At 47.3% G+C, this 56,169-nt stretch carries 59 protein-coding genes, 1 tRNA gene and 1 riboswitch (1 of these 61 only partly in view); of the genes, 32 read left to right on the top strand and 28 right to left on the bottom strand.

Annotated elements, in window-relative coordinates:
• Window positions 1-123: 123 nt before the first annotated feature.
• Window positions 124-825 (bottom strand): DUF3581 family protein, encoded by a 702-nt coding sequence (locus tag ACYVIC_RS13045; protein ID WP_460860591.1) that lies wholly within the window; start codon window positions 823-825, stop codon window positions 124-126.
• 168 nt (window positions 826-993) lie between these two features.
• Here ACYVIC_RS13045 and ACYVIC_RS13050 point away from each other — a divergent pair, with 168 nt between their 5' ends.
• Window positions 994-1,440, top strand: coding sequence for a SulA-like leucine-rich domain-containing protein (locus ACYVIC_RS13050; RefSeq protein ID WP_460860593.1), 447 nt, complete (start codon window positions 994-996; stop codon window positions 1,438-1,440).
• A 171-nt stretch (window positions 1,441-1,611) separates the two neighbouring features.
• Window positions 1,612-1,992 carry a YchJ family metal-binding protein gene (locus ACYVIC_RS13055; protein ID WP_460860595.1) on the top strand — a complete coding sequence of 127 codons (381 nt, stop codon included), beginning with the start codon at window positions 1,612-1,614 and terminating at the stop codon, window positions 1,990-1,992.
• Between the two features lie 9 nt (window positions 1,993-2,001).
• Here the strand turns inward: ACYVIC_RS13055 and ACYVIC_RS13060 are convergent, their stop codons facing one another.
• Complete coding sequence (locus ACYVIC_RS13060) at window positions 2,002-2,478, bottom strand: VC2046/SO_2500 family protein (protein WP_460860597.1); 477 nt, start codon at window positions 2,476-2,478, stop codon at window positions 2,002-2,004.
• Window positions 2,479-2,594: 116 nt separating this feature from the next.
• On the opposite strand from ACYVIC_RS13060, the gene ACYVIC_RS13065 reads away from it, so the two are divergent.
• Together ACYVIC_RS13065 and ACYVIC_RS13070 are read left to right on the top strand one after the other, a co-directional pair.
• Window positions 2,595-2,679, top strand: a tRNA-Tyr gene (locus ACYVIC_RS13065).
• 127 nt (window positions 2,680-2,806) lie between these two features.
• Complete coding sequence (locus ACYVIC_RS13070; protein ID WP_460860599.1) at window positions 2,807-4,438, top strand: response regulator; 1,632 nt, start codon at window positions 2,807-2,809, stop codon at window positions 4,436-4,438.
• Here the strand turns inward: ACYVIC_RS13070 and deoC are convergent.
• Window positions 4,435-5,163, bottom strand: a complete 729-nt coding sequence (gene deoC / locus ACYVIC_RS13075; protein ID WP_460860601.1) for a deoxyribose-phosphate aldolase — start codon at window positions 5,161-5,163, stop codon at window positions 4,435-4,437. The two genes, ACYVIC_RS13070 and deoC, sit on opposite strands and share 4 nt — an antisense overlap.
• Before the next feature lie 242 nt (window positions 5,164-5,405).
• Window positions 5,406-6,110: a M48 family metallopeptidase gene (locus ACYVIC_RS13080; protein WP_460860602.1), complete on the bottom strand. Its 705-nt coding sequence runs from the start codon at window positions 6,108-6,110 to the stop codon at window positions 5,406-5,408.
• A gap of 120 nt (window positions 6,111-6,230) precedes the next feature.
• Between ACYVIC_RS13080 and xthA the strand changes: the two genes are divergently transcribed.
• A complete protein-coding gene (xthA, locus tag ACYVIC_RS13085) occupies window positions 6,231-7,037 on the top strand; it encodes an exodeoxyribonuclease III (protein ID WP_460860603.1) in 807 nt (268 codons plus the stop codon).
• A gap of 26 nt (window positions 7,038-7,063) precedes the next feature.
• On the opposite strand, the gene yfbV is transcribed toward xthA, so the two are convergent.
• Window positions 7,064-7,510 (bottom strand): terminus macrodomain insulation protein YfbV, encoded by a 447-nt coding sequence (gene yfbV / locus ACYVIC_RS13090; protein WP_460860605.1) that lies wholly within the window; start codon window positions 7,508-7,510, stop codon window positions 7,064-7,066.
• A gap of 530 nt (window positions 7,511-8,040) precedes the next feature.
• Here yfbV and ACYVIC_RS13095 point away from each other — a divergent pair.
• From ACYVIC_RS13095 to ACYVIC_RS13115, 5 genes are read left to right on the top strand one after another with little or no spacing between them, the layout of a single operon-like run.
• Window positions 8,041-8,541: a PTS glucose transporter subunit IIA gene (locus tag ACYVIC_RS13095; RefSeq protein WP_460860606.1), complete on the top strand. Its 501-nt coding sequence runs from the start codon at window positions 8,041-8,043 to the stop codon at window positions 8,539-8,541.
• A gap of 6 nt (window positions 8,542-8,547) precedes the next feature.
• Complete coding sequence (locus ACYVIC_RS13100) at window positions 8,548-8,901, top strand: ArsC family reductase (RefSeq protein ID WP_460860608.1); 354 nt, start codon at window positions 8,548-8,550, stop codon at window positions 8,899-8,901.
• Window positions 8,898-10,037 carry a succinyl-diaminopimelate desuccinylase gene (gene dapE, locus ACYVIC_RS13105; RefSeq protein WP_460860610.1) on the top strand — a complete coding sequence of 380 codons (1,140 nt, stop codon included), beginning with the start codon at window positions 8,898-8,900 and terminating at the stop codon, window positions 10,035-10,037. Before ACYVIC_RS13100 ends, dapE begins: the two co-directional genes overlap by 4 nt.
• Entirely contained in the window at window positions 10,034-10,720 is a 687-nt protein-coding gene (locus ACYVIC_RS13110; protein ID WP_460860612.1) for a M15 family metallopeptidase, read from the top strand. Before dapE ends, ACYVIC_RS13110 begins: the two co-directional genes overlap by 4 nt.
• Complete coding sequence (locus tag ACYVIC_RS13115) at window positions 10,717-10,911, top strand: DUF2897 family protein (protein WP_460860613.1); 195 nt, start codon at window positions 10,717-10,719, stop codon at window positions 10,909-10,911. Before ACYVIC_RS13110 ends, ACYVIC_RS13115 begins: the two co-directional genes overlap by 4 nt.
• Here ACYVIC_RS13115 and yejK read toward each other — a convergent pair.
• Window positions 10,859-11,908: a nucleoid-associated protein YejK gene (yejK, locus tag ACYVIC_RS13120; RefSeq protein ID WP_460860615.1), complete on the bottom strand. Its 1,050-nt coding sequence runs from the start codon at window positions 11,906-11,908 to the stop codon at window positions 10,859-10,861. The genes ACYVIC_RS13115 and yejK overlap by 53 nt on opposite strands.
• Window positions 11,909-11,978: 70 nt before the next feature.
• On the opposite strand from yejK, the gene ACYVIC_RS13125 reads away from it, so the two are divergent.
• Together ACYVIC_RS13125 and ACYVIC_RS13130 are read left to right on the top strand one after the other, a co-directional pair.
• Window positions 11,979-12,203 carry a YejL family protein gene (locus ACYVIC_RS13125; RefSeq protein ID WP_460860616.1) on the top strand — a complete coding sequence of 75 codons (225 nt, stop codon included), beginning with the start codon at window positions 11,979-11,981 and terminating at the stop codon, window positions 12,201-12,203.
• A gap of 6 nt (window positions 12,204-12,209) precedes the next feature.
• Complete coding sequence (locus ACYVIC_RS13130) at window positions 12,210-13,727, top strand: DUF3413 domain-containing protein (protein WP_460860617.1); 1,518 nt, start codon at window positions 12,210-12,212, stop codon at window positions 13,725-13,727.
• Window positions 13,728-13,741: 14 nt separating this feature from the next.
• Here the strand turns inward: ACYVIC_RS13130 and ACYVIC_RS13135 are convergent, their stop codons facing one another.
• Window positions 13,742-14,029, bottom strand: coding sequence for a hypothetical protein (locus tag ACYVIC_RS13135; RefSeq protein WP_460860618.1), 288 nt, complete (start codon window positions 14,027-14,029; stop codon window positions 13,742-13,744).
• A 134-nt stretch (window positions 14,030-14,163) separates the two neighbouring features.
• Here ACYVIC_RS13135 and ACYVIC_RS13140 point away from each other — a divergent pair, with 134 nt between their 5' ends.
• On the top strand, window positions 14,164-14,370 hold the full coding sequence (locus ACYVIC_RS13140) for a DUF2061 domain-containing protein (protein WP_460860620.1): 207 nt from the start codon (window positions 14,164-14,166) through the stop codon (window positions 14,368-14,370).
• Here the strand turns inward: ACYVIC_RS13140 and rlmF are convergent.
• Window positions 14,363-15,298, bottom strand: a complete 936-nt coding sequence (gene rlmF, locus ACYVIC_RS13145; RefSeq protein WP_460860621.1) for a 23S rRNA (adenine(1618)-N(6))-methyltransferase RlmF — start codon at window positions 15,296-15,298, stop codon at window positions 14,363-14,365. The genes ACYVIC_RS13140 and rlmF overlap by 8 nt on opposite strands.
• 134 nt (window positions 15,299-15,432) lie before the next feature.
• Here rlmF and ACYVIC_RS13150 point away from each other — a divergent pair, with 134 nt between their 5' ends.
• Window positions 15,433-16,269: a CvfB family protein gene (locus tag ACYVIC_RS13150; protein WP_460860622.1), complete on the top strand. Its 837-nt coding sequence runs from the start codon at window positions 15,433-15,435 to the stop codon at window positions 16,267-16,269.
• A 47-nt stretch (window positions 16,270-16,316) separates the two neighbouring features.
• Here the strand turns inward: ACYVIC_RS13150 and ACYVIC_RS13155 are convergent, their stop codons facing one another.
• The 13 genes from ACYVIC_RS13155 to dapA form a co-directional block, all read right to left on the bottom strand.
• The gene (locus ACYVIC_RS13155) at window positions 16,317-17,558 is read right to left on the bottom strand and encodes a class I SAM-dependent methyltransferase (protein ID WP_460860624.1); all 1,242 of its coding nucleotides are present in this window, start codon (window positions 17,556-17,558) and stop codon (window positions 16,317-16,319) included.
• Complete coding sequence (locus ACYVIC_RS13160; RefSeq protein ID WP_460860625.1) at window positions 17,555-18,304, bottom strand: DUF1365 domain-containing protein; 750 nt, start codon at window positions 18,302-18,304, stop codon at window positions 17,555-17,557. The genes ACYVIC_RS13155 and ACYVIC_RS13160 overlap by 4 nt, the downstream gene beginning before the upstream one ends.
• Window positions 18,304-19,560: an NAD(P)/FAD-dependent oxidoreductase gene (locus tag ACYVIC_RS13165; RefSeq protein WP_460860626.1), complete on the bottom strand. Its 1,257-nt coding sequence runs from the start codon at window positions 19,558-19,560 to the stop codon at window positions 18,304-18,306. The genes ACYVIC_RS13160 and ACYVIC_RS13165 overlap by 1 nt, the downstream gene beginning before the upstream one ends.
• A gap of 36 nt (window positions 19,561-19,596) precedes the next feature.
• The gene (locus ACYVIC_RS13170; RefSeq protein WP_460860628.1) at window positions 19,597-20,043 is read right to left on the bottom strand and encodes a nuclear transport factor 2 family protein; all 447 of its coding nucleotides are present in this window, start codon (window positions 20,041-20,043) and stop codon (window positions 19,597-19,599) included.
• The gene (gene phrB, locus ACYVIC_RS13175; protein ID WP_460860630.1) at window positions 20,033-21,475 is read right to left on the bottom strand and encodes a deoxyribodipyrimidine photo-lyase; all 1,443 of its coding nucleotides are present in this window, start codon (window positions 21,473-21,475) and stop codon (window positions 20,033-20,035) included. The genes ACYVIC_RS13170 and phrB overlap by 11 nt, the downstream gene beginning before the upstream one ends.
• Before the next feature lies 1 nt (window position 21,476).
• Window positions 21,477-22,418 (bottom strand): YbgA family protein, encoded by a 942-nt coding sequence (locus ACYVIC_RS13180; protein ID WP_460860631.1) that lies wholly within the window; start codon window positions 22,416-22,418, stop codon window positions 21,477-21,479.
• A 145-nt stretch (window positions 22,419-22,563) separates the two neighbouring features.
• A complete protein-coding gene (locus ACYVIC_RS13185; RefSeq protein WP_335736715.1) occupies window positions 22,564-22,860 on the bottom strand; it encodes an integration host factor subunit alpha in 297 nt (98 codons plus the stop codon).
• Window positions 22,861-22,862: 2 nt separating this feature from the next.
• Complete coding sequence (pheT, locus tag ACYVIC_RS13190; protein ID WP_460860633.1) at window positions 22,863-25,250, bottom strand: phenylalanine--tRNA ligase subunit beta; 2,388 nt, start codon at window positions 25,248-25,250, stop codon at window positions 22,863-22,865.
• A 15-nt stretch (window positions 25,251-25,265) separates the two neighbouring features.
• Window positions 25,266-26,246 carry a phenylalanine--tRNA ligase subunit alpha gene (gene pheS / locus ACYVIC_RS13195; RefSeq protein ID WP_460860635.1) on the bottom strand — a complete coding sequence of 327 codons (981 nt, stop codon included), beginning with the start codon at window positions 26,244-26,246 and terminating at the stop codon, window positions 25,266-25,268.
• A 112-nt stretch (window positions 26,247-26,358) separates the two neighbouring features.
• A complete protein-coding gene (gene hda / locus ACYVIC_RS13200) occupies window positions 26,359-27,054 on the bottom strand; it encodes a DnaA regulatory inactivator Hda (protein WP_460860691.1) in 696 nt (231 codons plus the stop codon).
• The gene (locus tag ACYVIC_RS13205; protein ID WP_460860636.1) at window positions 27,054-28,109 is read right to left on the bottom strand and encodes a DUF2066 domain-containing protein; all 1,056 of its coding nucleotides are present in this window, start codon (window positions 28,107-28,109) and stop codon (window positions 27,054-27,056) included. Before ACYVIC_RS13205 ends, hda begins: the two co-directional genes overlap by 1 nt.
• 64 nt (window positions 28,110-28,173) lie before the next feature.
• Window positions 28,174-29,130, bottom strand: a complete 957-nt coding sequence (bamC, locus tag ACYVIC_RS13210) for an outer membrane protein assembly factor BamC (RefSeq protein ID WP_460860638.1) — start codon at window positions 29,128-29,130, stop codon at window positions 28,174-28,176.
• A 161-nt stretch (window positions 29,131-29,291) separates the two neighbouring features.
• On the bottom strand, window positions 29,292-30,176 hold the full coding sequence (dapA, locus tag ACYVIC_RS13215) for a 4-hydroxy-tetrahydrodipicolinate synthase (RefSeq protein ID WP_460860640.1): 885 nt from the start codon (window positions 30,174-30,176) through the stop codon (window positions 29,292-29,294).
• Window positions 30,177-30,359: 183 nt separating this feature from the next.
• Here dapA and ACYVIC_RS13220 point away from each other — a divergent pair, with 183 nt between their 5' ends.
• From ACYVIC_RS13220 to ACYVIC_RS13235, 4 genes are all read left to right on the top strand, one after another.
• Window positions 30,360-30,887 (top strand): glycine cleavage system transcriptional repressor, encoded by a 528-nt coding sequence (locus tag ACYVIC_RS13220; protein ID WP_460860641.1) that lies wholly within the window; start codon window positions 30,360-30,362, stop codon window positions 30,885-30,887.
• A 13-nt stretch (window positions 30,888-30,900) separates the two neighbouring features.
• Complete coding sequence (gene bcp / locus ACYVIC_RS13225; protein WP_460860643.1) at window positions 30,901-31,365, top strand: thioredoxin-dependent thiol peroxidase; 465 nt, start codon at window positions 30,901-30,903, stop codon at window positions 31,363-31,365.
• A 110-nt stretch (window positions 31,366-31,475) separates the two neighbouring features.
• Window positions 31,476-32,582, top strand: coding sequence for a PQQ-dependent sugar dehydrogenase (locus ACYVIC_RS13230; protein ID WP_460860645.1), 1,107 nt, complete (start codon window positions 31,476-31,478; stop codon window positions 32,580-32,582).
• Between the two features lie 8 nt (window positions 32,583-32,590).
• Window positions 32,591-34,615 (top strand): TonB-dependent receptor family protein, encoded by a 2,025-nt coding sequence (locus tag ACYVIC_RS13235; protein ID WP_460860647.1) that lies wholly within the window; start codon window positions 32,591-32,593, stop codon window positions 34,613-34,615.
• 23 nt (window positions 34,616-34,638) lie between these two features.
• Here the strand turns inward: ACYVIC_RS13235 and ACYVIC_RS13240 are convergent, their stop codons facing one another.
• Window positions 34,639-35,721 (bottom strand): AI-2E family transporter, encoded by a 1,083-nt coding sequence (locus ACYVIC_RS13240; protein WP_460860649.1) that lies wholly within the window; start codon window positions 35,719-35,721, stop codon window positions 34,639-34,641.
• A gap of 198 nt (window positions 35,722-35,919) precedes the next feature.
• Between ACYVIC_RS13240 and bepA the strand changes: the two genes are divergently transcribed.
• The 4 genes from bepA to ACYVIC_RS13260 are packed head-to-tail and all read left to right on the top strand — an operon-like array spanning window position 35,920 to window position 38,732.
• Window positions 35,920-37,356, top strand: coding sequence for a beta-barrel assembly-enhancing protease (gene bepA / locus ACYVIC_RS13245; RefSeq protein ID WP_460860651.1), 1,437 nt, complete (start codon window positions 35,920-35,922; stop codon window positions 37,354-37,356).
• A gap of 32 nt (window positions 37,357-37,388) precedes the next feature.
• Window positions 37,389-37,733 carry an arsenate reductase (glutaredoxin) gene (gene arsC / locus ACYVIC_RS13250; protein ID WP_460860652.1) on the top strand — a complete coding sequence of 115 codons (345 nt, stop codon included), beginning with the start codon at window positions 37,389-37,391 and terminating at the stop codon, window positions 37,731-37,733.
• Window positions 37,733-38,311: an NAD(P)H:quinone oxidoreductase gene (gene wrbA / locus ACYVIC_RS13255; RefSeq protein ID WP_460860654.1), complete on the top strand. Its 579-nt coding sequence runs from the start codon at window positions 37,733-37,735 to the stop codon at window positions 38,309-38,311. The genes arsC and wrbA overlap by 1 nt, the downstream gene beginning before the upstream one ends.
• A 25-nt stretch (window positions 38,312-38,336) precedes the next feature.
• On the top strand, window positions 38,337-38,732 hold the full coding sequence (locus tag ACYVIC_RS13260) for a DUF2069 domain-containing protein (protein WP_460860656.1): 396 nt from the start codon (window positions 38,337-38,339) through the stop codon (window positions 38,730-38,732).
• Here ACYVIC_RS13260 and ACYVIC_RS13265 read toward each other — a convergent pair.
• Both ACYVIC_RS13265 and ACYVIC_RS13270 read right to left on the bottom strand, forming a co-directional pair.
• On the bottom strand, window positions 38,729-39,502 hold the full coding sequence (locus ACYVIC_RS13265; protein ID WP_460860658.1) for a substrate-binding periplasmic protein: 774 nt from the start codon (window positions 39,500-39,502) through the stop codon (window positions 38,729-38,731). The genes ACYVIC_RS13260 and ACYVIC_RS13265 overlap by 4 nt on opposite strands.
• 59 nt (window positions 39,503-39,561) lie before the next feature.
• A complete protein-coding gene (locus ACYVIC_RS13270) occupies window positions 39,562-40,752 on the bottom strand; it encodes a DNA recombination protein RmuC (RefSeq protein WP_460860660.1) in 1,191 nt (396 codons plus the stop codon).
• Between the two features lie 77 nt (window positions 40,753-40,829).
• Between ACYVIC_RS13270 and ACYVIC_RS13275 the strand changes: the two genes are divergently transcribed.
• The gene (locus tag ACYVIC_RS13275; RefSeq protein ID WP_460860662.1) at window positions 40,830-41,408 is read left to right on the top strand and encodes an LON peptidase substrate-binding domain-containing protein; all 579 of its coding nucleotides are present in this window, start codon (window positions 40,830-40,832) and stop codon (window positions 41,406-41,408) included.
• Here the strand turns inward: ACYVIC_RS13275 and ACYVIC_RS13280 are convergent.
• On the bottom strand, window positions 41,399-41,809 hold the full coding sequence (locus ACYVIC_RS13280; protein WP_460860664.1) for a hypothetical protein: 411 nt from the start codon (window positions 41,807-41,809) through the stop codon (window positions 41,399-41,401). The two genes, ACYVIC_RS13275 and ACYVIC_RS13280, sit on opposite strands and share 10 nt — an antisense overlap.
• Window positions 41,810-42,475 (bottom strand): 7-carboxy-7-deazaguanine synthase QueE, encoded by a 666-nt coding sequence (gene queE / locus ACYVIC_RS13285; protein WP_460860666.1) that lies wholly within the window; start codon window positions 42,473-42,475, stop codon window positions 41,810-41,812.
• A gap of 112 nt (window positions 42,476-42,587) precedes the next feature.
• On the opposite strand from queE, the gene queC reads away from it, so the two are divergent.
• Entirely contained in the window at window positions 42,588-43,244 is a 657-nt protein-coding gene (queC, locus tag ACYVIC_RS13290) for a 7-cyano-7-deazaguanine synthase QueC (RefSeq protein ID WP_460860668.1), read from the top strand.
• A 107-nt stretch (window positions 43,245-43,351) separates the two neighbouring features.
• Window positions 43,352-44,602: a dicarboxylate/amino acid:cation symporter gene (locus ACYVIC_RS13295; RefSeq protein WP_460860669.1), complete on the top strand. Its 1,251-nt coding sequence runs from the start codon at window positions 43,352-43,354 to the stop codon at window positions 44,600-44,602.
• Between the two features lie 23 nt (window positions 44,603-44,625).
• Here the strand turns inward: ACYVIC_RS13295 and lysC are convergent, their stop codons facing one another.
• Both lysC and ACYVIC_RS13305 read right to left on the bottom strand, forming a co-directional pair.
• Window positions 44,626-45,978 (bottom strand): lysine-sensitive aspartokinase 3, encoded by a 1,353-nt coding sequence (gene lysC / locus ACYVIC_RS13300; protein WP_460860671.1) that lies wholly within the window; start codon window positions 45,976-45,978, stop codon window positions 44,626-44,628.
• A gap of 106 nt (window positions 45,979-46,084) precedes the next feature.
• Window positions 46,085-46,257, bottom strand: a riboswitch (Lysine riboswitch).
• A 177-nt stretch (window positions 46,258-46,434) separates the two neighbouring features.
• On the bottom strand, window positions 46,435-46,704 hold the full coding sequence (locus tag ACYVIC_RS13305; RefSeq protein WP_460860672.1) for a DUF3081 family protein: 270 nt from the start codon (window positions 46,702-46,704) through the stop codon (window positions 46,435-46,437).
• Between the two features lie 105 nt (window positions 46,705-46,809).
• Between ACYVIC_RS13305 and ACYVIC_RS13310 the strand changes: the two genes are divergently transcribed.
• The 7 genes from ACYVIC_RS13310 to ACYVIC_RS13340 all read left to right on the top strand — a co-directional run.
• Complete coding sequence (locus tag ACYVIC_RS13310) at window positions 46,810-47,421, top strand: hypothetical protein (protein ID WP_460860674.1); 612 nt, start codon at window positions 46,810-46,812, stop codon at window positions 47,419-47,421.
• Between the two features lie 123 nt (window positions 47,422-47,544).
• Window positions 47,545-49,263 (top strand): M28 family metallopeptidase, encoded by a 1,719-nt coding sequence (locus tag ACYVIC_RS13315; protein ID WP_460860676.1) that lies wholly within the window; start codon window positions 47,545-47,547, stop codon window positions 49,261-49,263.
• 151 nt (window positions 49,264-49,414) lie between these two features.
• Window positions 49,415-51,976 (top strand): intermembrane phospholipid transport YdbH family protein, encoded by a 2,562-nt coding sequence (locus tag ACYVIC_RS13320; protein ID WP_460860678.1) that lies wholly within the window; start codon window positions 49,415-49,417, stop codon window positions 51,974-51,976.
• Complete coding sequence (locus tag ACYVIC_RS13325) at window positions 51,973-52,161, top strand: YnbE family lipoprotein (RefSeq protein WP_460860680.1); 189 nt, start codon at window positions 51,973-51,975, stop codon at window positions 52,159-52,161. The genes ACYVIC_RS13320 and ACYVIC_RS13325 overlap by 4 nt, the downstream gene beginning before the upstream one ends.
• 10 nt (window positions 52,162-52,171) lie before the next feature.
• Window positions 52,172-52,522 carry a YdbL family probable chaperone protein gene (locus ACYVIC_RS13330; protein WP_460860681.1) on the top strand — a complete coding sequence of 117 codons (351 nt, stop codon included), beginning with the start codon at window positions 52,172-52,174 and terminating at the stop codon, window positions 52,520-52,522.
• 112 nt (window positions 52,523-52,634) lie between these two features.
• Entirely contained in the window at window positions 52,635-54,473 is a 1,839-nt protein-coding gene (locus ACYVIC_RS13335; protein ID WP_460860683.1) for a GGDEF domain-containing protein, read from the top strand.
• Between the two features lie 95 nt (window positions 54,474-54,568).
• Window positions 54,569-56,169, top strand: the 5' portion of a protein-coding gene (locus ACYVIC_RS13340; protein WP_460860684.1) for a carbon starvation CstA family protein. 85 nt of this gene lie beyond the right edge of the window; the window shows 1,601 of its 1,686 coding nt (coding positions 1-1,601); its start codon is at window positions 54,569-54,571; its stop codon lies beyond the right edge, outside the window.

Consider the following 56,169-nt stretch of genomic DNA (forward strand, 5'->3'; position numbering starts at 1 on the left):
AACCGCAGCACCCCGTGGCATGGCGCGCATTATAGGGCGTTTTTAAACTGGCGCAAGCGGTTATTTAAAATAAGTGGCAGAACCCAGCTCAACCGATGATTAAATATACAATATGGCACTGTTTTACCAAGTACCCGCCTTGCGACTATTATATTCAGTCACCATTTTCTGCATTTGCGCTTCTTCGTAAGGCATCAGGTTGCTCAGAATCATACGTTTTTCTCCTTTGCCAATAAGATTACCCTGCTCTGATAAAGAAAACTGCAACAAGACATTGCCACGTTTGCCTTCTATCTGCAAAGACGATGCTGTGAGACTTAAGTCAACTTTATGCTCAGGCAGGTTGATAAAGCTCAATGCCATACTCTCGTAGATAACCAAAGGCCGCGTCGGGTTAATCATTACCTGATGCTTCTGCATTAGCGGTTGTAGTATATGTGGGAAGTTCTGACCGGAGAATTTCACATAATCGCGGATCAACGGTTCTATCACGCTAAGATCTGTCCGACAAGCACCACTGTGTTGCAACGACAAATATACCTTGTCCTGACTATCGCAGATGCTAATAAGATTGTCATACTCTTTACATTGCAAGACAACATCCGCCCCTACCATGCCAGAAAAATTGCAACTAAGTTGTTGAGTAATGCCGTAACGAGTCAATAGATAAGAAAATAATAAATCACCCGGGACACAAAAGCGCTTGGCATCTTCGTCATGAATCGGATTAAAATCTGTTGCCACCTGCTTTGCAAACTCACACGCCTGTTTTCGACTAAAACTAAAACCTTCATTAGTTTGGTTAACGTACTTTTCTAACAACATCGATCACTAACTCTCTTCTTATATAAGCAGGTTATTCTACCCAAAATTAGAGCTCTAATGGTCCAGCCAGTAAAATTTGTTGAATGACAGCAAAATATGCTTGCTTTTTAAACAACGCCAAACTACTGTATATACATACACTGTACAAATAAACATACAGAGGCTGATATGCAACATCGTTTACCCGGTATCCAATACAAGCATTTAACCAAAACCAGTTATAACGATAGCAGCTTATTGAAAATACATTCTGTAACAGACGTCAACGCGCTCGCAGCAGGTCACTCGCGGCATAGTTTACTGCAGCTTATTCAGCAACATCAGCACCAGCAAGGCTGGGTTCTGTTAATTGCTCCTACTTATATACCCGATAAAGAATGGGCAGAGCACTACCAATTATCGTTGCACAATGTTTTGGTTGTACACCAAAAACAGATTAACGATTTAGAAGCCACAATTAAACAGGCACTGAGCTCTGCCAGTTGTAAGGTTGTGATTAACTTTGCAGATCAGTTGGACCAACAACAAATGGACTCTTGCCGTAAATTGGCAGTAGGCAATAACACCTGGTTTTATCAATGTGAACAGATGCATCAGCCGAGCTTAGCGCATTAAGGATAATTCCTGCTCGAAGGACAAACATACTGAATTGAGTTAAAATGGCTGCCTTTTATAGTGTTGGATAACACAAGTATGTTGTGCTTTTGCAGTTCAGCCAAACCATTTAATTTGTGCTGCCAGCCCTTTTTAACAGGGATGGTTAGCACGAATTGCTGCGAGGCGTTAATGAGATCACGCTACAGCGCTTATTGCCTGCGTGATATTGACTATATATACAACACTTATCATTCTTCCAGCCGGGTTGATAACCCCAAGGTGGCTTTAGCTGCTTTTGCTGATAATAGTCATTTTATTGCCCTTAAAGTGCAGTCTTGTGAGCAAAGCAATATGCAAGGCTATGTCAGCTTCAATGTCCGCTACATACAACAGAATATGCTGTACGAACTCACTGAGCGCTCAAGATTTGTGTATGAAGACGCCTGGTATTATGTTGACGGTGTTATAACAGACACTGCGCCCGTTAAGATACTCCGCAATGCGCTCTGCCCCTGCAGCAGCGGAAAAAAATTTAAACAATGCAACCCGCACAGGCTATCCGGCAGTTAATATCCTGTTTTATGCTGCGTTGTTGCCATGCAGCTGTTCTAGCAACTCATAAAGTTCTGTAGGATTAGCATCCTGCTTACTCGGTGTAATTTGCTGTAAACGTCTGCGAGTATGGAGGCTTAAACTCTGCCATATTTCAGTGGCTAACCTACTTTTGTCGTCAAACTGAGCTAACGGTGGCTGATTAAGATAAGTTGCTAGCTTTAGCTGTGCTAATCCGCTTTGTTGTAGCGCTTCGCTATGATGCAACATAACCTCAATATCGGTTTCAATTTGACAAAAAGTTCTGGCATCTTGTACGCCGAGCTGTTGCTGCAAGTTTTGTTGAATATGTTCTATTGGTAGTTGTGGTGTGCAGAATTGTGCAGCTTCATCAACAGCAGGCGTAATCCAAGCAAGATACATGGCAAAGTCCGCGCGTTGCGAACTCTGCAAAGCACGATTTAACTTACTATTAAGTTGCCACTCATTGAAGACTATCGTCATTTTAGCTAATTTACCGAAAAATCTATTATCTTGTTGGAATTATCGGCAGTCAGACAAAAAAGTTTAGCAAATTGCTTTACATCAAAAGTAAGTTTGATAATATGCCGACCACTCGTGGAGGGGTTCCCGAGTGGCCAAAGGGATCAGACTGTAAATCTGCCGGCACTGCCTTCGAAGGTTCGAATCCTTCCCCCTCCACCATTTCCCTGCCAAGCCGCAATCATTTCTAATTAGTTTACCATCCTTGCAATTCACCTCATTTTTTCTTGCTATATTTTGCGTTATTTCCGACACTTAGTCTGCAATAAGCAAACGTCAAGTGGTGTAAATGAATAATAAAACGCTCGAAAATCAACGGGTATTAATTGTCGATGATCAACGAGCTTTCCAGCTTATGTTTAAAGGAATCCTTTACTCTCTGGGAGCAACCAATGTAGCTTTTGCCCCTACTGGCGAGCAAGCATTAGCAAAATGCTCTGTGGCAAGTTACGATATTTTGTTTGTTGATTATCACTTGGGTATAGGCAAAAACGGCAAACAACTACTTGAAGATCTGAGAGAGAAAAAATTGCTGCCACCACACAGCATTTTTATGTTGGTAACCGGTGAAAACTCCGTGCCTATGGTGATGAGCGCTGTAGAGCTGGAGCCAGATGACTACCTGATTAAACCTTTTTCACAAAACGTATTGCGCAGCCGCATCCAACGTATCCAACGGAAAAAAACTCAGCTAGCAGATTTATATCAGGCGTTGTTTGATGATATGCCCAAACAAGCCATAGCGTTATGTCAGCAGGAAGTCGCTCAGGAAGGCCGTTATCAGCAATTCTGTAAACGGGTATTAGTGGAAAGCTTGATTAAACTTGGAAAGCTTCAAGAGGCAGAGCATATTTTGACACAGTCGCTAGTACAACGTCGTAACGGCTGGGCTCTGCTGCTACAAGCTAAAATTTGTTTTCAGCAACAACGCTTTGAAGACTGTCAGCTGTTATGTGACGAAGCCATCGTTGACAACCGCTACTTTGCTGAGGCTTTCGACATCAAAGCACTGTGTTATCAGGCAACTGGTGACTTAGATAATGCACTTAGCAACATATTGTCTGCCGCAGAAATCGCGCCTTTTAACATGCAACGGCAGTATTTGCTCATCGATATAGCTCGGGGGTTGGACAATATTCCTCAGCAAGTACAAGCCAGTAAGCAGCTATACGAAATCACCCGCCGTTCAGTTAAACAAGATATTGTGCATCTGCTGAATTACATTCGAAGTATCATTGATGCTGCAGTACGTACTGATGATCTATCACAGAGGAATCGTTACCTACAGGAAGTATCCTTAGCACTGCAACGGGTCAAGCGAGATGACGGTATGACCCGGGAAATTAATTTTGAACTGTTTGAGCATTTATGTCAGGCCAGATTAGAATCGTTACACGGCGCACAATATCAAGCAAAAAGAACCTACGCAGCAGTAGCTGAACAGTTATCAGAACAACATCAGTTGTTACCAGACGCTATTTTTTTACTGAATCAAATTGGAGAGTATGAGCAGGCTGCCACACTTGACAAATTGCTGCCCGCCGGAACAATGAAGAATCCCCTGCTTAAAACTTTATTCGCTGACCAAAACAGCTTTCTTGATCAGAAACAAAACAAATTCGGTGAGTTAAATAAAGCGGGCATTCAAAGCTATAAAGCGGGCAATTTTGTTGTCGCAGTCAAACACTTTGAGTCTGCACTTGAACTTGCACCGATGAATACGGGTTGCGCTCTTAATCTTATCCAGGCATCAATTCAGATGTTACACAGCCAAAAAAAACGTAAATCTACAGAGTTATTTGAACGCTGTAAAAAAACGTTTCGTGTTGTCGATAATATGCCATTACCAGAGCATCATCGCGCGCGTTATAAAGAGCTATTACAGCAATTTGACAAATTGCGCGATCAGTTCCGCCGTTAGACCTCTTGCTGCAACAGCGATGCAACATCGTTTGCTAGCACACTAGCGCCTATACGCATGTGTTCACTGGTTGCAATATTTCCAGTTATCCCCTCATAAAGCCGTATCAAGGACAATGCCTGCTCAACACTTCGCACACCGCCTGAAGCCTTAAAACCAACCTGACGGTCTGCCGCTTTAATGACCGTTAACATAATTCGGGCGGCTTCTTCAGTAACGCCTACGGGCACTTTTCCGGTTGACGTTTTGACAAAATCAGCACCACTTTCAATTGCAAGTTCTGTTGCCTTCGCCACCTGTTGTGCTGTTAGTAACTCTCCGGACTCAATAATAATTTTCAAACATTGCTGTGCCGATGCTTGGCGCACATCATATAGAAAGCTCTTAACTGCCCCATATTCACCACGAAGTAAGGATTTATAGGGAAGAACACAATCAATCTCTGTCGCCCCCAATGTTTTAGCCTGACGTATTTGCTCACAAACGCGATCTGCCGGTTGATTTCCGGTAGGAAAATTAACCACTGTAGCCAACGCCATACCGCTTTTTCGCAATGACCACTGCTGAACTGCAGGTAAAAACTGCGGATATACGCAATAAGCCGCGGCAGAAATATCAGCAACGGTTTGCAGCCAGTTCGCAAATGATTGGGTTGTTTCGTCATCCTGTAAACGGGTAATGTCAAGTAACTTGGCAAGCTGCTGCAAGCGCAGTAAATTTGTCATAGTGGTGCCCATAGCATATGCAGCCATACTAGCTGTCTAATTGTTAAAGCGTATATTTATGGTTTGGAGCTTAAACCAAACAAGGCGTTAAAAGCAAAACCACAGTGTGGAAAAAAGAAGAAAAATATTTTGAATTAATCGCTGCGATAGCAGTCTGAGTAATTAGTAGTCATTAGACTGTTTATGTTCTCTCCTGTTTTGATGTCCTAGTGTTTACGCCGGCTTAATCGCCGGCGCTTTTTTTATAACGCCAGTTGATGTTGGTTCTGCCTAAGCCATACTTTCGCTAGCTCTGCTTGTGGATAATGCAGCGTAACCAATCGCCAAAAACGTGATGAATGATTCAGGTGCTTAAGATGTGCCAACTCGTGCACAACCACATAATCAGCAACCCAAGCCGGTGCCATCAGCAAGCGCCAATTAAAACCTAGCTGTGCTGTACTTTTACAGTAGCCCCACTTCGTCTGCCAATTCCCTATCACTAACTCTCCTGCCCGCAGTTGCATCCGGTTCTGCCAATAAGCTACCCGCTCAGTAAACCAACAAGCTGCCTGCTCTTGATACCACTGCTGTATCAAAACCAGTGCTCGGCGTTGAAAATTTTGTGCTGCAGTGCGTGTAGATACGGTAACAGTAAGGCAATATTCAACATGCTGTACCTGCGATTTTAAGCCAAACTGCAAGTGCAACGGCATCATAATGCCAAGCACTGGCACTTGCCGCTGCATCAGCCAATCGGGTTTTACTTGTTGTTGCGCTTGTTGTAAATGCTTCGAGATCCAGGATTTCTTTTTTTCTACCAATTTTTGTATGTCGCTAAGGCAATAGCCTAAAGGCGCCCGCACAATAAGCTCGCCTTGTTTAATTTGCAGGGCCACACTACGTCTTTTCTTACTGTAGTAGAGCTGATAACTGAACGACGGGCTATCAATAACAAGGGCTGACAATTAGATACTCCACCTAATGGCTTGGTGTTAACACTTACGCTGTCATTGTGCCACAGCAAAAGATAAAGTGTTATGATCCGAACACTTTGCCGCATCAATAGAGTAAGGGCTAATAGCAGCATGAAAATAATTTCTTTTAACATCAATGGCATCCGAGCTAGATTACATCAGCTACAGGCGCTGATAGATAAACATCAACCAGATATTATCGGTTTGCAGGAAATTAAAGTGCATGACGACGAGTTTCCGCTGGCCGATGTGCAGGCTATGGGTTATCACGTCTACCATTTTGGCCAGAAAGGCCATTACGGCGTGGCCATTTTGAGTAAGCTGCCCGCAATAAAAATGCAGTATGGTTTTCCAACGGATGAAGTTGATGCGCAACGACGTATGCTGATTGGTAGCTTTAATATGCCGGACGGAACACCATTAACTGTACTAAATGGATATTTCCCACAGGGCGAAAACCGTGAACATCCGGTTAAATTTCCCGCTAAAACAAAATTTTATAATGACTTGCAGCAGTTTTTAATCGAACACCATAACCCAGAGGAGTTGCTGGCTGTTATCGGTGATATAAATATTTCGCCAATAGATTTAGATATTGGTATCGGCGAAGCCAACGCCAAACGCTGGTTGCGTGAAGGTAAAACATCGTTTTTACCTGAAGAGCGGGCATGGTTACAACGATTAAAGGACTGGGGCCTGACAGATACTTTTCGCGCTCTACACCCTAACGTGGAAGCACAATACAGTTGGTTTGATTATCGCTCTAAAGGTTTCTTAGACAATAGGGGCCTGCGCATCGACGTTATTATGGCCACCTCAGCACTGGCACAGCGCTGTATTGATAGTGGCATAGACTACGAGTTACGGGGAATTGACAAGCCTTCAGACCATGCTCCGGTTTGGTCAGTGTTTAGCTAAACTTATTATTACCATCATGCGGGTGGTTACAGCCAGTCTCTGACAAAGGTTTTATCTAATTGCTGATAAGCCTTGCGTAATAAAAGCGCCAGATCGCGATAGCAACCTGGCGCCTTAATCGCAGCCATTTCTATACCCTGTTGTTGCATTTTCTGTCGGATTTGTTGATACCATGCGGCAACTGCTGGAGGTAGTGGTGTAGCAGCCCTAATACCTAACCAGTACCAGCCTTGTATGGGTAAAGATGCCAACAGCAGTGACATTGCAATAATTTGTGGTAAAAAATCTTTACCCAAAAACCAGTATTGAACAACCGCACAGCACAAGGCAGCCATCGGCATAATGCGTGCCGTCAAAGACGTTAATAAAATTACCTTATTATCGATAAACAAGCTGTTAAGCTCTGCCTGCGCCGGCCATTGTTTACTGTATTCTCTGCCCGCACGCACAGTAGCGTAAAGTGGATACTGCATAACTAACTCCGAAACGGTTATCAGAAAACCATATTACAATTTACACTATTTTGGCTAACGCCACCACCCGCAGACAGCATCGCTGGCGTACAAAACTCAACTGAAAAAACAATCTATGCTAGTAAAAAACCTGCAATAAATCGGTTTTTAATTAACCGAAGCCTTAACAGCTGTGTTTTGTAGTACAAAACAGAGGTTTTTTGTGCTTTGGTTAAAAACAAGGCGTTGGCCAATGCAAACAAAAAGCATGCCAACAGAAATAACTATAATATTCAAAACATTACACTGGATCGAAATCGTTTCACACAAAGTTATCCACACAATCTGTGGACAACTGTAACGCAGTAAAATATCGGAAAAACCTAAATGTTAATAGATTTAATATAGAAAAACGCTGCATTCACGCGAATTTCATTGCTAAACAATAAAAGTATCATAACACTGTCACAATTACCTTTTACAAGCTCACTTGAGCCAATGCAGAAGAATAGTTTAGCATAGGGCTCAATTTGCTGATCTGAGGACGCTTAATGATCGCATGGCATAGCACCCTTTCATGCAAAGACGGTGTCATTATTACAAGCCCGCTAAGTGGTTACGTTTTGCCTGTAACATCACATCCGGATCTGTTATATAACACAAATGTATTACCAGCGGCTTTGTGCATCCAACTTACGCAAGGTACACTGCTGGCGCCGTTTAACGGCGACTGTGAATTTAGTTTGCAGTACAACAGACGAGTCAGCATAAAGCATCATAGTGGGCTGACGTTGCAAGTTGAGTTTAGCAACGAGCTCTGTGGACAACAACACATGCGGAAGCAGCATTCCAATAAAGGGTCGGTTGTTGCTGGTCAGCTTCTACTAACTTTTGAACTGCCGCTAGTTAAGCACCGCAACAGTTACGCCGTTGTTATGCTGTGTCCTGACAACACCATAGCGGAAATACATGCCTGCCAGCGTCTGGTTCTTGCCGGTACAGATCCTCTGCTGATAATAAAGAACAATACTGATAATCAACTAAAAGAATAAACAATTATGACCACTCTTTATGGCATTAAAAATTGCGACACGATGAAGAAAGCAAGGCATTGGCTTGAGCAACAGCAGATTAACTATCAGTTTATTGATTACCGCGCTGACGGCCTGAGTCTAGAGCAGCTTCGGCAATTTGCTGCTGCCTGCACTTGGCAACAATTACTCAACACACGAGGCACCACTTATCGCCAGTTGCCTGATAATGATAAAACGGATCTGACCGAACAAAAAGCACTGGATTTGATGTTGGCTCAACCGGCGATGATCAAACGACCATTGCTATTACACAACGGTAAATACCACCTTGGATTTAAGCCGGCAGAGTATCAGAAAATTTTTGGAGCCTCAGCATGACAACAAGTAATGTAATCGATCTGGCCAAAGCGCTCATCGCGCGCGCTTCAGTAACACCAGAGGATGCAGGCTGCCAAAAACTTATGGCGTCTCGGCTATCTGCTGCGGGATTTAATATTGAAGTTATGCACTTTGATGACACCTTAAACATGTGGGCGAGGCGTGGAAATGGCAAACCATTATTTTGCTTTGCTGGTCATACTGATGTAGTACCAACAGGTCCGTTGGAGCAATGGCATACGCCGCCGTTTGAACCCACAATTGTCGGCGATACACTGTATGGTCGTGGGGCTGCAGATATGAAAGGCAGCCTGGCTGCAATGATTGTGGCGACTGAACGTTTTTTACAGCGCTACTCAGAACCAAAGTTCGATTTAGCCTACCTCATAACCAGTGATGAGGAAGGCCCGTTTATCAATGGCACCAAACGAGTAATAGAAACTCTGGAAGCGCGTAATGAGAAAATAACCTGGTGTATTGTAGGTGAACCCTCCAGCAGCCAGAAGGCAGGTGACGTGGTTAAAAATGGTCGCCGCGGTTCTTTAACCGGTCAACTGAGTGTAAAAGGTGTTCAGGGGCATGTGGCCTATCCGCAATTGGCTGAAAACCCGGTACACAAAGCAGCGTCAGCACTGGCTGAACTTGCTGCAGAACACTGGGATGAAGGCAACGCTTTCTTTCCGGCAACCAGTTTTCAGATAGCCAATATTCACGCTGGTACTGGCGCATCCAATGTGATCCCCGGTGAGTTAAATGTGATGTTTAACTTTCGCTACAGCACACAAAGCAGCGCGGAGCAATTACAACAACGCGTTATCGCTTTGCTGGACAGGCACGGTTTGAATTACACCCTAAACTGGACGTTAAACGGCTTACCGTTTCTGACCGACAAAGGCTCTTTGGTTGATGCCACCGTTAAAGCCATTTTTCAAGTGCAGGGTTTTGAGCCAAGGCTTGAAACCACAGGAGGCACCTCTGATGGCCGCTTTATTGCCCCCACCGGCGCTCAGGTTGTTGAACTGGGTCCCTGTAATGCCACTATTCACAAAATTAACGAATGTGTGTCAGTTACCGATCTGGAACAGTTGGCTAAAATGTATGAAGCCGTACTGGAGCAACTTGAACTTAGCCTATGACCGTTATCAGTAATGCGATCCTGACCGGCCTGAGCGAGCAGCATTTGCTGACCCGCTCAGGCGGTTTTATGCTGCATAAAGATGTTGAGCAACCTTATATTGCATTGTGCGCTGCGGCGAAGTTGGTTGGTATTGAGCTAAAAATTGTTTCCGCTTTTCGCTCTTACCAGCGCCAGCAGGCTATCTGGCAAGCAAAATTTGCCGGCTCAAGGCCGGTGTTTAACCTGGATGGTCAACTGATTGATGTCGCAGGTTTAACCGGCAAAGCAAAACTCGACGCGATATTGTTGTACTCTGCTCTGCCGGGTGCCAGCCGCCATCACTGGGGTACAGACCTGGATATCTATGACGCAGCAGCAGTACCGCCAGACTATAAGCCCCAACTTGATCCGGCTGAATATGGCCCAAATGGCCCGTTTCACCATCTGCAACAATGGCTAAGTGCAAATGCTGAAACATTTGATTTTTTTTTGCCGTATCGCGAGTTTCAAGGTGGTGTTGCGGCCGAGCCATGGCATCTGAGCTATCAGCCCATAGCCGGGAAATATTTAGCGCAAATGACGCCAGCGCTACTCAGGTTATGTCTTGAAAAACATCCTATAGCCGGGCAGTCGCTAGTGCTGCAGTATCTGGATAGCATATTTAATCAATATGTCAGCAATATCTGCGGGGATAAGCAATGAACTGGCCGTTATTTTGGGCATTAACGCTGGCTTTTGGTGTGGTAATTAGCAATATTTTACTGCTTAAACACGCTGTTAAGTTTACCATGCCAACGTTAAAACCGCGGCAGAACGAACAACCGCGGCAAACGAAACCCGCTACTCAGAGTCAGCACGTGAAGTCCGATCAAAAGCCGAATAGCCTTGAATAAAACGCTGCAACTGGTCGCGTAGATTCGGCGGCGTACCTTTGATTAAAATAGTGTCACTGTGCGGGTCATATTGCACCCTTTCGCCTAGCAACTTTTGTTCAAAGCTTATTGACAGTCCTGCCCCCTGTCCGGCAAATTTCACCAGATTTTTGAGTTCTTTTACTTCAACCGGAAACTGTTCAGCCACTTGTAGCTGCTGTTCCTGACAATAACGCAAAAAGCCTTGTTGTTCTTGCTCATCAACAACTGCAGATAATTCAGATAACACCACGTCCTGCCCCGCTTTTGCGCGCTCTTCGCAGTAACTGAACACTTGCCTTCGGGCATCGTTTTTTTCAGCATTGTCAAACTCTGCCGCAGTGAAATACTCCTCCACTGACGCTAGCACTGCCTTACTATTCGCTTTAGCGTCGGTACCTTCCGCACAGCCGAGAAAGTCGAGAAAAAAGTCGGCAACTTTACGCCCGGCACGACCACGGATAAAGCTAATATATTTGCCCTGCTCAGGCGAGCTTTGATACTCGGTAAGATCTATGCGGGCCGCCAGCTGCATTCTGGCAATATCCAGATGACGTGATGTCGCCAGCTCCAGTTGCTCTGTCAGTGAAAAGTGATCTTTACTGCCCAACAAACAAAACAGCAGATAGTCACTGGCCAGATAACGGTAATGACACACCAGTAAATAACCGCTTTCAGGCAGTTGGTGCGCCTGCAGTTGCTGTTCCAATGCTGAGGTAGCGGTATTTGCCAAGACACTAAAGTCACTGGTTTGTTTTTGCCAGTCATGCAGTACAGTAGCTACCTGTTGGTCTTTTTCAGCGTTAAATGCCGCATAGCCTTTAGCGGGTTTACCGTTATACGCCAGGTGCAACTGCTCTACTAAATGCGCGACAGCGGCAGTGGGCTCTACCAGAGACGGGCGATAATGCGCTTTACTTTGTCCCTGCTCATCCAGCTCCAGATAGTTTATCGCCAACTGCTGTACATCTACTGACATAACTTTTCCTGTTTAAAATGAATTCTGATACTATTCTACCTGTTTAAACCATATTATTTGCGGATAATTCATGCCAATTGTATCAAAGTACTCCACTGCCCAAATTGAAAAGCTGGTTAATCAGTTACTCGATGTACTGCATGCCGATAACGCCACGACCGAACTTAGCCTGATGTGTCTGGGCAATGCGATTAGCCACGTCGTTAACAGCAGCGTCCCACCAGCGCAACGACTTGACGTGGTAAAGCATTTTAACCAAGCCCTGGCAGACGCAATCACAAGTAAGGCCAGCTAAACAGTTATGGTGCTGGAAAATAACCTGTCTCTGGTAAAAAAAGTGAACCGGCTGCTGAACTGGGGCCACTGGTTCAGCTTTTTTAATATTCTGCTCGCACTAAGTGTCACAGCGGTATTCTGGCTATCTGAACCTTTGCCGCAAACGCTGTTAGGCAGCTCGTATTTAGTGTTAAATTGGCTTGGGCATACTGCCTTTTTGTGCTTTATGTTTTTTATTCTCACCATCTTTCCAATATCCCTGGTATTCCCTTATCAGCGACATGTTCGAGGCTTGGCGGCTATTTTGGCTACGCTGGCATTTATCGTGTTAATTTTCGATGCCTACGTGTATGCCAGCCTGGGTTACCATATTGGCAGCACATCGCTTGACCAAACAATAGATTTGCTGCGTCAACAAATCGTCACGAACCTGCGTAATTTTGTGTTGATCGTATTAGCAGTTGGCGCCTTGCTACTGGCGCTACAACTTACGCTTAGCAACTACTGCTGGAAAAAAGTAGAGCGTTTAAAACAATCTGGCATCGCTAAACCGTTATTGTGGTTGTTTATTGGCAGCTTTATGTTGAGTCATCTACTGCATATTTATGCCGATGCCAATCTGAACTACGACGTGACAAAGCAAGATAATGTACTGCCATTGTCTTATCCGGCAACAGCAAAAACCTTACTGGCACGACACCAGTTAGTCGATTTAAATAGTCGCTCCCAGCTGCAATTGGATAACCTTATGCTTAGTAGCCGGGTTAATGGCAGCGGCGTTGCACAATGCGCTGCGCCTGCCGGGCCAAGCACTGCGCTTGTTGTGGCAAGGCAATTGACTGACGACCAGCAACAGTGGTTGTCTGCAGAGCGTCTTAAACCGCTGGCGCAACATTTTGCACCGCGTAACAACGAAGAGGCGCTGTTAAACCTGCTATACGGCAAATTCAATGCTAATCCCCAAGCCACCGAGCAGCTTAATGCTGCTCCGGGTTGGCTAAGTAAAATGCCGGCAGATTTAGTTTCGGTCAGTATCGCACCCGGTACTGCTACAGAGCTACTACCCTGGCTGACACAGCAGCCTACAGCGCAGTTCGCCATTATTTTTGATGATGCGCCGCAAAACAATTGGGTTTATTATCAACAATTTACTCAATTAGTTGTCATGTCACTTACGTCTAAACACAGTAATTTTTTACTGGCGCCGGCACCGGCATGGTCAAACTGGTCAGGGCTTCATCAACTACAACCACACCAGGTCACACAACATCTGGATTGGCTGCCGACATTATTGGCTCAAGCTGGCTGTGTCGGCCGCAACAGTTGGTTGGGTGATAACCTGCTACAACCCAGCAGCTTGCCTAAACTGAACATTAGCGGCGACACCGTTATCAGTTTTAAAAAAGATAAAATGATATTGCTGCGCGCCGATGGGAGTTATGGTGTCTGGTCTGCAGGTACTCTGCTACCGTTAAATGACAAGCTTGATCTACCGATGTTAATAGATGCGCTAAAGCGGATTGAACAAGACAACGCTCAATAAACCACTACACAGCGCTAATGTATTGCTGATTTGGGCTGCTTAACTGGCCTGCCCGCCAGCTCTAACTCTGCCAGATGAAGCATATTGGTTAAGGCAATCGGCGCAACAGGCTGTGAAAACTGCTCAAGATACGCTATAGCAGCTTCTCTTAACATCTGCTGGCACAACTGATCATATAAACTAAAACTGTCATAAGCTAATGGCTCATTTAGCTCGGCTAACTTCAGTTCGCGCTGTCTGCGCATAAACCAATGCAGCAAAAATTCGTACTGTTTTACATCTAGCCATTGCCGCCAATCCATATCTGCTCCTAACGTCTGCTCACAGCTATTACGTTATCATCTGTATATTCGATTAGTACAAACACATTAATTCACTTTAAACAATAATAAGAACGGTTATTATCTGCATCAAAGCAACTATTGAGATCAACGCCATGACGAAAACCCTTACCTTTGCGATTATGCACTTTAGCATTGCCTTTACTGTTACTTATCTCATCACGGGTAGCCTGATGTTAGGAGGCCTTATCGCAATAGTTGAACCCGCAGTAAATACCCTGGGTTATGTTGTGCACGAAAAAGTATGGCAGAAATATGCTGCAGCAGGCATGCAAGCTAAGCAGATAAAATACTTCAGCTAGCCTCAGGAGTAGTTTGCCACACCTGCTGCTGTGCTGGCGTCAGATAACTCCAAGCCAAAATGCGGCTTACTTTATGGCCCTGGCGCATGTCAATTACCTCTGTTTGCGCTGCGCCTACACTTCGCAACAGCTTTTGCAACGGCGACAGATGCTTTTGTTGTGATACCAGGCTGCTGAACCAACATACTTGCGGTTTATATAACTGACTTTCGGTAATCATTTGGCTAATAAATGCCAACTCGCCGCCTTTGCACCAGAGCTCGTGCTGCTGGCCGGAGAAATTTCGCTGATGTCCCTGAGCTGCTTTGCCAAGGTTAGTCCATTTGCGACTGCTGGCAGCTTCTGCTTCGACTTGCGAGGCAAAAAAGGGTGGGTTACACATTGTCAGGTGAAAGCGCTGCTGAGGCAAAATAATACCAGCGAATATCGCACTATTTTGCTGCTGCACAACCCGGACATGAGAGCGCAACGCCGGATTGCTGGCGGCTATTACCCTGGCAGTGTTTACCGCCAATAGATCTGTATCACTGCCAACCACCTGCCAACCATAACTTTGACTGGCAATAATCGGATAAATCAGATTAGCCCCGGTGCCAATGTCTAATAATGTTATCTGTTTACCGCGCGGAACAGTGGCAAAGCTGCGTGCCAACAAATCCGCCAAATAGTGTACGTAGTCTGCACGGCCCGGCACTGGCGGGCACAAGTACCCCTGTGGGAGTTGCCAAAACCTGACATTGTAATAGCTCGCCAGCAACGCCTGATTAAGTGCTAACACGGCATTGTTATCGCTAAAATCTATTGTCGGCTCACCTGCCGGATTTACGCAGATAAAACTTTCCAGCGCCGGATAAGCTTTGAGCAAAGCGCTAAAATCATAACGCCCCTGATGAATATTGCGTGGATGTAGTAATGGTTGTGACAACACGTAATTGCTGACCTGCATGAAAGACTAATGGCGTTAAGTTTACCATGTCAGGGCTAATTTAAAGCAGTACGGCAAAAAAACCGCTACAATAGCGCCATTGTTACAGCCCACCCGGGCAAATTTATGGATGTCGCATGCTGGCTCTTGGAAAAATTAATCGTTTATCGGTAAAAAAGCAGGTTAAGTTTGGTTTTTATCTGGATGGTCTTAGCTGGGGAGAAATTTTGCTACCGAACAATGTGGCTCCGGCCGGATTGGAACTTGGTAGTGAACTGGATGTGTTTCTCTATCTGGATTCAGAAGACCAACTAATTGCCACCACTGAGCAGCCGAAAATAAAAGTTGGCGAAGTAGCACAATTGCAAGTTGTTGCCACTACCAAAGTTGGCGCTTTTGTGAATTGGGGTTTGAAAAAAGATCTGTTGGTGCCCTTTAGCGAACAGCAAATTCCATTAAAAGAAAGCCAAAAATATTTGCTGTACTGTTATGTTGATAACAGCAATCGTATCGTTGCTTCGAGCAAACTCGATCGCCACCTGCACAAAACCACACCGCTATATCATGCCGGCGATAAAGTGGACATTATTGTCAGCGAACAAACCGACATTGGTTACAAAGCGATAGTAAACCACCAACACTGGGGCGTACTGTACAGTAATGAAGTGTTTAAGCTGCTGCGCCGGGGTGAAAAAATGCCAGCTTACATCGTAAAAGTGCGCGACGATGGTAAAATTGACTTGCGGTTAAACTCTACCACCTATAAGCAAGCGCTAGAGCTTACAGAGCAGGTATTAAAGAAACTTCAACAAAATGGTGGCAAGCTGGCGCTTACTGACAAAAGCTCACCAGAGCAGATTTACGCCACGTTTGGTGTTAGCAAAAAAGCCTATAAGCAAGCCATTGGTAGTCTGTACAAAGACAAGAAAATTGTTATCAGCGAGCATGGCATAATTTTGGTCCCAGAGGCCTGAAAACAAAACGCCGGGCATTGCCCGGCGTTTTACTATGTAAACTGCAACTAAGCACTACGATTTTGCGGCTTAGCTAACACCATATGTACTGCGCTGGTCGCTCGCTCACGAAAGCCCCCTTCGCAATAACACAGATAAAACTGCCACAACCGGACAAAGTTATCGTCATATCCCAGCTGATGTACCTTGTCTCTGGCATGCATAAAATTATCACACCAATCTTTTAAGGTTTGCGCATAATCAAAACCTATATCCTGCAACTGTCGCACCACCAAGTCAGTTTTACGACTTACTGCATCGGTCATCCGACTTACAGAGGGCAGACAACCGCCAGGGAAAACATAGCGCTTTATAAAGTCTACTTCGCGTACATATTGGCTGTAGCGCTGATCGACAATAGTTATTGCCTGCAACACCATCAAACCATCCGGTTTAAGCAAACTGGCGCATTTAGCAAAATAAGTATCGAGGTACTCCTCCCCTACAGCTTCTATCATTTCAATCGATACCAGCTTGTCGTAGTGGCCACTAAGATCACGATAGTCGTTCAGCAGCAAGGTTATTTGCTGTTGCAAGCCCAAAGCCTCAATCCGTGCTTTGGCATAATCATATTGCTGCTGCGAAATTGTCGTCGTCGTCACTTTACAGCCGTAATGCTGTGCAGCGTAAATTGCCATACTACCCCAGCCTGTGCCTATTTCCAGCAGATGGTCAGTAGCCTTTAACTGCAATCGCTGACAAATAAGCTGCAATTTATGCTGCTGCGCCGTCGCCAAATCCGCAGCACCATCCGGATACACCGCGCTGGAGTACATCATGCTGTCATCAAGAAACAAACGATACATATCGTTACCCAAGTCGTAGTGGGCCGCGATGTTTTTCCTAGCTTGAGCTTTAGAATTACGGTTACGCCAGTTCAACAGCTTTAACAAAGGCCTGCCAAGTCGGGTAATCGCAGAGTCTAACTTATCCAGTGTAGTCAGATTCAGTGCAAAAATTTGCACCAATGCAGTAAGATTATCGCAGCGCCACCAGCCATATATATACGCCTCGCCGCCGCCTACTGAACCTGCCATAACCATTTTTTGATAAAATGCCGGGTCAACCACCGTAATAACCGTCTTCAGTTGTGCGTGCTCGTCACCGAAACGCAGCCGTTGATTACCTTCTACTACCGTAATATCGCCATGCTTTAACTGGCTGATAAAATCCAGCGCAAACTTACGGCAAAGGCGCTCAACCCAACTCAGATTATCGAATACTGAAGTTTCAGTAAGACTCATTGTCATGCATTTGTATCCTTTGTTTTGGGGTGGGCATGCACAGGTACACCTTTTAGAAGTAATTTAAGTGCATGCCAGTATATACGCAGTACAACCTGTACGTTTTGCCAAGGTTGACGGATCAGCCAGCGCTTTTTCCAGTCGGAGGTAAGTGGATGCCGGCTAAGATTTATCCAGGCGCTAAATATTTTGTTGTCATTCTGAGTATTAGTAATGCTACAAATCAAACTGGTATCTGGTGCACTAATCTGCCAGTGATACTGCATTGCTAAAGGGTTAAAAGGTGAAACGTGAAATGCCTTAGCATGTTGGTAACATTGTTGTCCGGCAATGATAGTTTGTAAGTAGTAATGCCGCTCATTCCATGGCGTATTAGATACTTCAGCCAGCAAATAACACAACTCGCTTGTGTCGTCAAAGCAGTAATACAAGGTGAGCGGGCTAAAATACAGGCCCCAGTTTGCCAGAGGTGTCAGAACAAACACCTTTGCTGGCAAAGTGGCCGCACCAAGCTCAGTTAGCTTGTTACATACCGCGCGATACAGATTGTCCTCGCCGGCCAGATAATCACGTCGCCGGTAACTTAACGCGCCAAACCGCTCATAGCAGATACCATGTGCTGACAAAGATGGCTGCTCCAACTGATCAGTGTCCAGCCAATAGTACGCTACAGAATAGCTAAAGCCATGCTCGCGCGGTACCAGCCTTAAATGGCCAACCTCGCCCTGATAAACCGCATGGCCAGAGTGCATCAGTAATCTACCCCCAACAAAGCAGCGACATCAACAGCGCTTCTGGCGCCATCTTCATGAAAGCCATTATGCCAATAGGCACCGCAAAAATATGTGTGCTGCTGACCGTTGATTTTGTTACGTTGTTGTTGTGCTGCCAAAGTGTAATGGTTGTATACCGGATGGCTGTAGCGATAAACGCCCAAAATTTTATCCTTATCGATGGCATCGCTGTTGTTTAGCGTTACACAAAAAGTCACCGGTGCATCAATACCCTGCAACAGATTCATATTATATGTCAGCGTCGCTCTGTCATTGACATTAGCGTCCAAATTATAGTTCCAGGCGGCCCAGGCACGTTGCCGTTTTGGCAGCAACGCAATATCGGTGTGCAACACCACTTCATTTTGCTGGTAAGCTATGCCGCCAAGTACAGAACGCTCAGCATCGGTAGCGTCAGTGCCAAGTAACTTAAGTGCTTCATCACTGTGACAAGCTAAGATCAACTTATCAAATTGCTCAGTAGTGCCATCAGCAAAATGCAATACTATACCGCTTTCGTCCCGCTTTATTGCAGCTATAGTTTGTTTCAAGCGCACTTTTTCAGCACCAAGCTGCGCCACCAAAGCGTCGACATAACGTTTGGAGCCGCCCTTAATTACCGACCACTGCGGCCTGTTAGTAACATTTAATAGTCCATGATTATTAAAAAATCGTAGAAAAAAACGTACCGGAAATGCTGGCATATCAGCCAAGCCAGCCGACCAAATGGCAGCGCCCATCGGCAGCAGGTAATTGTGTTTTATTGCCTCACCAAAACCGTGCTTACGCAAAAAATCACCAAGTGACAACTCCAAATCTGCGCTATCCTCTTCCAGTAACTTTTTGCCCAGCTTATTAAAGCGGATGATATCCAAAAGCATCAGCCAGAATGATGGGCGAAGCAAATTGCGCCGCTGAGCAAACAGGCTGCTAAGCGTATTACCGTTATATTCGAGATTTTTCGCACTATTTTTAACCGAAAAACTCATAGTGGTGTGCTGATACGCCACATTTAGCTCAGAGATAAAGCGATTAAAAATTGGATAGGTCCAGTTATTAAACACAATAAAGCCGGTATCAATAGCATAGGACTGCCCTTGCACTTCAACCTCGACCGTAGCAGTGTGACCACCAAGATAGTCATTCGCTTCAAATACGGTAACATCATGATGCTTATCTAGTAAATACCAAGCCATCATGCCTGAAATACCACCTCCAACTACTGCTATGCGCATACTTATCCTTTAGTTAACTTGTATATTGCTACCCATTCAGGCGTGCGTATTAGACATGCGTTGCTTAATTTTACCGGTTACCCAACCAAGTACTGGTAGGTGGCGGTAAACCATGTCGTTTAAATCATAGTAATCACGATGGTAAATAATTAAGCCATCCTGCCAACGTAGTACAGTACAACCATCAACCTGAATCGTTTTATTTTTACTGATTGCCGGGTGAATAAACTGCATTTGCCAGCTAACAAAACCCTGTTCATCTTGTTCCATTTGCTGTAGGGCGTTAAACCGACAAAACTCAAGCCGGGCATAGGCGTTGGCGAAGTAGCTATTAAGGCTGCTCAAGCCATGAATTTCATGCACGGGGTCAATAAATACCACTTGCGGATGATACATCAACGACAGTGACTGCAAAGTGTTACCGGATAGTTGGTTGTAGAAATCTAAAAAAGCGCCGATCTTTGCTGTGGAGTTAGTGCTCATTTTTTTGTTTTACCTCTGCAAAAAGCGCTAATGTCAATTTACGCGCAACAGCGTGATCAATAATGGGTTTGCTGTATGCTTTTACACCGCCTAACGCATGTGGCCAATGCAGCGCTTTGCCTTGTAAGTGTGCTAGTTCAGGTAAATACAAACGAATAAAATCGCCTTTTGGATCAAACTTTTCGCTTTGACTAACCGGGTTAAAAATGCGGAAATAAGGAGCTGCATCAGTACCCGTAGAAGCCGCCCATTGCCAACCACCATTATTGGCAGCAAAATCACCATCTATCAATTTCGACATAAAGTAGCGCTCACCCCAACGCCAATCGATATGTAAATCTTTTACCAAAAAACTAGCGGCTATCATCCGTAGACGGTTATGCATCCAGCCAGTCTGGTTTAGTTGGCGCATAGCCGCGTCGACGATAGGAAAGCCTGTGCTGCCCGAACACCAGGCATTAAACAGCGCCATGTCATTTCGCCAGCGAATAGCAGCAGTGTCAGCTTGAAACGGCTGATGTTTGATCAGATTAGGATAAGCAACCAGAATATGTTTATAGAATTCGCGCCAAATCAGCTCAGACAACCAGACTTCTGCGCCGCTTTTATCCTGTTGCCAGCTTTCGGCTGCTTCGAGTTGCAACCGGGCCACACATTGAGCTGGAGATACGACACCAAGCGCCAGATAAGCGGATAGCTTTGACGTGCCTTCAATAGCCGGAAAATCGCGAGACTGATGATAATTCTGCACCTTGTCACGACAAAATCCGCGCATCAGCTGCAGTACATCGGCTTCTGCTACCGGCCATGCTGCCGAACTGTTGTCACCGTTTCTTAGCGCCGGTAACTGCGGCAATGCCAACTGAACTATCTGTAGGTTTGTTGCTGGCAGTGCTTTAGGTTTTGTGTAGCACTGTACACCCTGCTCTTTCAATCTAGCCAGCCAGGTACGCTTAAACGGCGTAAACACTTTATAAATATCGCCTTGCTGAGTGCGTATGCTTCCTGGTTGCATAATGCACTGACTATCGAAACGAATAAACTGGCCAGATTGTCCATGTAACCATTGCTCTACGGCGACATCACGCAGTTGCTCACGCAGTTCATACTCAGTTTGTACAAATATCTTCAACTGAAACTGCAGGCTTAACGCACTGAACACCGAGGTTACCTGTTGGTAACTGCTCCCTTCTACCGCCAGCATTGGTATATTTAGCAGCGCTAACTCTTGCTCTAGTTGCAACACCCGACGGCGAAGTAAATCTTGCTTTATCGCTGCCATATCGTGCAATTGCCAGGTCTGCGGTGTTGCAATAAACAAGGCCAGCACTGCAGCACCAGTTTTGGCAGCATCATCAATGGCACTATTCAATACTATATTATCAAAACAACGCAAATCATTGCGCAGCCACACTACATTTAATAGTGACATATCAGGCACGTAACCCCAGGTTTTCTGGATAAGGCGCAAAGTAACGTTGGTTACTAATATAGGCGTTCGGGTGCTGTTTCAAATGATGTTGCAATAACGTAATAGGGGCCAAAATAGGTATAAACCCCTTGCGGTAGCGCTGGATCAGATCAGACAACTCCTGCTTCGCCTCTGTAGTTAAACCATGTTTTAAAAAGCCCTGCAAATGTTGCAATACATTGGCATGTTGCTTGCGACTGGCAATATTTTTCAACGCTTGCATCAAATCGACCAAATAGCGTTGTTGTAGCTCTGTGGGGTCAAACAGCTTGGCTTGAGCCACCAAGCGGCCAAGCTCTCTGTAGGCGACAGGGCTGTGTGCCATAATCAAGAATTTGTATCGGCTGTGAAATGCCACCAACTTACCGACACTAAAACCGTCCGACATACTTTGCTGATAATCATGGCAACTGAACAACCGGCAAATAAAGTTTTCTTTTAGTGCCGGATCAAACAAACGACCATCTTCTTCTACTGGCAACCACGGATAGCGCTGCATTAATTGTCGGGTGTAAAGCCCTACACCCACTTTGCCTAACTGAGCACCGTTTTCATCAAACAGCCGCACTCTTTCCATCCCGCAAGTAGGGGATTTGGCGCAAACAATATAGCCACTTAAGGCAGCTAATTGTGGTAGTTTACTGTCGCAAAATTCCTGCATCGCCTGAGTATGGTCGATACTACTGTCATTACTTTGCACCAGATGAATTTGATTGCTGTCCTGACGCTGTAAGCGAATAGCCGGACGAGGCGCTGACATACCAATGGCCATTTCCGGACACACTGCAATATACTGAACCTGCTCTGAGAGCTGCTGCATACAAAATGCAGAGGCCTTATGTCCACCGTCAAAGCGTACTTTTTGACCAAGCAAACAACTGCTGATACCAACTTTTATTGCCATAAACGTTTTAACTCATATTCTTATACTGCTAATACTGTAGTACGCCGCTTTTGGATCGCAAAAAAGCACCACCCTGAACTGACCGCATAAAAAAACGGCAAGCTGCCTGCACAACTTGCCGTTTTTTTGTATTTAGCCACCCTGCTTACTTTTTGCTGGTGCCAAGCTCGACCCGCGACTTTAACTTCTGCCCTGGTCGGAATGTCACCACACAACGGGCAGAGATCGGAATATCTTCACCGGTTTTCGGGTTACGCCCCGGCCGCTCGTTTTTAACCCGCAGGTCAAAATTGCCAAAGCCAGATAACTTCACCTGATCTCCCGCTTCAAGTGCAGTGCGGATCTCTTCGAAAAAAGCTTCCACTATCAATTTGGCATCGCGTTTGCTAACACCAAATTTTGTAAACAGACGTTCTGCTAAATCGGCTTTGGTAAGCGCCATTCTTAATCCCTCAACGTTGCGTTGAACTCTTCTCCAAGCGCGCTAACTACTTGATTTACCAACTGTTGGATATCTTTATCCTCCAGGGTACGCGCTAAATCCTGCAGGGTCAGAGCTATGGCTAACGATTTAAAACCCTCTGCCACACCTGGTCCTGTGTATACGTCAAACAATTTTAGGTCAACTAGTTGATTTTCGCCAACTTTTCTTATCGTAGCAGCAACATCGGCAAAACGCACGTCTGATTTAACAACAATTGCTAAATCGCGACGGTTAGCCGGGTATTTTGACAACTCGCGCGCCTGGACAATATCGCGTAAACCAAGCGCCGCCACGTCAAGCTCAAACAGGTATACTTTACCCTTAAGCCCAAGCTTGCGCTCAATTTCCGGGTGCAGAGCACCAACAAAACCAACCTGTTGCTCAGCACGATAAATTGCCGCCGTCTGGCCAGGATGTAAAGCGCTGTGTTGTGCGCCAACAAAACGAAACTGCTCTGAAGCCGACGTTTGCGCTAACAAAGCTTCAACATCACCTTTAATATCATAGAAGTCGGCGTTACGGTTTTCCATGTTCCAGTGTTCATTGTGCATACTACCAACAATAACACCGCCTATTACCGCGATCTGACGCACGCCACCTTCGGCTTTCGCATCCGGAATAAACTTCAGGCCATATTCAAATAATCTTACCCGGTTTTGCTGACGGTTTTGGTTATATTGCACGGTTTGCAGCAAACCCGGCCACAAATTAAGCCGCATGGCCGACATATCTGCCGAAATTGGATTGGGTAGCACCAAAGCCGGTTGCTGAGGAAACAACTGTTGTTGCACTTTGGGGTCAACGAAACTATAAGTAATCGCTTCCTGATAGCCACGGTCTACCAACACTGTGCGCAATCGCTGTACGTTAAGCTCAGCTTCGTTAAAACTGCGCATTTTTAAGTTAGCCTGTGGTGCTACGTTCGGAATATTGTTGTAACCGTAAACCCGCGCTACTTCTTCAATTAAATCTTCGGCAATACTGATATCAAACCTATACCCGGGTACCTTTACCTGCCAGCCATCAGGCGTGACAGCAACATCAAGACCTAAACGGCTAAAAATCGCGCTCACCTCGTCTTTTGCAATGCCAATACCTAAAATTCGCGCTAACTTGGCTTCAGTCAGGCTTATCTCTGCCGCCTTAAGCAAGTGTGCTTCAGATACTGCTTCAACGACCGGACCCGCTTCACCACCGCAGATCTGCAATAACAACGCTGTTGCCCGCTGCATTGCAATATGCTGCAGCTGTGGGTCAACACCACGCTCGTAGCGGTGCGAGGCATCAGTGTGCAAGCCATACTGTCGTGCCTTTCCGGCAATTGCCAGCGGTGCAAAAAAGGCACTTTCAAGAAAAATATCCTGAGTTTCACCGGTTACACCGCTGTGCAAACCACCAAAAATACCGGCCATTGCCAACGCCTTGCTGCTATCAGCAATTAATAAGGTATTGGCTTTAAGCGTAACTTCGCTTTCATCCAACAACACCAGCTTCTCGCCTTCTGCCGCCAAACGCACGGTAATATCACCATCAATTTTTGCCAGATCAAAGGCATGCATCGGGTGGCCTAGTTCCAACAGTACATAGTTAGTTATATCGACTACCGCATCAATACTGCGCACGCCACAACGGCGTAGTTTTTCTGTCAGCCACAACGGGCTTGGTGCGTTGACATTAACATTGCGCACCACACGGCCCAGGTAGCGGGGACATGCATCCGGCGCCGCCAGCGTAATAGCTCTGCTGTCATTATGGCTTGCTACAACCGGCTCAATGATGGGTTGGCATACATCTAGTTTATTCAATACGCCAACTTCACGTGCCAAGCCTTTAATACCCAGACAGTCCGCCCGATTTGGTGTTAAATCCACCTCAATAATACGGTCGTCCAACTCAAGATATTGACGGATACTCTGCCCTATCGGAGCATCTTGTGGCAGTTCAATAATGCCGTCGGAGGAATCAGCCATACCAAGCTCTGATAATGAGCACAACATACCATTAGACGGCTGGCCACGTAGTTTAGCTTTTTTAATCACAAAATCGCCGGGCAACACTGCGCCTACCGTTGCCACTGCGACCTTTAACCCCAGGCGGCAGTTTTTCGCGCCACAGACAATGTCTAACAGTTCATCTGCACCAATATTTACTTTGGTTACCTGCAGTTTGTCAGCATCCGGGTGTTGAATACAATCAACCACTTCCCCTACGACAACACCGCTAAACTCGCCGGCAACAGGCTCAATGCCGTCTACTTCCAGACCGGCCATCGACAACTGTTCAGATAAGGTGTTGCTATCAATAGCTGGGTTGACCCATTGCCGTAACCAGGCTTCACTGAATTTCATCTAGCTAAACTCCACTTATCTGAACTGTTTTAAAAAACGTAAATCGTTTTCAAAGAACGCGCGTAAATCGGTGACGCCATAACGCAACATGGTCAGGCGCTCAACCCCCATACCAAAAGCGAAGCCGCTGTATACATCGGGATCAATACCTACTGAGCGCAATACATTCGGATGCACCATGCCACAACCAAGCACTTCGAGCCATTTGCCGTTTTTACCCATTACATCCACTTCTGCTGAAGGCTCTGTAAACGGGAAAAAAGAGGGCCGAAAGCGGATCTGTAAGTCTTCTTCAAAAAAGTTATGCAAAAAGTCATGTAAAATACCCTTTAGCTCAGTAAAGCTAACCTTGGTATCAACCATTAAACCTTCAACCTGATGGAACATTGGCGTATGCGTTTGATCGTAATCGTTACGATATACCCGGCCGGGTGAAATGATACGCAATGGTGGTTGCTGCTGCTCCATAGTGCGAATTTGTACACCCGAGGTTTGCGTACGCAACATCAGTTTGGGGTTAAAGTAAAAGGTGTCATGATCAGCACGTGCCGGATGGTGCTCGGGAATATTCAGTGCATCAAAGTTATGAAAATCATCTTCAATTTCCGGTCCATGTTTTACTTCAAAGCCCAGCTCAGCAAAAAACGTATTGATACGTTCAATAGTGCGGGTAACCGGGTGTAAACCGCCGGTTTCCAGCGTGCGGCCAGGCAAAGTCACATCTATTTGTTCCTGTGCCAGCTTAGCGGCCAGTTGCGCATGTTGCAGTGCATCGCGCTTGTCATTCAGCACGTCCTGAACTTTTTGCTTCAGATCATTAATTTCAGCACCGGCCTGCTTACGCTGTTCCGGGTCCATAGCACCGAGCGATTTTAATAATTCGGTAATGCTGCCTTTTTTGCCCAGAAACTCTACCCGGATAGTTTCCAGAGTAGCTATATCATTGGCATCAGCAACAGCCGCTAAGGCGTTGTCCAATATTGCTGTCAGGTTCATCTGTGTCCTCAAACCAGCTGGTATTTACAGGATGTCAAAGCCGGTAATGATACACCAGAATAGCGGCTAAACGCATGCTACTGTGGCATTTTTTCGACAATTTGCAGTGATTTTACTGCAAAATTTCTTTCAGGAAGGGAATCGTTAGCTTGCGCTGGTGCACTATGCTGGCTTTATCCAGCTTATCCAGAGTAGATACCAGCGCGCGAATGTCACGATCCTGATGGTTTAGCAGATAACGCGCTACCTCATCGGGCAAGTCCATACCGCGCAAGCGGGCTTTTTGCTGCAGCAGCTTTTGCTTGTCATCGTCGGTTAATAACCGCAGCTGAAATGCTGTGCACGCTTGTAAACGCGACACCAGATCAGCCAGTTGTAAGCCGAGCATAGGCGGCGGCTCATTGCCAACGATCAGTAATGCTTTACCTTGCTCTTGCATCCGGTTGTATAAATCAAACACTGCTGTTTGCCAGCTTAACTCACCGGCAATAGCCTGAATGTTATCCAGGCAGACTAAATCCAACTGCTCTAAATCATCCAACAACCGCGGGTTTAAACTGCGGCAGTCATCCAGAGTTACCAACTGGCTGGTTAACCCCTGCTCTTGCGCCTGTACGCAGCTGGCATACAAAAGATGGGATTTGCCACTGCCACTGGCACCAAACAAATACACTGGTCGTTGCTGTTGCGGTAATAATAAATAGCTTTTTAAAAAAGCCACGGCCGCAGACTGACCTGCAGCATAAAAACTGTCCAACGTTTCATCTTCTGGTAAGGTCACCGCCAGTGTATATTGCAAAGGCTGCATCAAAGCTTTGTATACTCCAATGTCGCCAATACCGGCACAACTGACAAATCAAGTTGTAGCTCATTTGGCTGAGGTTTCAAGCGCAGCTGCGGATTAAATCTCAGAGCACTTAGTAGCCCCGTAGCATCTATACCGCTATTAAGCGTATAGCGGGCACAGCCATTTTGATAGGCACTAATAGTGACGCCAGATACGCCGACTAACTGTTGCAGTATTTTTTGTACCTGCACCAGGCTAGCCAAATCCATTAGGCCATTTATTTGCAGCACAAACTGCGAAGGCGTTGCCGACAATACAGTAGCGTAGTTTGCCGCCAGTTGTTGCGCTAATTTCCAGGCAAAAGCCTGCATCAACGCTGTTTCATTTGCTGCACTGACTTCATCACGTTGTACGCGGCCATTATAATTGCGCTGCCAGGTCAGACGATATAATACGTCAGCATCTTGTTGCAGTTGCTCGAGCGTAGCAGCAATGACTACGTCAGCCTTGTAACGTGCACTGGCCTGATCCAACGGTTGCCAGAACCCAGCCCAAACATCTGTCTCACTCAGGCTCAGTAAATCATCTATGTCGTACAATGGCAGCAGCAGTGGCAAAGCCGTCTGCGTAAAAGCTTGCTGCAGCGCCTGATTAGCCGGGTGCGTGCTTTGTCGCACAAACTGTCGCTGTGAACCCTGCTGTTCAACTAACCAAATCAGAATATCCGGCCGCAACGCGCCCCATACAGCAATATTATTTTGCTGCAGTAACTGATTAACTTTACCGGCGTCCAGCAACACCCGCATCCGGTTGCCATCGGCACTGCGTAAAGCTTCAAATTGTTTTATGTAACCGGCGGCCCGGCGCATTTCCTCTTTAATCTGCGCCTGCTGATAAATGTTTTCCTGGCCAGAAACTTTGGCCAGCACCTGGCGAAAGGCGTCTTGCTGCCATACTGATGCTGATGAGGTAGCAGCAACGTCTGCCTGATACAAATCGTTAACCTGCCCGGCAGACAATGCCTGCGATAGCAGTATTGCCAGACACAGCAGTACTCGTTGATATAGGCTTTTCATTGCACAAGTCCTTCGGCTGGCCACAAAGCACTGCCACCACAGGGTGGCTTTAGCGGTTTAAATATTACAAATCAATCTGGGCAAGACGTATCGCCTGAACAAAAGGTTCATGCAACGCCAGCACGGTTTCAGCATCCAGCTGTCCACCGTCTTTATCACGTAAACTTAATGCCGTCAGATTACTGCTACGACTTAACACCAATTGATATTCCCCGGCAGGCACAGGTAACACTGGCTTTGATGCAGAGCCCCACAACTTAGACCATAAGCCGGGTGTGGTTTTTTCATAGTTAAGATAGAAAGTGTAAGCGGAACGGTTACGATCGGTTACAGTTAAATCCAGCTCACTAAACAACGCTTCCAATTGTGACCAAGTCACATCCAATGGTTGTGTTGTCAGCAGCGCAGGGTTACCTTCAGCGTCCATTCCAGGTTCCAGCGCCACATCTGGGGCTTTAGCCTTGTTTGCTATTGCATAGACGATTTCTTCTTTACCCACGCGGTCAATTATCTGGTTAAGCAAAGCTACTTCCTGCCGCTTTACATCATTGGCAGCCAAACTGGCCGATGGCGTAAAATAGTGGTGTTCAAGCATAGTAACCAACATGCTCGCTGAGCGGCCATGGCTTTTAGGCTCAATAGTGATTTTGAAACGGGCTTGTTCTGTTTTTTCTTCTGCAGACCAAAACCAAAAACCGGTTTCACTGGAACGGCCGATCCAGCCAGTATGATACTCAAGTTCTTGCTCATCTTGCGGCGTTAACAAAACACCTTGCTCAGCAAACTGGGTTTGCAAAATGGTTTGTAAAAACGGCACTAAATCGCCCGTTGTTTCAGAACGATCAAACCATACCCGACTTTGCCGCTCGCCTTCTTCAACCCTACTGCTTGCTGCCGTCGCCAATACTAATACCGGCGAACGGTTATCAATAAAGCCGGCTTTCGCAGAGGCGTCAGGTATATCAAACTCACCGGGCTGCGAAGGCTTTTGCAATCCTGACGGAACGACCAGCGGTTGCATCTTGCTTCGTTCCGCATTTTGCGCTGGCGCAGGCTGAAATAAAGAACATCCCGACAGCATCACACTGGCTAACACACTATACTTAACCCAATATTGCACTTTACTACTCCTGATTTGGCGGCATAACACTGTTTTAGTGTTAGTTGTTACAGTCCTGACGTTCATGGTAACGCTATGCCAGCCTGCGATAATGCTTGTTCGATTACACTACAATGAATTGGTTCCAGTTGGGTGAGTGGTAAGCGCATCATATCACTGTCAATCAGGCCCATCCTTTTCAATGCCCACTTAGTCGGGATCGGGTTAGACTCAATAAATAAATCCCTGTGCAACGCTTGCAGCGTATCATCAATGCGATAAGTGTTTTCAGCATCGGCTTTAAGCGCACTGCGACAGAGTTCAGCCATCGCTTTGGGCGCCACATTGCTGGTAACCGAAATAACACCGTGGCCGCCTTGTAAGATAAATTCTGCGGCGCTGGCATCATCACCGCTTAAAAGTAAAAAGTCTGTTGGACACTGTTGCTTAAGTTCAGCCAACCTGACCATGCTGCCCGTCGCTTCTTTAATGCCAACAATATTTTTAACTGCAGCTACCTTTGCTACCGTTTCTGGCAACATATCCACTCCTGTGCGCCCAGGTACATTGTATAACAGCACAGCTTTATCTGTCGCAGCAGCAACCGCCTGATAGTGTAATATCAGCCCCTTCTGTGTTGGCTTATTATAGTATGGCGTAACGGTTAAAAACCCATCGATACCCAATTCAGTCAACGTTTTAGTTTTAGCCACTGCGGTGGCGGTATCATTTGCACCGTTGCCAGCTACTAGCGCAATTCGACCTTTTACCTGCGCGATAACTGCACGTATTACATCCAGTTGCTCGTCAAACGAAATGGTTGCCGCTTCACCGGTGGTGCCCATCAGCACCAGGCCCTCGGTGCCGTTTTCAAGATGAAAATCCACCAAACGCTGTAAGCCGGGGTAGTCGATATGCCCCTGTGTTGTCATCGGCGTAATAAGCGCAACCCAACTTCCTCTGAACATCTTTTAAGCAGCCCTGTTGTTGTATAAGGGCGCCTATGTTAAAGAGACACCCGACTAAACACAAGTCGGCTGAGGCATCCTTGTGGTTTCGACAAACTAATGACTTAATCTGGCGGTATGTTACACTTTTGACCGGCGACATACGCGCTGCTTACAAATTGATGTTCATTGGATTTTCAAATTATGCCTCAACAACTTGTCGTCACCGCCATTGGCACTGACCGTACCGGTATAGTCAGTAAACTGGCGCGTCTGGTAACCGATTGCAATTGCAATATTATTGACAGCCGTATGGCGATTTTCGGCGGTGAATTTACTTTTATTATGCTGTTATCCGGCGATGTTGCGGCAATAAGCCGGATTGAACATTTACTACCTGGTCTGGGATTAGAACTTGATCTGACAACCATGACAAAACGTACCAGTGCGCACAAACGTAAAGCGGTGGCTGCACACTACGTGTTGGAGTACACCGGTCCAGACCGTGTCGGCACGCTAGGTACAATTACCGGTTTACTTGCCAGCCGCAGTATTTACATTGGATCGTTGCAATCAGCCAGTAGTACTATTGCTGATGATACCGAGCCCCGCATGCACACCATTATGACGCTGGAGTTACCAGAAGGTGAGCAGCCAGAGCAAATAGAAGCCGATGTGCTGGCTTTATTGCAGCAAATGAATTTATCCGGCAGTTTTCATGCCCAAACCTGATTCGGAGTAGTATATGAATTATCTGAGCAAGGGTGCGACGGCACCAGATTTTACCTTACAGGACCAAGACAATAACCCGGTTCAACTATCAACATTGTTAAAACAACAGCGTGTACTGGTGTATTTTTACCCGAAAGCCATGACGCCAGGCTGCACTGTACAAGCGTGCGCGCTGCGCGACGTTAATGCTGAGCTGGCAAATAAAGGTGTTAAAGTTGTTGGCATAAGTACCGACGCTGTCGCCCGGCTGGCTAAGTTTGCTGAACGTGACAAACTTAATTTTACCTTACTGGCCGATGAAGACCATAAAATAGCCGACGCCTTTGGCGTGTGGGGCGAAAAGAAATTTATGGGTAAAGTGTATGATGGCCTGCATCGTATCAGCTTTTTGATTGCACAAGACGGCACAGTTGAGCAAGTGTTCGATAACTTTAAAACCAAAGACCATCATCAGGTGGTAATGAATTATCTGAGCTGACAGCATTATTATATCTCATATAGGCGGCGGTTGGTCCGACAAACGACAGCCATTCTGGATAAACCTTGCTATGGTTAGCCACAAAATAAAACTTTGTGTTGGAGCATCAGATGATAAAAACCTTTATTAGTGCAGGCTTGCTTGCCCTGCTTAGCACAGCAGCACACTCAGCTACAGTCAGTACAGAAAAAACCACCTTGCAAATCGACACTGTTGTATCAGGTCTGAAGCACCCTTGGGGTATGGCTTTTCTGCCGGATGGCCGCATGCTGGTTACTGAGCGTAATGGTGGCATGTTGCTGTTAAGTTCGGACGGCAAAACAAAAATTACGCTCAGTGGCCTGCCTGATATCGCAGCCAGTGGCCAGGGCGGTCTATTAGATGTTGTCCTGGCGCCCGATTTTGCCACAAGCAATACCGTGTATTTCAGTTACAGTGAACCCGGCACAACTGGTAGCAGCACCGCAGTCGCCAAGGCAAGCCTTGGTGATAACGCGTTGGAAAATGTCAGCGTGGTATTTAGCCAACAGCCTAAAGTTAATGCCCGTCATCATTTTGGTAGCCGTTTAGTGTTTGATACCAGTGGTAATTTGTTTATCACCCTGGGTGATCGCGGTAGCCAGCGTGCAGAAGCACAAAACCTGGCAAACCATATCGGTACTGTTGTGCGGATAACTACAGATGGCGCAGCTGCACAAGGCAACCCGTTTACTGAGCAAGCCGGTGCTAAAGCTGAAATTTGGTCTTATGGCCATCGCAATATTCAAGGCGCGGCGCTTCACCCGACGACGGGAGCATTGTGGACCCACGAACACGGGCCACAGGGCGGTGACGAAATTAACATTGCTGAAGCAGGTAAAAACTACGGTTGGCCGGTTATAACCTATGGTGAAGAATACGGCGGCGGTGTTATTGGCAAATCTAAACAAGATGGCCTTGAGCAACCACTGCATTATTGGGTGCCTTCAATCGCGCCAAGTGGTATGGCATTTTATAGCGCTGAGCTATTTACTCACTGGAGCAATAACCTGTTAGTCGGGTCATTAAAGTTTGGCCAGTTAGTTCGGTTGGAGCTGGACGGTAATAAAGTCAGCCATGAAGAACGCATAATTATTGGCCAACGTATCCGCGATGTGAGGCAAGGCCCGGATGGCGCGGTTTACCTGCTTACAGACAGTTCTGATGGCGAGATCCTGCGCTTAACGCCAGCGAAGTAAGCACGTTTATGACCATTAAATCTTATGCCGGCAAGCTGAGCTTGCTGGCCCTGGCGTTGCCATATTTATTTAGCCGTAGCGTACAGGCCGACACTGAAATAATTATTGTAAGTGCCACTGAGCAGCGTGAAAGTTGGCTTGCCAGCCCCGCATCTGTTGAACTGAGTACTGCTCCAGAACAAGGGATCCTGATCGACAGCGCACAATTATTCAACACTATCAGCGGTGTGCAAGCCGACAGTCGGGCCAACTTTGCCCAAGATACACGCATAAGCATTCGTGGTTTTGGTAGTCGCAGCGCTTTTGGTATCCGCGGTTTACATATACAACAGGACGGCATTCCGCTGTCCACCCCGGATGGCCAGGGTCAGCTGTCTAGTGTATTGCTCGACAACATAGCCCGGGTAGAAGTGTTAAAGGGGCCGTTAGCGGCACTTTACGGCAACGCTTCCGGTGGCGTTATTTCACTATACAGTCAAGACCCGGCACAAAGTGCGTTGGCTGTCAGTGTAGCCGGCAGCGGGCAACACCGGCAGTATCAGTTGCATGCTGATTGGGTCAGCGGTGATAGCAGTCTGAGCACCGCCCTGAAACAATTTACCACTGAGGGCTACCGCCCGCACTCTGCAGCTAAAAAGCAACAGGCCCAATTGCTATACCGCACCGCACTGGCAGAAACTGCGAAGCTTACAGCCAGGCTGGACTACGCCAGAGATCCACAGTTGCAGGACCCGCTGGGGTTATCCCTCGCTGACTGGCGTCTGGACCCACAGCAAACCAACGCAGCAGCAACATTATTTGATACAGAAAAACACAGCCGTCATCGCCAGCTCAGCGTTAACCTCACTGATTACCGTGATACCGAACTATGGCAGCTAAGCAGTTGGCTTGGCGATCGCAGTATCGGCCAGCGTCTGGCTTTTACCGGCAGCGCGCTATCCTCAGCTGGCGGTGAAGTCGCCTTACAGCGCACTTTCAGTGGCATCAGCGGCAGTTACCGGCTAGCACAGGGTACGTATTATCAACTGCGCATGGGCGGAAGTGTGGTACAAAGCGATGACGACAGACAAGGCTTTGTCAATGACTTTGGCCAACGTGGTGCTATGCGCCGCGATCAAACTGACAGCGCCGATAATACGGATATGTTCGTCCGTTTTAACTGGCAACCGGCAAAGCGCTGGCAATTGCAGGGAGGCTGGCGTTACAGTCAGCTGCAACTGACCGTTGCCGACCGCTTTATCAATGCTAATAACCCGGATGACAGTGGCAGTAAACGTTTTTATAACCAGGCTCTGGCGCTGGGGCTCAGCTATCGGATCCATGATGACGTAAGCGGCTTTGTCAGTGCCGGTCGCGGCTTTGAAAGCCCAACATTGGCAGAAATTGCCTATCGTAGTGATGGCAGCGGGGTAAATCTGGCATTGGATGCCAGCACCAACCGGCAATGGGAAAGCGGTATTAAGTGGCTATACAGCAGCACAAGTGGCAGTGTCAGTCTGTTTAATATCACAACCGACAATGAACTGTTAGTAGACAGCTCAACCGGCGGTCGCACCAGCTATCGCAATGCCGCCAAAACCAAACGTTATGGCACAGAGCTGCAACTAAACTGGCAGCAAAATGCTTATCTTCGGCATCAACTTAACGCTCACTATCTGACAGCTCAGTTTGCTGATGCAATACTTGATGGCAAGCGTTTACCCGGCGTAGCAAGTCGCCAATTACATTGGCAACTGCAGTACCGGCCGTGGCAAACTGACACAGTATTAGCATTACACAGCCAGTATCGCAGCAAGGTATATCTGGATGATGCTAACAGCAACTCTGCACCACCGGCAGTAGTCTTTTCTGTAAGCGCCCGCCAGCGCGAGCAATGGCAGCAACTGACACTGGACTACTGGCTGGCACTGGATAATCTTACTGACAAAACCCATGTTGGCTCAGTAATTGTTAATCAGAGCAATGGCCGTGCAATTGAACCGGCGCCGGGACGTCAATTCAGTGCCGGCATCAGCGCAAGTTTTTCCTGGTAGTTACACAGCAGTACGCTTAGACGTTACTGCTGTGTTTCCGTTTCATCTGCATGTGGATGCACCCTGCCCGACCAGGCATTTACAGTGGCTTTAACCAACGAGGCCAGCGGTATCGCGAAGAATATTCCCCAAAAACCAAACAAACCACCGAAAAACAACACAGCAATAATAATAAACACCGGATTCAAATCAACGGCTTCAGAAAACAACAGTGGCACGAGTAAATTACCATCCAGCGCTTGAATAACACCGTATGCCAACATCAAATAACCAAACTCAGCGGTTGGCCCCCACTGAAAAAACGCCACTAACGCCACAGGTAAAGTGACAACAGCAGCACCAATATAAGGTATCAATACCGACAACCCAACCAACACTCCCAGCAACAATGGATAGTTCAAGCCAAAAATTGCAAATACAATGTAGCTGACGCTGCCAACGATAAGGATTTCAAGCATCTTGCCACGGATGTAGTTCATAATTTGCGCATTCATTTCATGCCAAACCTGCCCTATCAACTTGCGCTCTGTCGGCAAAATTTGTACAAAACTGGCGGTCAGTTGTGTCTTGTCTTTTAGCATAAAAAATACCATTAACGGCACCAACACCAGATAAATCAGCAGTGCAACCAGGTCAACAATCGACGCAAGAGATAGCTCCAGCATGTTGCGGACGAATGTCATTACGCGTTCGTCTACCGAATGCATCAGAATGTTTACCTGTTCGACGCTGACTACGCCGGGAAAATTTTCCGGCAACTCCATCATATAGCTCCGGCCCTGCTCAATCATTTGTGGCAAGTCACGCAGCAGATTGCGCCCTTGGTACCAAAAAATGGGGATAATCCACATCAGCGTCAGTACCGTCAGCCCCAAAAACCCTGCCACAACAGCGACAGTGCTGACAGCACGTGATAGTCCCAACCGGCTTAAGCGAACTACCGGCCACTCCAGTAGATAAGCAAAAGCAATCGCTACCAGCACCGGTGCCAAAATGCCACTTAACCAGTAAACCGACATAAAACCCATCAACAGTAACAAAAACAAAGTTACAACCTGAGGGTCTGAAAACTTATGCGCATACCATTTTTTTAACCAATCAAGCATGCAAAAACTCCCACAGCAGAACCAATAAATCAGATGCGTTGCAGTATACCGAAGATATAAGTCATTTTGTCAGTTAACTGCCTGTTGTAGCGAAATATATGATAGATTACTGCTCAGTGAAGCCGGAACTTATCGTCATCAGAGCAGCCAAAGCCAGCAGTAATGAAACTTATACAACTTAAGTCAGGTGTACAGACAATGACTCTTTTTGCAGTAACTAAAGCCGTATTATTCTGCATGCTGATACTGCCACTGGCATCAGGCACTGCTGCCCTGCCCGATTTAGGCGGTAATGCGTTCAACACCATCACCCCGGAAAAAGAAAAGCAGCTTGGCGACGTTATGATGCGCCAAACCCGCGGCAGCTTGCCTATGGTGTATGACCCATTGCTGGACGAATATATCAATGCGTTAGGCAATCGTCTGGTTGCGCGCGCCAATGACGTAAAGTTTCCATTTAAGTTTTACTGGGTCAACAACAAGAACATCAATGCGTTTGCAACCCTGGGGGGCAATATTGCCTCTCATACCGGCACACTTGCCGTAGCCGACAGCGAAAGTGAATTTGCTTCAGTCATGGCACATGAAATTGCCCATGTAACCCAACGTCATATCGCCCGTTTTGTCGAAGCGCAAAATCAACGGGCACCTTTAACTCTCGCCGGTGTACTCGGCGCCATAGTTCTGGCAACAGTAAACCCCGAAGCAGGTATGGCAGCGATGATGGCAGCCCAGGGAGCCGCGCAACAAAGCGCGATAAATTTTACCCGAGGCAATGAGCAGGAAGCTGACCGTATTGGGATGCAAATACTGGCTGAAGCCGGTTTTGATCCCTATGCTGTGCCAGAATTTTTTCGCAAACTTACCGAACAAAGCCGTTTTGTAAATCAACAGCTGGCATTTTTACAAACCCACCCGTTGTCACAAAGCAGGGTCAGTGATACCCGTTTAAGGGCCGAGCAATTCCAGCAACGTTTTATACCAGATAGCCAGGATTTTACCCTGGCTAAAGCCAGAGTGTTGGCTCGGTATCACTATAACAGTAAAGATGCCGAACAACTTTTTCGTAAAAAACTCAGTGAGCCCGGTGGTAATACCAAAGCCAATCAGTATGGCCTTGCCATTACATTATTAGATAGCGAACAATATGACAAAGCGCGCCCACTGATCGAGCAATTGCTGGCAAAAGATGAACATAATTTATATTTTATTGATGTCTACACCGATATCTTGCTTGGTATTAAAGCTTATCAAACCGCGTTAAGCATGCTGGAACAACAGTATTTAATTCGCCCTAATAACCTGGTTGTCACACTTAACTATGCCAATGTCGCGCTGAAATCCGGCGCAAACCGTTTAGCAATACATTTATTAAAAAACCTGCTGTATTACAAAAACGACAGCATTCTGGCATATGATCTATTGTCTGATGCATACAAAGCTATTGACGATATGGCCAGGTTTTACGAAGCCAGAGCAGATTTAAGCTATCAATTGGCTAACTACCCAAAAGCTATCGACGATCTTAACGAAGCACTAAACCATCTAACGGCGGACGATAAATTGGAAAGCCGGCGCCTGGAAGCTAAGAAAAATCAGCTGCAAACCGAATTTGATCGGCTGCGCCGCATGTAATACCCAGCACCAACTAATACACAGGACATGTCATGTTAAAAATTTACCATAATCCACGCTGTTCCAAGAGCCGTGAAACGTTAGCCTTGCTAGCTCAGCATGCTGAAAAAATTGATATTGTCGAGTACCTGAAAACACCACCTTCAGAAGAGGAAATAACGTCATTGCTGACCATGCTTGGCTTAACTGCACGGCAATTAATACGCAGCAAAGAGCCTGAATACACCGAGCTTGGCCTGGACAGTCCCGCACTGAGTGAACAACAGTTAATTAGTACCATGGCCCTCAACCCTAAGTTAATAGAGCGGCCGATAGTAGTACACGGTAACAAAGCCGCTATTGGCCGGCCGGCCAGTAATGTACTGGCCATTTTATAATGACAGCCTGCGTACTTATTTTATATTATTCACGCCACGGTGCTGTTGCCGCCCTGGCCGATAAAATCGCTATCGGCGTTCAGCAGGCCCAGGCTACAGCCATGGTTCGCAGTATTCCACCACTGCAGGCAGAACAAGTCAGCCGCCATCCTCAGGTAACACAGCAAGAGCTCATAGACTGTGATGGTCTGGCATTTGGCAGTCCGGTACGTTTTGGCAATATGGCAGCAGAAGCAAAGGTCTTCTGGGATAATACCAGCGGCCTGTGGTTACGTGGTGACCTGATAGACAAACCTGCTGGTGTATTTACCTCATCTGGCAGTTTACATGGCGGTAATGAGGCGACGTTGCTCAGCATGAGTTTACCGCTACTACATCATGGCATGCTGTTAACCGGTATCCCTTACAGCGAACCGGAGTTACATCAGACAAAAACCGGCGGCACACCTTATGGCCCCAGCCATGTCAGCGGACATTTGGCAGACAATAAACTTAGCCAGGACGAGCAGAAACTGGCAATTGCCTTTGGCAAACGTCTGGGCAAGCTGAGCACACAATTAAAACTACATCGAGGTTAGCATGCAAAGTAGTAACGCAGTGCCCATGTCAGCGCAAACCGCGCGCTTTTTATTTCTTGGCCGGCTGGGTTTTTTCGGCTTATTGCTGTTACAACCAATGTGGATCCTGTATCTGGCACCGCCAGAGCTGGGTAACCCCTGGGTTTTGTTGACACTGCTATGGCTACCGTTATGGTTTCCTTTATATGGCATTATCAAAGGCCATGCTTACACCCTGGCCTGGGCAAACTTTGTGGTAATGATTTATTTTCTGCACAGCCTGACGCACTTATGGGTTAGTGATGGTGTGCGCCAATTATTGGCGCTGATAGAACTAATACTGGCCAGCATGATGTTTATTGGCTGTACTTATTATGCCCGTAATCGCGGTCAGGAACTGGGTTTAAAAATTCCCCGCTTAAAAGACGATCCCCGGCATTAACGCGGATACTCTGCCACCGGAGACTGCGCACTATTAGTGCCCATATAAAATGCCAGCCGTTGCTGAATAAAGCCGCTTTGCACCAATTGGGCAAAGCCGGCTGTAAGCTCGATAACTTGTCTGGGGTTGTGCTTACTGATGGCACAGTAAACGGCTGGCGGTTCAGACCAAAGCGGATCAGCCGCAAAACTATTATCTGCTGACGTATTAACATAAAAATAATAAGACAAGTCTACCGTCATTACCACGTCTAACCTGCCATGCTCTAACCGCAGCAAATTGCTCTCCAAAGAATGAGCATCATCGCGGATCACGTCACCAAGTTTAAACACTTGCTCCAGCTCAGGATAGGTAAAGCCGCGGGTGGTGCCAACCCGCTTACCCGCCAGATGCTGCACTGCGGTAATAACAGCACTGTCTTTACGCCTTACCAATAATTGCTGCGTGGTAAACAGCGCGGCCGTCCATTGCAAGCTGTCTGGCTCAGCCACCCAATCCGGACTGAGAAAACAAGCTAAATCTGCTTCGCCGCTTTGTAGCCAGGGCTCAACCCGGCTGCGGGGTAAGTTCAGGTAACTTACAGCTCTGCCCAGGTTGAGCCCCAGCTCATCAATGATGTCTTTACTTAAACCGGCTTGTAACACTTTATCGGCATTAAAAATGGCATAAGGTGGTGTGTTGGTTTCACTGACAACAGCTCTGATTGGCTGCGTAGCAAAGGCCGCAGTGCCTTGAAAAAACAGTAAGAACACCAAGCAACCATTTCGCATAACCGGCTCCCTGCTTTACTACAAAGCATGACACATTTAGCAATATGCTTAATATCAGCCTAGTCGCTTTCTTCCAGCCATTCCACTTTTTCTATTTGGCTAAACCTGTTGCTTATTTTGTGTGCTGAAGTATGGATTTGCTTAACATCCGTCGCGGCTTGATCAATGTGCTTGGCCAGATTATCAAACCGGCCACGAAAGCGGTCAAAATCTTCAGCCAGTTTAATTAAATGCTCCTGAATAAGGTGCACCTGGCGGCGGGTAGCATCATCTTTAAGTACGCTGCGAGCTGTAGTCAGCACCGCCATTAAGGTAGTAGGTGATGTCAGCCATACCCTGCGCCGGTAAGCCTCTTCAACAATGTCGGCGTGATAAGCATGCAGCTCGGCAAAGATGGCCTCTGCAGGCAAAAACATAATGGCACCGTCGGCGGTTTCATTGGCAATAATGTATTTGTCGGCAATATCATTAATATGCTTTTTAATATCCAGCTTAAACTGGCGCTGCGCTTGTTTGCGCTCTTCTGCGCCATATTGCGGATCGGTCATCCTTTTATAACTTTCCAACGGGAACTTGGCATCAATGGCAATATCACCGCTGGGTTTGGGTAAAAACAACATACAATCGGCAATACGGCCGTTACTTAATGTGTGCTGCAAAGAAAAATGCTGCTCCGGCAGCACATTGCGAATAAGCGCAGTTAATTGCACCTCGCCAAAGGCGCCGCGTGATCGTTTATCGGCTAACACCTCCTGCAAGCTGACAACGTTGCTGGACAGCTCGGTAATTTTCTTTTGCGCGTCATCAATCAGCGCCAGCCGTTTTACAATATCAGTAAAGGTTTGGTTGGTTTTTTCAAAGCCTTCACTTAAGCGCTTCTCTACCTGACCGGCAATGTCCTTTAAGCGCTGATCGATACTTTGCGTAAGCTGTTTTACCTGCTCAGCCAATATAATGGCTTGCTGCTGCAGGTTTTTACTCAGTTCAAAACGTGCCGCTTGCTGGGTGTCGGTTATTTTTTGTAATACCTGCAGTAAATGATCCTGTTGCTGCTGCTGTAGCTGCTGACGCTGACTATGTAATTGCTCTAGCATCTGCTGGTGCAACTGCGCCTGCTGCTGCATCTGTTCTAACTTAAACAGGCTGAGCAGCTTGCTAACATCAGCGCGACGCAACAATAGCCACAGCAACAGTAAAACATTCAGCGTTAATAACCCGCTAAGCAAATAAAACCAATACTCTGTAATCATAAAACCCCTGTAACAGCAAACCAGTGTGATACCCCTCGCGTATAAGGAGTGAACTATACAACTTTATCAGCGGTACTATGAAACAACTGGCGTTATTTCCGTTAAACAGTTTTCTCTTACCTGAAGGACGTATGCGTCTGCGGATTTTTGAACCCCGTTATGTGCGGCTGATTAGCGAAGCCAGTGCCGGTAAACGCGACTTTGCCGTGGCGCAGATTAACCCTTATGTTAGCCAGTCACATCCAGACCGAATTTTACCACTTGCCACCCGGGTTTATATTGAAGATTTTGAACAGCTCGATGACGGTCTGCTGGGCGTTACTATTGTTGGTGTGGAAAAAGTACAGATAGTAAATCGCTGGCAAGAGCACGACCAGCTTACTGTCGCCGACGTTAGCATACTGGATAATTGGCCTGCGCTAGCTGTAAGCGACGAGTATCAGCCACTTATTCAACAAATGCAGAAGTTGCTGTTACAGTATCCTGCGTTAAAACAGCTTTATCCCAGCCCTAAATACCGTGACGCTTCCTGGCTGGCATCACGCTATCTGGAAATCCTACCGATGCAACCAGCGCTAAAACAGCGCTTAGCCCTTGAAGACAGCCCCGCCCCCTGCCTGGACAGTTTACAGGCGTGGTTATCACATCAAGCCTGAGCATTGCTTATGCGGTCATAGGCCGCCTGTTCATCATCAAGAATAATGGCCACGACCTGCCAACGATCACTGCATTTTTGCAACGTATAAGACGTATGGCAGGTAAACAATATGTCGTTGTCAGCGTTATAAAAACGCCAATACAAACTAACAAATTGCAGTTGTTCCGACAAACGCAGTTGATGCTGCAGCACAAAATCAGCATGCACAACGCCTCGTGAACGGTATTTCTGTACGGTAGAAAGCACATGCTGATGCAGACAGGTACTGTCTGTCAGTAGCGTTTTGTGCTCGCCGTCGAGCAGTAAACTTGGCGTTGCGACTAAGTGTTCAAATTGCGCTACTTCAGCAGAAATATATGCCTGGGCATAGTCATTGAAAAATCGCTCTACCGTTTGCATTTAGCTGATCCCCAAATATTTATGTACCTGCACACTTAAGCGCCAGTTATGTTGTTTACACATCGCTATAGCCAATTCTGTGGCGCGGCGCTGCTGACTTATTGGCTGTAAATAAATCAGCTTAGCTGCCGTGTCAGTGTGTTGCAATAACTGCAACAGCTCATCAATATGTTTCTGCATCGCCACCGGGTGCTTTATCTCGTTTGCCCGGTCCAGCGCACTTTGCAGTACTTTATAGCCACCGGCCATATTCACTTTGGGTGACACTGTAACCCAGGTTTGTGCCGGCGCTTTAATATCAAAGGTACCACTGGTTTCAATTTGTGTGGTGTAGCCGTTGCTATGCAGCGCATCACACAACGGAGTTAAATCATACATGCAGGGCTCACCTCCGGTGATCACTACATGCCTGGCCTGGTAGTCCTCGCGGGCAAACAAGGCAATTAAATCCTCAGCACTGACGCCAGCCCAGTGTTCCGTCTCCGCAGTTTTAATTACAATATCACCCAGCGGTTGGCGCAGCGCATCTTTGATTTCCCAGGTGTGCTTGGTATCACACCAACTGCAACCCACCGGGCAGCCTTGCAAGCGGATAAAAATGGCCGGCGCGCCGGTAAAACTACCCTCGCCCTGAATAGTTTCGAAAACCTCGTTAACTTTATACACTCTGTGCTTTGCCCTTTAGCCTGCGGCTGATTTACTGTACAATGCGCGCCCCGCAATGCTTGGCGGGCCATGTCGCAAAATTTGAGTTGTATTATACAAGAGAGAGCCTGCTATGCCGAACAAAGTTGTGGTGATTTATTCCGGTGGGATGGACTCCTTCACCGTGTTACACAAAGCGGTGCAGGCCGGCCATGATGTTTATGCGCTGTCGTTTAACTACGGCCAACGTCATGTCAAAGAGCTGCAATGTGCGGCACAGGTGTGTCAGGAGCTGAGTATCAAGCACAAAATTGTCGATATCTCAGCCATTAACCAACTGTTAGCTGGCTCATCACTTACCGACAATATTGATATCCCGGAAGGCCATTATGCCGCCGACAATATGAAATCAACCGTAGTACCGAACCGCAATATGATTTTATTGTCGTTAGCGGTGGGCTATGCCGTTTCTATAGGTGCCAACCAAGTGTATTACGGCGCACACAGCGGCGATCACTTTATTTACCCGGACTGCCGGCCGGAGTTTGTGCAAAAAATGCATGATGTTTGCCAGATTGCCAACTACGAGCCTGTCGATATTATCAGCCCGTACTTAGCACAAACTAAAATTGAAATTCTGGCCGATGGTCTGGCCATGGGGTTGGACTACAGCAAAACCTGGACTTGTTACAACGGCCGCGAAAAAGCCTGCGGTAAATGTGGCTCTTGTCAGGAGCGCTTGGAAGCTTTTACGCTGAATAACACCACTGACCCACTGCCCTACGAATAAGCAGCCAAACCGATCCAGAACAGCTGGTTATAACATATAGAAAAGCGGCCTTGTGGCTGCTTTTTTCGTCTCTATAATGTCAAAATCTTATATTATGGCAGTAATTTATGTTTAGTTTTTGGTTTGCTATCCCATTTTGGCAAAGGGTGCTTGGTGCGCTGTTGCTCGGCGTGACTACCGGTGTGCTGTTGGGCGAAACGGCTACAGTATTTAAACCACTGGGCACCCTGTTTATTAACGCCATCCGCATGTTAGTGGTGCCACTGGTATTTTTTGCCCTGATCAGCAGCATTACCTCACTGGCCGACAGCGGAAAAATGCAGAGGTTGGCCTTTAAAACCGTTGGTCTGTTTTTGTTTACCGCCTTTGTTGCCAGTTTAATTGGCTTAGCTGTCGGCTCGTTAATTAATTGGGGCGATGCCGTGCAACTTACTGCGGCTGAAGTAAAACCGCGCGATATTCCGCCAGTTGCTGATGTGCTAACTAACCTTATCCCCACCAACCCGCTGGCGGCGATGGTAAATGGCAATATTTTGCAAATTATTGTATTTGCATCGTTAGTGGGTATCGCCATTAATCAACTGGGTGACAAAGCTGCACCGATGAAAAAGGTGCTGCTTTCCGGCGCCGATATTATGTACCAGATCACCCGTATGGTGCTGGAACTCACCCCGCTGGGTGTTTTTGGCTTAATGGCCTGGGTGGTGGGTAACTACGGTCTGGACACCCTGCTGCCGCTGGGTAAGTTCATTCTGGCTATTTACCTGGCCTGCGTCATCCATATTCTGTTTACCTATGGCGGCCTGGTTAAGTTGTTTGGCGGTATGCGCCTGCGAGATTACTTTAAAGCCATTTTACCGGCGCAGTTAGTCGCCTACAGCAGCGCCAGCAGCTACGGCACCTTGCCGGTAAGCCATAAAGTGGTTACCGAAAATTTAGGCGTGTCAAAAGATTACGCCAGCTTTGTGCTACCACTGGGCGCCACCATAAATATGGACGGCTGTGGTGGTATTTATCCGGCGATTGCGGCCATTTTTATCGCTCATTTGTACGGTATTGAATTAGCGGCTGTAGATTACCTGTTGATTGCCGGTACCGCTACGCTGGCCTCGGTTGGCACCGCCGGCGTACCTGGCACGGCCATGGTTATGCTAACGGTAACCTTAAGCGTGGTAGGTTTGCCTATAGAAGGTATTGCGTTTATTGCTGCGGTAGACAGGATTGTCGATATGATGCGCACCGCCACCAATGTCACCGGTGATACCATGGTAGCGCTGGTCATCGGCCGCTCTGAAGGCCTGGTTAATGCTCCACTTGATGCCACCGCCGGGCAGGATAGACCCGCAGCAGCGTCTTAACGCTCACTGCTGCGGGTGTTTGATCAGGCTGCACTAAACAAGTTTTGGTGCAGCTGTTTCACTACGCCGGGTGCATCGGCGTCCTGCACTAAAAAGCACAGGTTATGTTTAGAGGCACCGTGGCAAATTAACCGCATATTAATGCGCTCAAGCGTATTAAATAAATCGCCGGTAATGCCTTTACTGCTGTGTAAATGATTGCCGATAACCGCTATAAGGCTTAAGCCCTGCTCTACCGACACTTCACAAAAACTGCGTAACTCTGCCAGGGCCGGCTCTACCGAGGCGCTAAAGGCGCTGGTCATGCCACCTTCGTCCAGGGTTAAGGCAACGCTGATTTCTGAGGTAGTGACTAAATCTACTGAAATTTGATGCCGGCTAAGAATATCAAACACCCGGGTTAAAAAGCCGGCGGCATGCAACATGGCAGGGCTTTTTACTGTGATGAGCGTTTGTGATTTACGCAGCGCAATAGCACGGTAAGGCGGACGCTCTTTGACCTCTTTGGCTATCCAGGTACCACCGGCTTGAGGCTCGCGGCTGGAGCCGACAAAAACACCTATATTACAGCGCATTGCCGGTATTAATGTGGCCGGGTGTAATACTTTGGCGCCAAAGGTGGCCATTTCAGCCGCTTCATCAAAGCTGATTTCTTTAATACAGCGCGCTTGTTCAGTTAAACGCGGATCGGTGGTAAAAATGCCCACCACATCAGTCCATATCTGCACTACAGACGCCCTTAATGCTTCACCCAACAGCGCAGCACTGTAATCTGAGCCACCACGGCCCAGCGTCGTCGTTTGGCCGACGTCATCTGCACCGATAAAACCCTGGGTTACTACTACATTGTCAGCAAGTAACGGCTGCAATTGTATGGCACACAGCTCACTGATCTGCGCTATTTGCGGCTCACCTTTACCAAAACGGCTGTCGGTACGCAGTACCCGGCGGGCATCAAAACATAAACCGGCAGCACCGCGCTCACGCAGCACCTGGGCAAACAGCACTGAGCTTAAACGCTCGCCAAAGGATTGAATTTCGTCTTTATGTGCAGCGCTATACACGGCACCACTTTGATCTATCAGCGCTTTTAATGCCGATAGCAGCTGATCGATATCTGCTGCAACCCTATCAGGATGTTGCAAGCGGATCAGTACCGCCAACGTAATACGCTCAATGCCCTGATAGCAGGCATAGCGCTCTGTTACATCGGTATGTTTGGTAATGTCGACCAGCAGGTTGGTTACACCGGAACTGGCGCTAACCACCACTAAACGAATGGCCGGTTCAGCCAGGATAATGTCAGCGCAGCGCGACATCGCATCGAAGTCTGCGACACTGGTGCCGCCAAATTTTGCAACAATAAGATTGGACAAGGGTGCCTCTCCTTATAAAACATAATAAGCAGAGCATGGCATTTGCTAACAGCAAAACGAGAACGGCACAGATAGCTTCTGTAATTTCTGTAAACTGTAGTTAACAAAGGCCAGAAGCTCTCCACCGAAATTCAGGTGACAGTCGTAAGGATTCAGCCTTAACGACCGGGACAGGCAGCTCTATAACTGCGCATCCCTCGGCGTTAGTCCCCCTTATTCAGGCTACGATGTATAGACATCTGTCCTGAACTACCTGGCTAACGCACCTCTTCTGGTCTATCAGATATGATTGACGCGCGACACCTTACCCTGTTTTTCTGCCTCAAGCAATAGCCTTTTAGCCGTCTAAACAATTCTTTATTCAGATAACGTCCGCTGTCACGTCTGCCAGCGCTTATAGTTGCGTGCTATGGTAGCGGTTTAAACTGAACAAATCCTTAGCCACTATGAAATAAATCAGTAGGCGCGGTTAATTTTTTTAAGCTGTGCCACAAAGGCATCCATATCAGCCTCATTGGCAGCGTCACTGTGCCATTTATTATGAAAACCCAGCGTTAACTGCACTTTGCCGTCGCTGAAATACACTTCATAGCCGTCAAAGCCGGAATTTACCGTTATGCCATCCAGGGTAAAGCCGGCGCCCAATTCGTTGTTAACGGCGGTACCGTGTTTTTCTACCTTACCAAACACGCCAAGGAGAAATTTACCATCTAATTCATTCTGCATTTGTATGCTCCTGTCTCAATTGCCATAAAAGTATCACCGGTTTGCAGCAGATACGTACAAAGGTTATAGTCCAGCGCAGTTATACCAGAACAATAAGGAAAATATATGCATAACAACCTGCTCACAACCTCTGTAGCCCTGAGTTTCTCCATCGTCGCTTTGGCCGCCACCGCTGATATTGTGCAGCCAGCGCCACTGGTGTCTATTGCCAGCCAAGATGCCTACTTTGATAATCTGCGGGCGCATTGCGGTAAAGCCTATCAAGGCAAAGTGGTAATGGACAACCCAAAAAGCGATGGCTTTGACGGTAAGCTGATTATGCATGTTCGTAAATGTACAGACAGTCAATTGCAGATCCCGTTCCATGTCGGTGACAATCATTCCCGCACCTGGATCATCACTAAAACCGGCTCGGGCCTGAGCTTAAAGCATGATCATCGCAATGAAGACGGCAGCCATGATGTCTCCACCATGTACGGCGGCCATACGATGGATGCCGGCTGGCCGACAGTACAAAGCTTTCCGGCGGATCAGTACTCGAAAGAGCTGTTTGTGCGCCTGGGTATTCCGGCCTCTAATGGCAACACCTGGCAGATGTATATTTATCCGCAAACGTTCAGCTATCGCCTGGTGCGTGATGGTCGTGAATTTCGTGTTGACTTTGATTTAACCAAACCGGTGGCTTTACCACCAACGCCCTGGGGTTATAAGGACTAAGCGCACTACAACTGCGACCACTATACTGGTGGCTGATTTTCACATGCGTTAAGATAAACCGCTTTTAACACTGAGCGCTGAGACTACAGCGACATATAACGATAAAAACACCACGGAGTGACTATGATTACCCTTTCCAGGTTTACGCTGCTTGCCGGCGTATTAGCTACCGGCGCCTTACTTGGTGCTTGCTCTGAGCAACCCGCAGACGTAAAAACGGTTGAAGTAAAAGCACCAGAGTTGGCAGACACCGCCATTAAGAATTCTGAATTACAATTTGCTGACGTAAACCCGCGCTTGGGCGAATATATTAAAACACTATCAGCCGATGAGTTTCAGGGCCGCGCCCCTGCCACCAAAGGCGAAGAGCTAACCGTGGCCTTTTTGGAAGAGAACTTCCGCCGTATCGGCTTAAAACCGATAGATGGCGACAGCTATAAGCAGCCGGTATCACTGGTACAAATTGACCCGAAACAAGTGTCTGCCATGAGCTTAAAAGGTGACAAACTACCGGCGCAATTTAATTACCGTGACGATATGACCGCCTGGACTACCCGCGTAACCGAACAGGTACAGGTAACCGACAGTGAGATGGTATTTGTCGGCTATGGTATTGTTGCCCCGGAATACGGCTGGAACGACTACGAAGGCTTAGATGTTAAAGGCAAAACCGTAGTAATGTTTGTTAACGATCCCGGCTTTGCTACCCAGGACCCTAATCTTTTTAACGGCAATGCCATGACCTACTACGGCCGCTGGACTTATAAATATGAAGAAGCGGCCCGACAGGGTGCAGCGATGGCGCTGATTATCCATGAAACCGATGCCGCCAGTTATGGCTGGGGTGTAGTCGCGCATGGCTCGCCGATTAAATTTGATTTAATCAACGAAAACAAAAACATGGACCGCACCAAAATTGAGGGCTGGGTCACCACTGAGTCAGCTGAAAAACTGTTTGCCAATATCGGCACCGATTTGGCCACTATGCATAAAAAAGCGCTGGAAAAAGATTTTGCGCCCATCGCACTTAACGCCACCGCTTCGGTCAGCGTAAAAAACAACCTGCGCGAGCTCACCTCCAGCAACGTGGTCGGCTATATCGAAGGCAGCAAATACCCGGACGAATATGTGCTTTATATGGCGCACTGGGATCACCTGGGCATGGATTTTTCCAACCCGACCAATAAGGTATTTAACGGCGCTCAGGACAATGCATCCGGCACCGGTGGTTTACTGGCGCTGGCGGAATACTTTACCCAACAAGCCCAGCCTGAGCGCTCTGTGGTGTTTGTCGCAGTAACCGCGGAAGAGCGCGGCTTATTAGGCTCAGCCTGGTATGCAGCCAACCCGGTATTCCCGCTGGAAAAAACTGTTGTTGGCATCAATATGGACGTAATGAATGTCTACGGCCCGATGAAAGACATGGTAATTGTCGGCCTGGGTAACAATAACGCTGAAGATATTTTAATTAAGTACACTGAGCAACAAGGCCGCTATGCGGTGCGCGAACATAACCCGGAAGCCGGTATAGCTTATCGCTCAGATCACTTTAACCTGTCGAAAAAAGGCGTGCCTATTTTGTACGCTAAAGGCGGTAACGATCACTATGAAAAAGGTGAAGCATGGGGCAAAGCGCAGCGTGCTGAATACAATAAGTGCTGTTACCACAAAGTCGGCGATGAGTGGAGCGACGACTGGGACTTACGCGGCGCGCAGCAGGATTTGTTCCTGTTTTATCAGGTCGGTAATGAGCTGGCAAACAGCCGCACCTGGCCTAACTGGAACGAAGGCAACGAGTTCCGCGCCCTGCGTGATGCCTCAGCGGCAGCACGTAAAGAATAGCTTAGTGCTTAGAAAACAGTATCGGATAATATCAGGGCAGCGCAGGCTGCCCTTTTTTATCGCTGCAACACAGAACGCAGTAACGTGGTATATTCATTGTCTATTCAGTAACTTCGGTCTAGTGTCGGCTTAACAACCTGAAGGATCACCTATGCGCCGGTGGCAAACAGCACTGCTTACCACTTTAGCCCTGTTACTGCTGTTAACAGCGGCAGCGTATTGGTATCTGCAAAAAACACTGGCCGCCCTGCCGCTGCAAAACCTGCAATACCAGATCAGCAGCTTTAGCCTGCGCCAGTTACAACTTAGCAGTGTAAGTTTCAGCCTGGATAATCCGCAACTGCAGGTTCAACTCACTGATATCAGCATTAACTGGCAGCTGTTAAACAGCAAAATAACCCGCTTACAGCTGGGCAGTGCCGATATCCGCCTGCTGCAATGGCCGCAAACTACTGACGACAACGCCGCACAGCCAAAGGCAGAAGCTTTACCCGCCAATTGGCAAGTACCGGCCAATTTCCCCGATAACATAAACATTGACCGACTTGCTCTGCAATTGCCCTGCGCTGCCGGCGACTGCCGTTATCTGCTATCGGCCACGGTAAGCCACTCAGCACAGCAACTGCAGTACCGGCTTACGGCTACAGATAGCGCCTCCCCAACACTGCCACGGTTAACCCTTAGCGGCGATTATCACACCGTGCAGCAACTGCCGGTGCTGACTCTGCAGCTGGAACTGGATAACACCACAAAGCTGCAACTACACCAGCAACTAAGCAGTGAAAACGGTATCAGCGCCAACGGCGAGCTGACATTAGACATCGCGCCGCCCTCGCCTTGGTTAATACAGCAGCTAAAGCTGTGGCAGCCGGCTATTGCACAAGATGCCTTAGCGCAATTTACTGCGCCGGTATCCGTGCAAAGCAACTGGCAACTGCAACTTCCGCCTGGCATGGATCTCACCGGTATCACCTCACACGCCAGCGGCAATTGGCAACTTAGTGCCAACCTGCCGGCACCGTTAACCGTGCCGGGCATAGGACAAGTACAAGGCACAGTGCAGGCAGAGCTGGCTCTGGCCAACGGCAGGCTAAACCGTTATCAGTTAAATGCACAGCTGGCGGTAAAGCAGCCACAGCTGCCAGAGCAGCTGCAGCAGTTTGGCGCTGATGCAGAGCAATTGCAGATAACTATCAGCGCCGATGGCCAAAGCCAACCACAACTTAACGCCCTGCCGCTCAGTTTCAGCCTAAGCAGCATCGGAGACACAACACTGCAACTGGCAGCCGACGCCACGCTGAACCTGACACCGCCGCTAAGTGCAACACTGCGTAATGGCCGGCTTAACTTAGTGCAGAAACAACTGACGTTGCCAGGTGATGTTACTGCTAAAAACCTGACACTAAACAGCCATTTTAACGCTTATTGGCTGGTGGACAGCTGGCAACTTGCACTGTTAAACACAGAGGCCAGGATTGCGCAGCTAAACACTGCCGATGTGCAGGCAGGTGAGATTCGCCTTGTTGCCGCGTCAGGTCAGTTTAGCAGCGACAGCGACTTTAACCAGACTACACTGCGCACTGATATTGACGTAAATGTGGCGACCTTAACGCAGGCACAGGTAAAACCCTTAAGCTGGCAGTGGCACGGTAAACTTAGCGGCTCAACCGCAGCACTGAGTATCGACGGCAAGCTCAGTAACAGTGCCAGCCTCGGTCTTAGTCATCAGCTGCGTTATTCGCCGGACAACACCGTTGTCAGCTGGCAGCTGGACGAGATATTCTTACTGGCCGGTAATCCGCTTTCTGCCACACTGACCGCCTGGCCGCCAGTGCTGGAATTTAACCGTGGCCGGCTTAGCGCCAAAGGCGACCTGACTCTGCTACCGGCTGTCAGTATTGACGCTACCCTGGCGTTGTCCGGTATCAATGGTATTTATGATCGCAGCCTGTTTAAAGAGCTGGCCGGCACATTGCAGATGCAATACCAGTACGACAACTTACTGCTGGCAACAGACAACATTACAGTAGCAGAAATTCTGCACGGGGTTAGCGTCGGGCCTTTGGCGCTGAATGCGCAGTATACCGCGCCTGTGAAAACGCCAACGGCAGGCAAGCTGAATATTCAACAACTGCAGCTGCTGGCTATGGGAGGCAAGGTGTTGGTGCAGCCGGTGCAACTGGACTTAGCTAAGGCACAGCAGCAACTGCAACTTGAACTACAACAAATAGACTTAAGCCAGTTACTGCAACAGCACCCTACTACAGATTTAACCGGCAACGGCCGTATTTCCGGCAGCATTCCGCTGCAGCTTGGCAGCAATGGCGCCAGTGTAACTGATGGCAGCATTGCCGCCGAAAGCCCGGGTGGTAAGCTGCAATACCGCCCGCCTGCGGCACAAGGTATGGCAGCAAGCAATCAGGGCATGAAAGTGGTGCTGAACGCGCTGGACGATTTTCATTACTCGGTGCTGTCAAGCAATGTAAACTATGATACCAGCGGTAAGCTATTACTGGCGCTGAATCTGCAAGGCCAAAATCCGGCACTGGAACAAGGCCGGGCAATAAATTTAAATATTAATCTGGAAGAAGATATCCCTGCACTGATCACCAGCTTGCAACTTAGCAGCCAAATCAGTGACAAAATAAAACAACGGGTACAGCAACGCATCCAACAGCAACGCGTAAACAACGCCAATGGAGTACAACCATGATACAAAAACTAGGCGCAGCGATAGTGCTGGCGCTGTTTCTGGCCGCGTGCACCCCTAAGGTGCAGGTAGCTTTGCCAGCCGAGCCAATCAACATTAACCTCAACGTTAAAATTCAGCATGAAATTTATATCAAAGTCGACAAACAGCTGGACGAGCTGTTCAGCGACGACAGCGGTTTATTCTGAGGAGCACAACATGAAACTGGTTAAACAAATCAAAATGCTACTATTACCTACCTTGTTCGCGTTGAGCCTGCCCGTGCTGGCGATGGATTTGCAACAGGCAATGGCCGCGCTAGGCCAAGCTAAAGCGCAAGGACTGGTTGGTGAACAAGTCAACGGCTATCTGGGGGTGGTACAAGACAGCAACGATGCAGCCGATATCGTAAAGCTGATTAACGAAGCACGTCGCGCCGAATACGCCAGGCTAGCAAAGCAGAATAATATTTCGCTTGCTGACGTAGAAGCAATGGCCGGTAAAAAGGCGATAGAGCGCACCAGTTCAGGCCAATATATTTGGCTAAATGGTAATTGGACGAAAAAGTAGCGACGGTCATATTAAATTTATCGTTGAAGCGACAGAAGTTCAGCTATGCTGATAAAGGCATTGTTTTATCTGGTAAATATCTTTGTATAAATATTTTACAGTTTTGTTTTTTATGAGTCTGGCTCTGTCAGCGGAGCCTGAGCGTTTTGATGCGCTGGTGCACGAAATTGAGAGCGGCCAGCGTTATTTTTTTTCTGTTGATGATTTTAGCAACACGATTGAAGAGCTCGAAGCAGCTTTACCCGCTAACGACAATAAACGTAAACACCGGCTGGATCGAATGCGCTGTATGCTGGAATATTATGACCGCCCGGCCGACGGTATTGCATACAGTGATCAGCAAATTAGTGCAGCCAAAGCACGCGATGACAATGAAGCATTGTCAGACTACTACAACTGCAGATATTACCTTTACAGTCAAATGGGCCAATCAGCTCTTGCCGAACAAGATGCTCAACTAAGCTACCAGGCTGCCAGCGATAGTGAAAACCCGTTAAGCATTGCAACCAGCCGCACACTGCTTGGCAACCTCGCCTCTTTTCGAGGCAATTATGCTGATGCTTTGGAGCATTACGTTAGTGCCTACCAGTTACAGCGCGATCTTGGCTACAAACCTTATACCAGTGACTTAGTAATGCAAATAGCTGCAACTTACCGGCGTATGGGGTTATTTCAGCAAGCGTTAAATTATATAGACCAGGCTGAACTTGAATTTAGCAAGCCCGAAGAACTGTTTCGCAATGCCATGATTTTACATGAAAAGGCTTACTCATACGCGGAGTTGGGACAGCATGACACCGCGTTAAAACTGTTTGAGCAAACGATGGAGGTATACCAGCAACTTAACGAGCCCATGTGGCGTGTTAATACAAAAATTAATATGGTTTGGATACATAATCTGTTGCGCAATTACAATAAAGCAATACAGCTTGCGCAAGAAGCACAGACCGAATTAAACCAGCTTAGCGCGCCAGATTTATCTGCGCTGGCTATGTATCAAGGCCTGTTAGCGTTATACAACGCAGAAACCCTGCTGGCTATTGGTCAGGCACAAACCGCACTTGAAAAACTGACCGAAGCAGAACAACAGCTACTAAAAGAAAACAACCCACGCTACATGTTACTACTATACAACACTGAATCTGCAGCACTGGCTGAAACCGGTCAATATCAGCAGGCTTATCAGCGCCTGCGCCAGTTTGTCAGTCTGAATCAACAGCAACTGCAAATGTCACGCGATCAGCACAGCAATCTGTTACGTTTTCAATTTGACTCAGTGCGCCAACAAGAGCGAACCAAACAACTTGAAGCAGAAAAACAACTTGCTGAGCAAAATGTCAGCGCGTTAAAGCTAGCACAACGCTGGCAATATGCAGCACTTAGCTTGATTGCATTATTATTTGTTATTTTATTTAGCTTTGCCATTTCACTGAAAAAACGCAATCACAAGTTACATCGCCTGGCCATGACAGATGAGTTAACCAGCATTGCTAACCGGCGCCGCATTATGATGCAAGCTGAGCAAGAGCGGGTGAAGGCGATTGATACCAGCCAGCCATTGTGCTTTCTCATCCTGGACTTGGATCATTTTAAACAGGTTAACGACCGTTATGGTCATGATGTTGGCGATATCGTGTTGCAGCAAATGTGTATGACAGTAGCATCTATGCTGCGCCAACAGGATCATTTTGGCCGCACCGGCGGCGAAGAGTTCCTGATAGTATTGCCAGACACCGGTAAAGACGCCGCTTTTGCTATCGCAGAACGTCTGCGTCAAGCCATCGCAGCAATTCAGTTTGCTGATGCTCCGCAAAAAATGCGTATTACCTGCAGTATTGGCTTAAGCCAATTTCAGGCAAAAGAAGCGCTAAACATCAGCCTGGCACGTGCCGATGATGCCCTTTATCAAGCCAAAGCTGCCGGACGGGATCAAACACAATTCAAAGACTAACGCTACTTTAGTCTAATACCCGCTGTACTTAGCATTTTGTATTATGCTTGGCTGACCCTAAGCATAATAAAATCAATGAGAACTGAGGTTATAGGATGAATGCCATCTTTCTGATGTTAATGGGGCTGGGTGCTATGGCGCTCGGCTATTTTCTTTACTCTAAGTTTATCTGCGAAAAAATCTTTAAAGTTGACCCTCACTTTCGTACGCCGGCGCATGAAATGCAGGACGGTATCGACTATGTACCTACTAATAAGTATATCCTCTGGGGCCACCACTTTACTTCAGTAGCAGGCGCAGCGCCTATTATTGGCCCTGCTATCGCCGTGATCTGGGGCTGGGTGCCGGCTTTTTTATGGGTGGTTTTCGGCACTATTTTCTTTGCCGGTGTGCACGACGCCGGTGCTATTTGGGCCAGTAGCCGCAATAAAGCGAAATCTATCGGCGCCTTAACTGGAGACATCGTAGGTAACCGCGCCCGCAGCATTTTTATGATTGTTATTTTCCTTGTGCTGTTGATGGTTAACGCGGTGTTTGCCGTGGTAATCGCCGGCCAGCTGATTAACTTCCCTAGCGCCACTATCCCCGTGTGGGGCGCTATCGTCGTTGCGTTAATTATCGGTCAATTGATTTACCGAAAAAAAATCAGCTTACTACTGGTTACGATCATTGGCGTTGTAGCCTTGTACGGTATGATTTATGTCGGCCCGATGATGCCACTGGCATTGCCGGAAATGGTCGGTCCGCTGAGCGATAACCAAAGCTGGATTATTATGTTGTTTGTGTACGCTGCTATCGCGTCCTTACTGCCGGTATGGATGCTGCTTCAACCTCGCGACTACATCAATGGTATTCAGCTGTTTATCGGTTTAATTTTGCTGTATGGCGCCGTATTAATTTCTGGCCCCGATGTCGTTGCACCGGCGTTTAATAACGATGTACCGGAAGGCACACCGTCACTTATACCGTTACTGTTTGTTACCATCGCCTGTGGTGCCATCTCGGGCTTCCATGGACTGGTGTCCAGCGGCACCACCTCAAAGCAACTTGATAAAGAACCAGACGTACGTTTTGTCGGTTATTTTGGCGCCGTAGGTGAAGGCTCATTGGCTCTGGCTGCGATTATTGCCGCTACTGCTGGTTTTGCTACACTGGCAGACTGGCAAGCCATTTATCACAGCTTTGGCCAAGGCGGCGTATCAGCCTTCATAAAAGGTGGTGCTAACATTTTACAACAAGGTATTGGCCTGGATACCGTGCTGTCGCAAACCTTGCTAACGGTAATGGTGGTGTTGTTTGCCGGTACTACTATGGACACCGGCTTGCGCTTACAGCGTTATATTTTTCAGGAATGGGGTAGCATTTATAATATTGGCTGGATGCAAAAAGCCGCGCCGGCTACTTTACTTGCTGTTGGTTCCTGTTTACTGCTGGCTTTTGGCGCCGGAGGCGATGGTTCCGGCGGTTTAATGATATGGCCACTGTTTGGCACCACCAATCAGTTGCTGGCCGGTTTAACCCTGCTGGTCATCACGGTAATGTTAGTTAAGCTACGCCGACCAATGTGGTATACCCTGGCACCGTTAATCTTTTTGCTGATCATGACCACACTGGGTTTGTTAATTCAACTGAAGAGCTTCTACGACAAAGGTGACTGGTTCCTGTTCACTATGGATTTAGTGGTGCTGGTTGCAGC

The sequence above is a fragment of the Rheinheimera gaetbuli genome (assembly GCF_054781935.1).

Bases quoted from the DNA above. Each gene is read 5' to 3' on its own strand.
- arsC (WP_460860652.1), top strand. From the start codon at position 37,389: ATGTTAAAAATTTACCATAATCCACGCTGTTCCAAGAGCCGTGAAACG.
- ACYVIC_RS13180 (WP_460860631.1), bottom strand. From the start codon at position 22,418: ATGGCAATAAAAGTTGGTATCAGCAGTTGTTTGCTTGGTCAAAAAGTA.
- ACYVIC_RS13050 (WP_460860593.1), top strand. From the start codon at position 994: ATGCAACATCGTTTACCCGGTATCCAATACAAGCATTTAACCAAAACC.
- ACYVIC_RS13335 (WP_460860683.1), top strand. From the start codon at position 52,635: ATGAGTCTGGCTCTGTCAGCGGAGCCTGAGCGTTTTGATGCGCTGGTG.
- ACYVIC_RS13205 (WP_460860636.1), bottom strand. From the start codon at position 28,109: ATGAAAAGCCTATATCAACGAGTACTGCTGTGTCTGGCAATACTGCTA.
- ACYVIC_RS13295 (WP_460860669.1), top strand. From the start codon at position 43,352: ATGTTTAGTTTTTGGTTTGCTATCCCATTTTGGCAAAGGGTGCTTGGT.
- ACYVIC_RS13230 (WP_460860645.1), top strand. From the start codon at position 31,476: ATGATAAAAACCTTTATTAGTGCAGGCTTGCTTGCCCTGCTTAGCACA.
- ACYVIC_RS13280 (WP_460860664.1), bottom strand. From the start codon at position 41,809: ATGCAAACGGTAGAGCGATTTTTCAATGACTATGCCCAGGCATATATT.
- deoC (WP_460860601.1), bottom strand. From the start codon at position 5,163: ATGACAAATTTACTGCGCTTGCAGCAGCTTGCCAAGTTACTTGACATT.
- ACYVIC_RS13060 (WP_460860597.1), bottom strand. From the start codon at position 2,478: ATGACGATAGTCTTCAATGAGTGGCAACTTAATAGTAAGTTAAATCGT.
- ACYVIC_RS13125 (WP_460860616.1), top strand. From the start codon at position 11,979: ATGCCAATTGTATCAAAGTACTCCACTGCCCAAATTGAAAAGCTGGTT.
- ACYVIC_RS13100 (WP_460860608.1), top strand. From the start codon at position 8,548: ATGACCACTCTTTATGGCATTAAAAATTGCGACACGATGAAGAAAGCA.
- ACYVIC_RS13325 (WP_460860680.1), top strand. From the start codon at position 51,973: ATGATACAAAAACTAGGCGCAGCGATAGTGCTGGCGCTGTTTCTGGCC.
- pheT (WP_460860633.1), bottom strand. From the start codon at position 25,250: ATGAAATTCAGTGAAGCCTGGTTACGGCAATGGGTCAACCCAGCTATT.
- hda (WP_460860691.1), bottom strand. From the start codon at position 27,054: ATGCAGCCTTTGCAATATACACTGGCGGTGACCTTACCAGAAGATGAA.
- xthA (WP_460860603.1), top strand. From the start codon at position 6,231: ATGAAAATAATTTCTTTTAACATCAATGGCATCCGAGCTAGATTACAT.
- yejK (WP_460860615.1), bottom strand. From the start codon at position 11,908: ATGTCAGTAGATGTACAGCAGTTGGCGATAAACTATCTGGAGCTGGAT.
- ACYVIC_RS13265 (WP_460860658.1), bottom strand. From the start codon at position 39,502: ATGCGAAATGGTTGCTTGGTGTTCTTACTGTTTTTTCAAGGCACTGCG.
- ACYVIC_RS13095 (WP_460860606.1), top strand. From the start codon at position 8,041: ATGATCGCATGGCATAGCACCCTTTCATGCAAAGACGGTGTCATTATT.
- ACYVIC_RS13160 (WP_460860625.1), bottom strand. From the start codon at position 18,304: ATGCACTCTGGCCATGCGGTTTATCAGGGCGAGGTTGGCCATTTAAGG.
- ACYVIC_RS13185 (WP_335736715.1), bottom strand. From the start codon at position 22,860: ATGGCGCTTACCAAAGCCGATTTAGCAGAACGTCTGTTTACAAAATTT.
- bcp (WP_460860643.1), top strand. From the start codon at position 30,901: ATGAATTATCTGAGCAAGGGTGCGACGGCACCAGATTTTACCTTACAG.
- bamC (WP_460860638.1), bottom strand. From the start codon at position 29,130: ATGCAACCGCTGGTCGTTCCGTCAGGATTGCAAAAGCCTTCGCAGCCC.
- ACYVIC_RS13155 (WP_460860624.1), bottom strand. From the start codon at position 17,558: ATGACAATGAGTCTTACTGAAACTTCAGTATTCGATAATCTGAGTTGG.
- ACYVIC_RS13135 (WP_460860618.1), bottom strand. From the start codon at position 14,029: ATGGATTGGCGGCAATGGCTAGATGTAAAACAGTACGAATTTTTGCTG.
- ACYVIC_RS13310 (WP_460860674.1), top strand. From the start codon at position 46,810: ATGCATAACAACCTGCTCACAACCTCTGTAGCCCTGAGTTTCTCCATC.
- yfbV (WP_460860605.1), bottom strand. From the start codon at position 7,510: ATGCAGTATCCACTTTACGCTACTGTGCGTGCGGGCAGAGAATACAGT.
- ACYVIC_RS13220 (WP_460860641.1), top strand. From the start codon at position 30,360: ATGCCTCAACAACTTGTCGTCACCGCCATTGGCACTGACCGTACCGGT.
- ACYVIC_RS13260 (WP_460860656.1), top strand. From the start codon at position 38,337: ATGTCAGCGCAAACCGCGCGCTTTTTATTTCTTGGCCGGCTGGGTTTT.
- ACYVIC_RS13115 (WP_460860613.1), top strand. From the start codon at position 10,717: ATGAACTGGCCGTTATTTTGGGCATTAACGCTGGCTTTTGGTGTGGTA.
- ACYVIC_RS13240 (WP_460860649.1), bottom strand. From the start codon at position 35,721: ATGCTTGATTGGTTAAAAAAATGGTATGCGCATAAGTTTTCAGACCCT.
- ACYVIC_RS13270 (WP_460860660.1), bottom strand. From the start codon at position 40,752: ATGATTACAGAGTATTGGTTTTATTTGCTTAGCGGGTTATTAACGCTG.
- ACYVIC_RS13070 (WP_460860599.1), top strand. From the start codon at position 2,807: ATGAATAATAAAACGCTCGAAAATCAACGGGTATTAATTGTCGATGAT.
- ACYVIC_RS13110 (WP_460860612.1), top strand. From the start codon at position 10,034: ATGACCGTTATCAGTAATGCGATCCTGACCGGCCTGAGCGAGCAGCAT.
- dapE (WP_460860610.1), top strand. From the start codon at position 8,898: ATGACAACAAGTAATGTAATCGATCTGGCCAAAGCGCTCATCGCGCGC.
- ACYVIC_RS13330 (WP_460860681.1), top strand. From the start codon at position 52,172: ATGAAACTGGTTAAACAAATCAAAATGCTACTATTACCTACCTTGTTC.
- phrB (WP_460860630.1), bottom strand. From the start codon at position 21,475: ATGTCACTATTAAATGTAGTGTGGCTGCGCAATGATTTGCGTTGTTTT.
- bepA (WP_460860651.1), top strand. From the start codon at position 35,920: ATGACTCTTTTTGCAGTAACTAAAGCCGTATTATTCTGCATGCTGATA.
- pheS (WP_460860635.1), bottom strand. From the start codon at position 26,246: ATGAACCTGACAGCAATATTGGACAACGCCTTAGCGGCTGTTGCTGAT.
- wrbA (WP_460860654.1), top strand. From the start codon at position 37,733: ATGACAGCCTGCGTACTTATTTTATATTATTCACGCCACGGTGCTGTT.
- ACYVIC_RS13165 (WP_460860626.1), bottom strand. From the start codon at position 19,560: ATGCGCATAGCAGTAGTTGGAGGTGGTATTTCAGGCATGATGGCTTGG.
- ACYVIC_RS13275 (WP_460860662.1), top strand. From the start codon at position 40,830: ATGAAACAACTGGCGTTATTTCCGTTAAACAGTTTTCTCTTACCTGAA.
- ACYVIC_RS13150 (WP_460860622.1), top strand. From the start codon at position 15,433: ATGCTGGCTCTTGGAAAAATTAATCGTTTATCGGTAAAAAAGCAGGTT.
- ACYVIC_RS13130 (WP_460860617.1), top strand. From the start codon at position 12,210: ATGGTGCTGGAAAATAACCTGTCTCTGGTAAAAAAAGTGAACCGGCTG.
- ACYVIC_RS13235 (WP_460860647.1), top strand. From the start codon at position 32,591: ATGACCATTAAATCTTATGCCGGCAAGCTGAGCTTGCTGGCCCTGGCG.
- ACYVIC_RS13320 (WP_460860678.1), top strand. From the start codon at position 49,415: ATGCGCCGGTGGCAAACAGCACTGCTTACCACTTTAGCCCTGTTACTG.
- ACYVIC_RS13305 (WP_460860672.1), bottom strand. From the start codon at position 46,704: ATGCAGAATGAATTAGATGGTAAATTTCTCCTTGGCGTGTTTGGTAAG.
- ACYVIC_RS13170 (WP_460860628.1), bottom strand. From the start codon at position 20,043: ATGAGCACTAACTCCACAGCAAAGATCGGCGCTTTTTTAGATTTCTAC.
- ACYVIC_RS13055 (WP_460860595.1), top strand. From the start codon at position 1,612: ATGAGATCACGCTACAGCGCTTATTGCCTGCGTGATATTGACTATATA.
- ACYVIC_RS13315 (WP_460860676.1), top strand. From the start codon at position 47,545: ATGATTACCCTTTCCAGGTTTACGCTGCTTGCCGGCGTATTAGCTACC.
- dapA (WP_460860640.1), bottom strand. From the start codon at position 30,176: ATGTTCAGAGGAAGTTGGGTTGCGCTTATTACGCCGATGACAACACAG.
- ACYVIC_RS13140 (WP_460860620.1), top strand. From the start codon at position 14,164: ATGACGAAAACCCTTACCTTTGCGATTATGCACTTTAGCATTGCCTTT.
- ACYVIC_RS13045 (WP_460860591.1), bottom strand. From the start codon at position 825: ATGTTGTTAGAAAAGTACGTTAACCAAACTAATGAAGGTTTTAGTTTT.
- queC (WP_460860668.1), top strand. From the start codon at position 42,588: ATGCCGAACAAAGTTGTGGTGATTTATTCCGGTGGGATGGACTCCTTC.